At 72.5% G+C, this 57,671-nt stretch carries 43 protein-coding genes and 2 tRNA genes (2 of these 45 cut by a window edge); 24 read left to right on the forward strand and 21 right to left on the reverse strand.

All coding sequences use genetic code 11. The features are described 5' to 3' along the window. Nucleotides 1-2,142: the 5' portion of a valine--tRNA ligase gene (locus ABFY07_RS11395; RefSeq protein WP_346174370.1), read on the reverse strand. 492 nt of this gene lie to the left of the window's left edge; only the first 2,142 of its 2,634 coding nucleotides appear in the window; it begins with the start codon at nucleotides 2,140-2,142; its stop codon lies beyond the left edge, outside the window. Nucleotides 2,143-2,263: 121 nt separating this feature from the next. Here ABFY07_RS11395 and ABFY07_RS11400 point away from each other — a divergent pair, with 121 nt between their 5' ends. From ABFY07_RS11400 to ABFY07_RS11410, 3 genes are read left to right on the forward strand one after another with little or no spacing between them, the layout of a single operon-like run. Next, the gene (locus ABFY07_RS11400; RefSeq protein WP_346174371.1) at nucleotides 2,264-3,268 is read left to right on the forward strand and encodes a hypothetical protein; all 1,005 of its coding nucleotides are present in this window, start codon (nucleotides 2,264-2,266) and stop codon (nucleotides 3,266-3,268) included. A 42-nt stretch (nucleotides 3,269-3,310) separates the two neighbouring features. Continuing rightward, nucleotides 3,311-4,309: a hypothetical protein gene (locus ABFY07_RS11405; RefSeq protein ID WP_346174372.1), complete on the forward strand. Its 999-nt coding sequence runs from the start codon at nucleotides 3,311-3,313 to the stop codon at nucleotides 4,307-4,309. 52 nt (nucleotides 4,310-4,361) lie between these two features. Next, complete coding sequence (locus ABFY07_RS11410; protein WP_346174373.1) at nucleotides 4,362-5,231, forward strand: hypothetical protein; 870 nt, start codon at nucleotides 4,362-4,364, stop codon at nucleotides 5,229-5,231. Between the two features lie 77 nt (nucleotides 5,232-5,308). Here the strand turns inward: ABFY07_RS11410 and clpX are convergent, their stop codons facing one another. The 5 genes from clpX to ABFY07_RS11435 all read right to left on the reverse strand — a co-directional run bounded on the left by clpX (nucleotide 5,309) and on the right by ABFY07_RS11435 (nucleotide 10,137). Then, on the reverse strand, nucleotides 5,309-6,595 hold the full coding sequence (gene clpX / locus ABFY07_RS11415) for an ATP-dependent Clp protease ATP-binding subunit ClpX (protein WP_065959338.1): 1,287 nt from the start codon (nucleotides 6,593-6,595) through the stop codon (nucleotides 5,309-5,311). A gap of 181 nt (nucleotides 6,596-6,776) precedes the next feature. Then, the gene (locus ABFY07_RS11420) at nucleotides 6,777-7,448 is read right to left on the reverse strand and encodes an ATP-dependent Clp protease proteolytic subunit (RefSeq protein WP_346174374.1); all 672 of its coding nucleotides are present in this window, start codon (nucleotides 7,446-7,448) and stop codon (nucleotides 6,777-6,779) included. A 52-nt stretch (nucleotides 7,449-7,500) separates the two neighbouring features. Further along, complete coding sequence (locus ABFY07_RS11425; protein WP_065959342.1) at nucleotides 7,501-8,115, reverse strand: ATP-dependent Clp protease proteolytic subunit; 615 nt, start codon at nucleotides 8,113-8,115, stop codon at nucleotides 7,501-7,503. Between the two features lie 340 nt (nucleotides 8,116-8,455). Continuing rightward, nucleotides 8,456-9,886 (reverse strand): trigger factor, encoded by a 1,431-nt coding sequence (gene tig, locus ABFY07_RS11430; protein WP_346174375.1) that lies wholly within the window; start codon nucleotides 9,884-9,886, stop codon nucleotides 8,456-8,458. A 174-nt stretch (nucleotides 9,887-10,060) separates the two neighbouring features. Further along, nucleotides 10,061-10,137: transfer RNA gene (locus tag ABFY07_RS11435), tRNA-Pro, on the reverse strand. 173 nt (nucleotides 10,138-10,310) lie between these two features. Here ABFY07_RS11435 and ABFY07_RS11440 point away from each other — a divergent pair. Continuing rightward, nucleotides 10,311-10,384 (forward strand) — tRNA-Gly (locus ABFY07_RS11440). Nucleotides 10,385-10,483: 99 nt separating this feature from the next. On the opposite strand, the gene ABFY07_RS11445 is transcribed toward ABFY07_RS11440, so the two are convergent. Then, nucleotides 10,484-10,648 carry a hypothetical protein gene (locus ABFY07_RS11445; RefSeq protein ID WP_404777344.1) on the reverse strand — a complete coding sequence of 55 codons (165 nt, stop codon included), beginning with the start codon at nucleotides 10,646-10,648 and terminating at the stop codon, nucleotides 10,484-10,486. Between the two features lie 637 nt (nucleotides 10,649-11,285). Between ABFY07_RS11445 and ABFY07_RS11450 the strand changes: the two genes are divergently transcribed. Continuing rightward, on the forward strand, nucleotides 11,286-12,464 hold the full coding sequence (locus ABFY07_RS11450; RefSeq protein WP_346174377.1) for an acyltransferase family protein: 1,179 nt from the start codon (nucleotides 11,286-11,288) through the stop codon (nucleotides 12,462-12,464). 105 nt (nucleotides 12,465-12,569) lie between these two features. On the opposite strand, the gene ABFY07_RS11455 is transcribed toward ABFY07_RS11450, so the two are convergent. From ABFY07_RS11455 to ABFY07_RS11465, 3 genes are all read right to left on the reverse strand, one after another. Continuing rightward, a complete protein-coding gene (locus tag ABFY07_RS11455) occupies nucleotides 12,570-15,068 on the reverse strand; it encodes an ABC transporter permease (protein ID WP_346174378.1) in 2,499 nt (832 codons plus the stop codon). Then, complete coding sequence (locus tag ABFY07_RS11460; RefSeq protein WP_346174379.1) at nucleotides 15,065-15,994, reverse strand: ABC transporter ATP-binding protein; 930 nt, start codon at nucleotides 15,992-15,994, stop codon at nucleotides 15,065-15,067. The genes ABFY07_RS11455 and ABFY07_RS11460 overlap by 4 nt, the downstream gene beginning before the upstream one ends. A gap of 333 nt (nucleotides 15,995-16,327) precedes the next feature. Next, nucleotides 16,328-17,470: a SpoIIE family protein phosphatase gene (locus tag ABFY07_RS11465; RefSeq protein WP_346174380.1), complete on the reverse strand. Its 1,143-nt coding sequence runs from the start codon at nucleotides 17,468-17,470 to the stop codon at nucleotides 16,328-16,330. Between the two features lie 128 nt (nucleotides 17,471-17,598). On the opposite strand from ABFY07_RS11465, the gene ABFY07_RS11470 reads away from it, so the two are divergent. Further along, a complete protein-coding gene (locus ABFY07_RS11470) occupies nucleotides 17,599-18,828 on the forward strand; it encodes a GNAT family N-acetyltransferase (RefSeq protein WP_346174381.1) in 1,230 nt (409 codons plus the stop codon). Between the two features lie 29 nt (nucleotides 18,829-18,857). On the opposite strand, the gene ABFY07_RS11475 is transcribed toward ABFY07_RS11470, so the two are convergent. Then, the gene (locus tag ABFY07_RS11475; protein ID WP_065959375.1) at nucleotides 18,858-19,667 is read right to left on the reverse strand and encodes an Fpg/Nei family DNA glycosylase; all 810 of its coding nucleotides are present in this window, start codon (nucleotides 19,665-19,667) and stop codon (nucleotides 18,858-18,860) included. A 7-nt stretch (nucleotides 19,668-19,674) separates the two neighbouring features. Further along, nucleotides 19,675-20,163: a ribose-5-phosphate isomerase gene (locus ABFY07_RS11480; protein WP_346174382.1), complete on the reverse strand. Its 489-nt coding sequence runs from the start codon at nucleotides 20,161-20,163 to the stop codon at nucleotides 19,675-19,677. Between the two features lie 180 nt (nucleotides 20,164-20,343). On the opposite strand from ABFY07_RS11480, the gene ABFY07_RS11485 reads away from it, so the two are divergent. Then, nucleotides 20,344-21,831 (forward strand): amino acid permease, encoded by a 1,488-nt coding sequence (locus ABFY07_RS11485; protein ID WP_428836904.1) that lies wholly within the window; start codon nucleotides 20,344-20,346, stop codon nucleotides 21,829-21,831. Between the two features lie 83 nt (nucleotides 21,832-21,914). Here the strand turns inward: ABFY07_RS11485 and ABFY07_RS11490 are convergent, their stop codons facing one another. Beyond that, complete coding sequence (locus ABFY07_RS11490) at nucleotides 21,915-22,541, reverse strand: biotin transporter BioY (protein WP_346174383.1); 627 nt, start codon at nucleotides 22,539-22,541, stop codon at nucleotides 21,915-21,917. Between the two features lie 268 nt (nucleotides 22,542-22,809). Between ABFY07_RS11490 and ABFY07_RS11495 the strand changes: the two genes are divergently transcribed. Beyond that, nucleotides 22,810-24,231, forward strand: coding sequence for an amino acid permease (locus tag ABFY07_RS11495; RefSeq protein ID WP_346174384.1), 1,422 nt, complete (start codon nucleotides 22,810-22,812; stop codon nucleotides 24,229-24,231). A 98-nt stretch (nucleotides 24,232-24,329) separates the two neighbouring features. Here ABFY07_RS11495 and ABFY07_RS11500 read toward each other — a convergent pair whose 3' ends face one another. Next, nucleotides 24,330-24,968 (reverse strand): mycothiol-dependent nitroreductase Rv2466c family protein, encoded by a 639-nt coding sequence (locus tag ABFY07_RS11500; RefSeq protein WP_065959384.1) that lies wholly within the window; start codon nucleotides 24,966-24,968, stop codon nucleotides 24,330-24,332. A 166-nt stretch (nucleotides 24,969-25,134) separates the two neighbouring features. Here ABFY07_RS11500 and pepN (ABFY07_RS11505) point away from each other — a divergent pair, with 166 nt between their 5' ends. After that, nucleotides 25,135-27,753, forward strand: a complete 2,619-nt coding sequence (pepN, locus tag ABFY07_RS11505; RefSeq protein ID WP_346174385.1) for an aminopeptidase N — start codon at nucleotides 25,135-25,137, stop codon at nucleotides 27,751-27,753. A 190-nt stretch (nucleotides 27,754-27,943) separates the two neighbouring features. Continuing rightward, nucleotides 27,944-28,990, forward strand: a complete 1,047-nt coding sequence (locus ABFY07_RS11510) for a hypothetical protein (protein WP_346174386.1) — start codon at nucleotides 27,944-27,946, stop codon at nucleotides 28,988-28,990. A gap of 88 nt (nucleotides 28,991-29,078) precedes the next feature. On the opposite strand, the gene ABFY07_RS11515 is transcribed toward ABFY07_RS11510, so the two are convergent. Beyond that, nucleotides 29,079-30,806, reverse strand: a complete 1,728-nt coding sequence (locus ABFY07_RS11515) for a TIGR03767 family metallophosphoesterase (RefSeq protein WP_346174387.1) — start codon at nucleotides 30,804-30,806, stop codon at nucleotides 29,079-29,081. Nucleotides 30,807-31,197: 391 nt separating this feature from the next. On the opposite strand from ABFY07_RS11515, the gene ABFY07_RS11520 reads away from it, so the two are divergent. Together ABFY07_RS11520 and pepN (ABFY07_RS11525) are read left to right on the forward strand one after the other, a co-directional pair. Continuing rightward, nucleotides 31,198-32,223 (forward strand): aspartate-semialdehyde dehydrogenase, encoded by a 1,026-nt coding sequence (locus tag ABFY07_RS11520; RefSeq protein ID WP_346174388.1) that lies wholly within the window; start codon nucleotides 31,198-31,200, stop codon nucleotides 32,221-32,223. Between the two features lie 119 nt (nucleotides 32,224-32,342). Next, nucleotides 32,343-34,922 carry an aminopeptidase N gene (gene pepN, locus ABFY07_RS11525; protein ID WP_346174389.1) on the forward strand — a complete coding sequence of 860 codons (2,580 nt, stop codon included), beginning with the start codon at nucleotides 32,343-32,345 and terminating at the stop codon, nucleotides 34,920-34,922. A 267-nt stretch (nucleotides 34,923-35,189) separates the two neighbouring features. Here the strand turns inward: pepN (ABFY07_RS11525) and ABFY07_RS11530 are convergent, their stop codons facing one another. The 4 genes from ABFY07_RS11530 to ABFY07_RS11545 all read right to left on the reverse strand — a co-directional run bounded on the left by ABFY07_RS11530 (nucleotide 35,190) and on the right by ABFY07_RS11545 (nucleotide 39,195). After that, entirely contained in the window at nucleotides 35,190-36,164 is a 975-nt protein-coding gene (locus ABFY07_RS11530) for an acyl-ACP desaturase (RefSeq protein WP_346174390.1), read from the reverse strand. 240 nt (nucleotides 36,165-36,404) lie between these two features. Continuing rightward, complete coding sequence (locus ABFY07_RS11535) at nucleotides 36,405-36,641, reverse strand: hypothetical protein (protein WP_065959399.1); 237 nt, start codon at nucleotides 36,639-36,641, stop codon at nucleotides 36,405-36,407. Then, on the reverse strand, nucleotides 36,638-38,917 hold the full coding sequence (malQ, locus tag ABFY07_RS11540) for a 4-alpha-glucanotransferase (protein ID WP_346174391.1): 2,280 nt from the start codon (nucleotides 38,915-38,917) through the stop codon (nucleotides 36,638-36,640). Before malQ ends, ABFY07_RS11535 begins: the two co-directional genes overlap by 4 nt. Further along, nucleotides 38,917-39,195: a hypothetical protein gene (locus tag ABFY07_RS11545; RefSeq protein ID WP_065959403.1), complete on the reverse strand. Its 279-nt coding sequence runs from the start codon at nucleotides 39,193-39,195 to the stop codon at nucleotides 38,917-38,919. The genes malQ and ABFY07_RS11545 overlap by 1 nt, the downstream gene beginning before the upstream one ends. 421 nt (nucleotides 39,196-39,616) lie before the next feature. On the opposite strand from ABFY07_RS11545, the gene ABFY07_RS11550 reads away from it, so the two are divergent. Continuing rightward, nucleotides 39,617-42,631, forward strand: a complete 3,015-nt coding sequence (locus ABFY07_RS11550) for a beta-N-acetylglucosaminidase domain-containing protein (protein WP_346174534.1) — start codon at nucleotides 39,617-39,619, stop codon at nucleotides 42,629-42,631. A gap of 142 nt (nucleotides 42,632-42,773) precedes the next feature. Here ABFY07_RS11550 and ABFY07_RS11555 read toward each other — a convergent pair whose 3' ends face one another. Next, a complete protein-coding gene (locus tag ABFY07_RS11555) occupies nucleotides 42,774-43,310 on the reverse strand; it encodes an HNH endonuclease (RefSeq protein ID WP_346174392.1) in 537 nt (178 codons plus the stop codon). A 383-nt stretch (nucleotides 43,311-43,693) separates the two neighbouring features. On the opposite strand from ABFY07_RS11555, the gene ABFY07_RS11560 reads away from it, so the two are divergent. Continuing rightward, nucleotides 43,694-44,779: a mechanosensitive ion channel family protein gene (locus ABFY07_RS11560; protein WP_346174393.1), complete on the forward strand. Its 1,086-nt coding sequence runs from the start codon at nucleotides 43,694-43,696 to the stop codon at nucleotides 44,777-44,779. A 139-nt stretch (nucleotides 44,780-44,918) separates the two neighbouring features. Here ABFY07_RS11560 and ABFY07_RS11565 read toward each other — a convergent pair whose 3' ends face one another. Beyond that, nucleotides 44,919-45,200 carry a hypothetical protein gene (locus ABFY07_RS11565; RefSeq protein ID WP_346174394.1) on the reverse strand — a complete coding sequence of 94 codons (282 nt, stop codon included), beginning with the start codon at nucleotides 45,198-45,200 and terminating at the stop codon, nucleotides 44,919-44,921. Nucleotides 45,201-45,410: 210 nt separating this feature from the next. Here ABFY07_RS11565 and ABFY07_RS11570 point away from each other — a divergent pair, with 210 nt between their 5' ends. The 10 genes from ABFY07_RS11570 to ABFY07_RS11615 all read left to right on the forward strand — a co-directional run. Then, a complete protein-coding gene (locus tag ABFY07_RS11570; RefSeq protein ID WP_346174395.1) occupies nucleotides 45,411-46,610 on the forward strand; it encodes an ROK family transcriptional regulator in 1,200 nt (399 codons plus the stop codon). A 47-nt stretch (nucleotides 46,611-46,657) separates the two neighbouring features. Beyond that, entirely contained in the window at nucleotides 46,658-47,989 is a 1,332-nt protein-coding gene (locus ABFY07_RS11575) for an ABC transporter substrate-binding protein (protein WP_346174396.1), read from the forward strand. 11 nt (nucleotides 47,990-48,000) lie between these two features. Continuing rightward, nucleotides 48,001-48,957: a carbohydrate ABC transporter permease gene (locus ABFY07_RS11580; RefSeq protein ID WP_346174397.1), complete on the forward strand. Its 957-nt coding sequence runs from the start codon at nucleotides 48,001-48,003 to the stop codon at nucleotides 48,955-48,957. Nucleotides 48,958-48,981: 24 nt separating this feature from the next. Next, nucleotides 48,982-49,884 carry a carbohydrate ABC transporter permease gene (locus ABFY07_RS11585; RefSeq protein ID WP_346174398.1) on the forward strand — a complete coding sequence of 301 codons (903 nt, stop codon included), beginning with the start codon at nucleotides 48,982-48,984 and terminating at the stop codon, nucleotides 49,882-49,884. Then, on the forward strand, nucleotides 49,881-51,143 hold the full coding sequence (locus tag ABFY07_RS11590) for a 6-phospho-beta-glucosidase (RefSeq protein WP_346174399.1): 1,263 nt from the start codon (nucleotides 49,881-49,883) through the stop codon (nucleotides 51,141-51,143). The genes ABFY07_RS11585 and ABFY07_RS11590 overlap by 4 nt, the downstream gene beginning before the upstream one ends. Beyond that, entirely contained in the window at nucleotides 51,134-52,162 is a 1,029-nt protein-coding gene (locus ABFY07_RS11595; RefSeq protein WP_346174400.1) for an N-acetylglucosamine kinase, read from the forward strand. Before ABFY07_RS11590 ends, ABFY07_RS11595 begins: the two co-directional genes overlap by 10 nt. A 288-nt stretch (nucleotides 52,163-52,450) precedes the next feature. After that, nucleotides 52,451-53,890, forward strand: a complete 1,440-nt coding sequence (locus tag ABFY07_RS11600; RefSeq protein WP_346174401.1) for a hypothetical protein — start codon at nucleotides 52,451-52,453, stop codon at nucleotides 53,888-53,890. Between the two features lie 20 nt (nucleotides 53,891-53,910). Continuing rightward, nucleotides 53,911-54,942: a glutamate ABC transporter substrate-binding protein gene (locus ABFY07_RS11605; protein ID WP_346174402.1), complete on the forward strand. Its 1,032-nt coding sequence runs from the start codon at nucleotides 53,911-53,913 to the stop codon at nucleotides 54,940-54,942. A 31-nt stretch (nucleotides 54,943-54,973) separates the two neighbouring features. Then, the gene (locus tag ABFY07_RS11610; RefSeq protein ID WP_346174403.1) at nucleotides 54,974-56,296 is read left to right on the forward strand and encodes a coiled-coil domain-containing protein; all 1,323 of its coding nucleotides are present in this window, start codon (nucleotides 54,974-54,976) and stop codon (nucleotides 56,294-56,296) included. A 109-nt stretch (nucleotides 56,297-56,405) separates the two neighbouring features. After that, nucleotides 56,406-57,671, forward strand: partial view of a serine/threonine-protein kinase gene (locus ABFY07_RS11615; protein WP_346174404.1) — the 5' portion only. It continues 1,230 nt past the right edge of the window; only the first 1,266 of its 2,496 coding nucleotides appear in the window; the start codon lies at nucleotides 56,406-56,408; its stop codon lies off the right edge, out of view.

Below are 57,671 nucleotides of genomic sequence, written 5' to 3' on the forward strand. Positions count from 1 at the left end.
GATGACGACGGACTCGCGGCCGGTGAGCGCGGTCCACAGCTTCTCGGTGACGAACGGCACGACCGGGTGCAGCAGCCGCAGCATCACGTCCAGGACCTCGCCGAGCACCCGCCGGGAGGCATCGGCCGCCGCCCCGCCCTGGGCGAAGGTGGTCTTGGACAGCTCGACGTACCAGTCGAAGACCTCGTCCCACGCGAAGTGGTAGAGGGTGTCCGACAACTTCGCGAACTGGTAGTCCTCGTAGTACGCGTCGACCTCGGCGACCACCGTGTTCAGCCGGGACAGGATCCAGCGGTCGGTCGCGGAGAGCCGCTCGGCGGGGGGCAGTTCGCCCTCGATCGTGGCGCCGTTCATCAGCGCGAAGCGCGTGGCGTTCCAGATCTTGTTGGCGAAGTTGCGGGAGGCCTGGACCCAGTCCTCGCCGATCGGCACGTCCACGCCGGGGTTGGCGCCCCGGGCGAGGGTGAACCGGACCGCGTCCGAACCGTAGCGGTCCATCCAGTCCAGCGGGTTGACCGCGTTCCCGAAGGACTTGGACATCTTCTTGCCGAACTGGTCGCGCACCATGCCGTGCAGGGCGATGGTGTGGAACGGCGGGGTGCCGTCCATCGCGTACAGGCCGAACATCATCATCCGGGCGACCCAGAAGAAGAGGATGTCGTAGCCGGTGACCAGGACCGAGTTCGGATAGAACTTCCGCAGGCTCGCGGTGTCCTCCGGCCAGCCGAGCGTGGAGAACGGCCACAGGCCGGAGGAGAACCAGGTGTCCAGGACGTCGCTGTCCTGGCGCCAGCCCTCGCCGGTGGGCGGCTGCTCGTCCGGCCCGACGCACACGACCTCGCCGTTCGGCCCGTACCAGACCGGGATGCGGTGGCCCCACCACAGCTGGCGCGAGATGCACCAGTCGTGGAGGTTGTCGACCCAGTCGAAGTAGCGCTTGGCCATGTCCTCCGGGTGGATCTTCACCCGGCCGTCGCGGACCGCGTCGCCCGCGGCCTTGGCCAGCGGGCCGACCTTGACCCACCACTGCATGGACAGCCGCGGCTCGATGGTCGTCTTGCAGCGCGAGCAGTGGCCGACCGAGTGGACGTATGGCCGCTTCTCGGCGACGATCCGGCCGTCGGCGCGCAGCGCGCCGACGATGGCGCTGCGCGCCTCCAGCCGGTCCAGGCCCTGGAAGGGGCCGTGGGCGGTGATCACCGCGTGCTCGTCCATGACGGTGAGGTTCGGCAGCCCGTGCCGCTGGCCGATCTCGAAGTCGTTGGGGTCGTGGGCCGGGGTGACCTTGACCGCGCCGGTGCCGAACTCCGGGTCGACGTGCTCGTCGGCGACGATCGGGATGCGGCGGCCGGTGAGCGGCAGCTCGATCTCGGTGCCGACCAGGTGGCGGTAGCGCTCGTCGTCGGGGTGGACGGCGACCGCGGTGTCGCCGAGCATCGTCTCGGCGCGGGTGGTGGCGACGACGATCGAGTTCTCGCCCTCGCCGTACCGGATCGAGACCAGCTCGCCGTCGTCGTCGTCGTACTCCACCTCGATGTCGGAGATGGCCGTCAGACAGCGCGGGCACCAGTTGATGATCCGCTCGGCGCGGTAGATCAGCTCGTCGTCGTAGAGCTTCTTGAAGATCGTCTGGACGGCCTTGGACAGCCCCTCGTCCATGGTGAAGCGCTCACGGTTCCAGGCGACGCCGTCGCCCAGGCGACGCATCTGGCCGGAGATCTGCCCGCCCGAGGTGGCCTTCCACTGCCAGACCCGCTCGACGAACGCCTCGCGGCCCAGGTCGTGGCGGGAGACGCCCTCCTTGGCGAGCTCGCGCTCGACCACGTTCTGGGTGGCGATGCCGGCGTGGTCCATGCCGGGCTGCCACAGCGTCTCGTAGCCCTGCATGCGCTTGCGCCGGGTGAGCGCATCGATGATGGTGTGCTCGAAGGCATGGCCGAGGTGGAGCGAGCCGGTGACGTTGGGCGGGGGGATGACGATGGTGTAGGGCTCTTTGCCGCTGTTCTCGTCCGCCTCGAAGTAACCGCGCTCTACCCAGCGCTCGTACAGCTGCCCCTCTACATCGGCCGGCGCGTACTGGGTCGGCAGTTCGGGGTGGCTGTTGGGCCCTCTGTCGGGGCGCTGCTGAGAGTTCTCGGTCACGACCGCAGTCTAAAGGGCCGCGGCACTCCGTTACGAACCCGTTGTGGCCCCGCCGCGAAGGGAGGGCGACGCGTCAGGAAGGATGTTGCGCACCTGTCATGCGCATCAAGGAGAGGGCACGATGAGCTACCACCAGCCGCCGCCGCAGCCCGGGCCCTACGGGGCGCAGCCGGGTCCGTACGGCGCCGGCCAGCAGCCGCCCGTGCCCAACAATCCCTATGCCCAGCCCGGCTACGGCTATCCGCAGCAGCACGGGCAACCACAGGGCGGGCAGCCGCCGCAGGGCGGACAGCAACCGGGCGGGCAGCCGCAGGGCGGCTACGGCGCCCCCGGCGGTGCGTACGGGGGCTACGGTCAGCCGAGCCAGTACGGCGGGCCGAATCCGTACGCCCAGCCGCCGCAGCAGCAGGCGCCGCCCCCGCAGCAGATACCGGGGTCCGGCTACGGCTATCCCCCGCCGCAGCCGCAGCCGCCCGCGCCGGGTGGCGGCCGCCGCCGGGGCCGGGCCGTGGGCATCGCGGTGGGGGTGATCGTGGCCCTGGGGGCCGCGGCCGGCGGGGCCTGGCTCCTGCTCGGCGGGGGCGCGGACGGCCCGTACAAACTGACCACCCCGAAGACGGTCGCCGGCGACTACCAGCGCCAGGGGGCCGGCACGGACGAGAACGACCTGTCCGAGGCCGGCAAGAAGGATCTGCAGCAGGTGCCGGTCGTGAACGATCCGCACCTGGTGGCGGCCGACTACCAGTCCTCGGGGAAGAACATGATGAAGTTCACCGGGGTCTGGGGCGAGGTGACCGATCCCAAGCGGGGCGCGGACCTGTCCTTGGCGGTCATCGTCAAGGCGCTGCAGGACAACGGCACGGCGCAGGCCCAGGGCGGCGCCCAGGAGTTCTCGCCGAAGGGCTTCGACGGGGACGTCCTGAAGTGCCAGATGTTGAAGTTCACCGCGGATCAGGGATCCGTGGAGGCGCCCGCGTGCGTCTGGGGCGACAAGGACACCTTGGGCGTCACCGTGATGGTGGATCCGGCGGCCGCGGTCCTGGGCGGCGGCGGCATGTCACTGCGCGAGGCCGCGGACCTCACCGTCAAGGTGCGCGACGACGCGCGCGTCGAGATCGACAACTAGATCGACAGCCGGCGACAACCGGCAACACAACGAAGGACAGACATGAGCTACAACCAGCCGGGCCCGTACGGCCAGCAGCCCCAGCAGCCGGGTCCCTACGGACAGGGCGGCGCGGCCGGGCAGCCCGGCTACGGCTACCCCCAGCAGGGCGGGTACCCCCAGCAGGGCGGCTACGGCCAGCCGGGCCCCTACGGCCAGCCGCAGCAGCCCCCGCAGCCCCAGCCCGGCTACGGCTACCCGCAGCAGCCGCAGGCCGGCCCCTACGGCCAGCCCCAGCAGCCGTACGGGCAGCCGGGCATGCCCGGGCCGTACCAGCCGGCGCCCCCGCCGAGCGGCGGCGGCAAGAAGGGCCTGGCGATAGCCATCGGCGCGGTGGTCGTGGTGGCCGCGGTGGTCGGCGGCTTCCTGCTGTTCAACAACAAGGACGACGACAAGGGCGGCAGCGGCGGCAACGGGGGCGGCGGCAAGAAGGTCGTCGCCGACGACGGCAAGCGCTACAAGCTGACCGCACCTCAGACGGTGGCTGGCGAGTACACCAAGGTCGGTAGTGGCGGACTCACTGAGCAGGATGCGAAGGACTTCGAGAGGTTCGGCGTCACGAACCCGAAGCCGGAGAGCGGAAAGTACAAGTCCGGCGAAGGAATGAGCCAAAAGCAGATGGAACTCAACGGGGTCTGGGGGGATGTAAAAGATCCCGAAGCGGTTGTCGATGGCGCCTTCGCAAAGATTGCGGACGAGGCGGAGCAGGATCCCTCGACCGGTGGCGGCATGACCGCTGAGCTCGTGGGCAGCCCGCAGAAGGTGACTCCGGCCGGCCTTGACGACGCCGTCATGAAGTGCCAAAACGTGAAGTTCACCGGTGGCACGTCAGCCACCAAGAGCTTCACCATTCCGCTGTGTATGTGGGGCGACAACAGCACCATTGGCTATGTGGTGATCTCCGACGTGTCGTCCGCGCTCTCCGGCGGAGGCATGTCCATCGACACCGCCGCCGAGATCACGGCAAAGGTCCGCAAGGACGTACGCGTGGAGATCAAGTAGCCGCCCGCCCAGCGAAGTCCACAGGCCGCAGCCCGGAGGGGAATCCCCACACATGAGCTACAACCAGCCGCCGCCGCAGCCCGGCCCCTACGGCGGAGGCCAGTCCGGCCCCAACCCGTACGCGGGCGGTCAGCCCAACCCGTACGGCGGGGCCCAGCAACCGTCCGCGGAGCCCAATCCGTACGCGCAGGCGCAGCCGGGCTACGGCTACCCCCAACAGCCGCCGCAGCAGCCGGGCTACGGCTATCCCCAGCAGCCGGCCGCGCCGTACGGCCAGCCCCAGCCGCCCTTCCCCGGGCCCGGGGCGCCCGGCGGGGGCCGTAACAAGACGAAGATCATCGCGATCTCGGCGGCGGCTCTGGTGGTGGTCGGCGCGGTCGTCACCGGCGCCGTGGTGCTCAACAAGGGCGACGACAAGCCCGAGGCGATGAAGCTGGTCACCCCCAAGACGCTCGACGACGGCACGTACACGCTGGACAAGGGCACCAAGGACCTGGAGAGCGAGGGCACCAGCGTGCAGGACCGGATGCCCGAGGGCGCCACCTCGGTGCTGGCCCAGTACACGCGCGCCGACGACGCGAACTCGGGGCTGGCCTTCTCCGGTGTCTACGGGGAGTTCAGCGACCCCGACAAGGTCCGGGACGAGATGTTCAAGGGCTTCTCGGGCGGGGACGCCTCCCCGACGGTGGAGAAGAAGCGCAAGGAGTTCCGGCCCGAGGGCGCGGACGGGCCGAGCATAGAGTGCGAAGTCGTCAAGATGTACGACCGGATCTACGCCCCGGCGTGCGCCTGGGCGGAGAAGACGGACGCGGCGATGGTCCTGGATGTCAACGCGGACAGCACGACCGCGGACGACGCCGACATGGAGGCGTTCGCCAAGGTGACCGCGGGCATCTACAAGGCCACCCGCAAACCCGCCTGAGAGACGCGCCGAGACGCGAGGAGGGCCCTGGGGTTCCCAGGGCCCTCCTCGCGTCTTGTGGCGCCTTCCGGCGGCTCTTACGCGCTCTTCTCGTGGCGCTCGCCCGGCTCGCCGCCGCGGGTGCGGGGCACCAGCGTCGGGTTGACGTTGGAGTGGACGACGTCCTCGGTGATGACGACGCGGGCGACGTCCTTGCGCGACGGCACCTCGTACATCGCCGACATCAGGACCTCTTCGATGATGGCGCGCAGACCGCGCGCGCCGGTGCCGCGCAGGATCGCCTGGTCGGCGATGGCCTCCAGGGCCGGGCGGTCGAAGTGCAGCTCGACGCCGTCGAGTTCGAAGAGCCGCTGGTACTGCTTGACCAGAGCGTTCCTCGGCTCGACGAGGATCTGCAGCAGCGCCTCGCGGTCGAGGTTGTGGACGGAGGTGATGACCGGGAGGCGGCCGATGAACTCCGGGATCATCCCGAACTTCACCAGATCCTCCGGCATGACCTCCTGGAACTGGTCGCTCGCCTCGATCTCGCGCTTGGAGCGGATCGTGGCGCCGAAGCCGATGCCCTTGGCGCCGGCCCGCGCCTCGATGATCTTCTCCAGACCGGCGAAGGCGCCGCCCACGATGAACAGCACGTTCGTCGTGTCGATCTGGATGAACTCCTGGTGCGGGTGCTTGCGGCCGCCCTGCGGCGGCACCGAGGCCGTGGTGCCCTCGAGGATCTTCAGCAGCGCCTGCTGGACGCCCTCGCCGGAGACGTCACGGGTGATCGAGGGGTTCTCGCTCTTGCGGGCCACCTTGTCGATCTCGTCGATGTAGATGATGCCCGTCTCGGCCTTCTTGACGTCGTAGTCGGAGGCCTGGATCAGCTTCAGGAGGATGTTCTCCACGTCCTCGCCGACATAGCCCGCCTCGGTGAGCGCGGTCGCGTCGGCGATGGCGAACGGGACGTTGAGCATCCGCGCGAGGGTCTGCGCCAGCAGGGTCTTGCCGGAGCCGGTCGGGCCGAGCAGCAGGATGTTGGACTTCGCCAACTCGATGCCGTCGTCGCGGTTGTGGGCGCTGTTCTCGCCGGCCTGGACCCGCTTGTAGTGGTTGTAGACGGCGACGGAAAGCGCCTTTTTCGCGGCCTCCTGGCCGACGACGTAGCCCTCGAGGAACTCGTAGATCTCGCGCGGCTTGGGGAGTTCCTCCCAGCGAACCTCGGAGGTCTCGGCGAGCTCCTCCTCGATGATCTCGTTGCAGAGATCGATGCACTCATCGCAGATGTACACACCCGGGCCCGCGATGAGCTTCTTCACCTGCTTCTGGCTCTTCCCGCAGAACGAGCACTTGAGCAGGTCGCCGCCGTCACCGATGCGTGCCACGAGGTGATTCCCCTTCGCCTTGGATCCGCTTTGTTCCCACGAATCCGGGTGCTTGCGCTGCGCTTTCTGCTTCTGTTACCGGGGGCGGACCCCAGCCCCCTATGAACGGTACCTTGCCCGGGGCCCGGTTCGGGCCCCCCTTGGCCCTACTCGGTGCGAGGGGGGCGCCGATACCGGAGTGTCAGCCCAGGCCGACCGAGGTCTTGCGGGTCGAGACGATCTGGTCGATCAGGCCGTAGGACAGCGATTCCTCGGCCGTGAGGATCTTGTCCCGCTCGATGTCGTCGCGGATCTTCTCGATCGGCGTCGTGGAGTGCTTGGCCAGCATCTCCTCGAGCTGGGAGCGCATCCGCAGGATCTCGTTGGCCGCGATCTCCAGGTCGGAGACCTGGCCGCGCCCGGTCTCGCTGTACGGCTGGTGGATCAGCACGCGGGCGTTCGGCAGCGCCATCCGCTTGCCGGGCGTGCCGGCGGCCAGCAGCACGGCGGCGGCGGAGGCCGCCTGGCCCATGCAGACCGTCTGGATGTCGGGCTTCACGAACTGCATCGTGTCGTAGATGGCGGTCAGCGCGGTGAACGAGCCGCCGGGCGAGTTGATGTAGATCGAGATGTCGCGGTCCGGGTCCATCGACTCCAGGCACAGCAGCTGCGCCATGACGTCGTTGGCCGAGGCGTCGTCGATCTGCACGCCGAGGAAGATCACGCGCTCCTCGAAGAGCTTGGCGTACGGGTCGTACTCCCGGATGCCCTGGGAGGTCCGCTCGACGAAGCGCGGGACCACGTAGCGGGCCTCGGCCTGCGGGCCGGCGTAGCGGGCGTACAGGCCGCTGCCGGGGAAGTTCTGGGTGTTCACATGCACCGTCCTGGTGATGAGCAGTGGTCTGGGTCGGCTGGGGGCGGGGGGATCAGGCCCCGGTGCCGCCGCCGCCCGGGATGTGTGCGGCGGAGGCGATGACCTCGTCGACCAGGCCGTACTCCTTGGCCTCCTCGGCGGAGAACCAGCGGTCGCGGTCGGAGTCGCGGGTGATCTGCTCAACGGTCTGGCCGGTGTGGAGAGCGGTGAGCTCGGCCATCTTCTTCTTGGTGCGCAGCAGCTGCTCGGCGTGGATCTTGATGTCCGACGCGGAGCCCGCGAGGCCGGCGGACGGCTGGTGGATCAGGATCTCCGCGTTCGGCAGCGCGAAGCGCTTGCCGGGGGTGCCCGCGCTCAGCAGGAACTGGCCCATCGAGGCGGCGAGGCCCATGGCGATGGTGATCACGTCGTTCTTGATGTACTGCATGGTGTCGTAGATCGCCATGCCGGCCGTGATCGAGCCGCCCGGGGAGTTGATGTAGAGGTTGATGTCCTTGTCCGGCTCCGCGGCGAGCAGAAGCAGCTGCGCGGTGATCTTGTTGGCGATTTCGTCGTCGACCGGCTGGCCGAGGAAGATGATCCGCTCACCGAGCAGCCGGTTGTAGACCTGGTCGCCGAGGCCTCCGAAGGTCGGCTCGCCGGCGGCGGAAGGCATCGTATTCGTCACGTATCCACCTGCTCGTCTCTGACGGCGACTGGCCGTCTCAGCGTCTTCTTCTGGGACGCGGGGGCGTAACCGCCGGTAGGCTCCGGCGGGCTCGTGGGACTCCCCTGCCCTCGTATCTACGGACCCTAACGCGCTGGTCGGCGGCGGCCATCCCGCATCAGGAACTGTTCGCTCTGAGCGCAGGTTCCGGGCCCGGGGCGGGCCGGGCGGGGGCGGGGCGCCGGGGATTCCGCGCGGGGCGCCGCACAGGGCCGCGTACGGCCCGTGGAATCGCGAACGGGCCCGGAACGCGCTCATCACGTCCGGGCCCGTTCTACGGGCTGTGGGGGGCCGCCGGGCGTCAGCCCTCGGCCTTGTCCCCGCCCTTGTCGCCCTCGTCGGCCTTGGCCTCGGTCTCGGCGGCCGACTCCTCGGCGGCCGGCTCCTCCGCGGCGGCCTCGACCGTCTCGCCGGTCTCGTCCTCGTCGTCCAGGTCGACGGTCTCACCCTTGTCGTCGACCACCTTGGCGGCCTCGACCACGACGGCGAGGGCCTTGCCGCGGGCGACCTCGCCCACGAGCATCGGCACCTGGCCGCCCTCGACGACGGCCTGCGCGAACTGGTCGGGGCTCATGCCGGAGGAGGCGGCGCGGCGCATCAGGTGCTCGGTGAGCTCCTCCTGGCCGACGGACAGCTTCTCCTTGTTGACCAGCTCGTCGAGCACGAACTGGGTCTTGATGCCCTTCTCGGCCTGCTCCTTGAGCTCGGCCTCGAACTCCTCGGCGGTCTTGTCCTGCATCTGCAGGTAGGACTCCAGGGTCAGACCCATCTGGCCGAGCTGGTGGTGCTCCAGGTTGTGCTTGCGGGTCTGGATCTCGTCCTCGAGGAGCTTCTCGGGGATCGGGACCTCGACCAGCTCCAGCAGGGCGTCGAGCACCTTCTCCTGGGCCTGGGTGGCCTGGTCGAACTTCTTCGACCGCTCCAGCCGCTTGCGGGTGTCGGCGCGCAGCTCCTCGAGGGTGTCGAACTCGCTGGCCAGCTGGGCGAAGTCGTCGTCCAGCTCGGGCAGCTCGCGGGCCTTGACCTCGGAGACCTTGACCGTGACCTCGGCCTCCTTGCCCTTGGCGGAGCCGCCCTTGAGCTCGGAGGTGAAGGTGGCGGAGCCGCCGGCCTCCAGGCCGGTGACCGCCTCGTCGATGCCCTCGAGCAGCTCGCCGGAGCCGATCGTGTAGTTCACGCCGCTCGCGACGCCGTCCTCCAGGACCTCGCCCTCGACCTTGGCCTCGAGGTCGACGGTCACGACGTCGCCCTCGGCGGCGGCGCGCTCGACGGCGTTGGTGGTGGCGAAGCGGTCGCGCAGCTGCTCGACGGCCTTGTCGATGTCCTCGTCCGAGACCTCGACGGAGTCGACGGTGACCTCGATGCCGGAGTAGTCCGGGATCTCGATCGTCGGGCGTACGTCCACCTCGGCGGTGAAGGCCAGCAGCTCGTTGTCCTTGAGCTCGGTGATGTCGACCTCGGGCTGGCCGAGCGGGTTCAGCTCGCCCTCGTTGACCGCGTCGGTGTAGAACTTCGGGAGGGCGTCGTTGACCGCCTCCTCCAGCACCGCACCGCGGCCGAACCGCTGGTCGATGACGCGGGCCGGGATCTTGCCCTTGCGGAAGCCGGGCACCGTGACCTGCTGGTTGATCTTCTTGTACGCCGCGTCGAGGCTGGGCTTGAGCTCCTCGAAGGGCACCTCGACAGTGAGCCGAACCCGAGTCGGGTTCAGGGTCTCCACGGCGCTCTTCACGGTTCGGTCTCCTTGGGGCTGACTTCTTGGTGTTCTGCTGCGTTGCTGTGGTGCGTTTCAGCGGATCGCGCCCGGCAGAGAAAGACACAGACGCGCAGCTTGCATAGTAACCGCACGCATGACGCGGCCCACAATGCGATCTTGCGCTCGTGATCGCGACGGTGATCGTGATGTTGGTCGGGGTGGCCGGATTCGAACCGACGACCTTCCGCTCCCAAAGCGGACGCGCTACCAAGCTGCGCCACACCCCGTCGGTGCGACACGTAGGGTACATGCCCCGGCAGGCCACGGCCGCCGCTTTTCCGACTGGTGGGCAAGGGTGTGCGGGATGTGGCGCGGACCCGCTACGATGCTTGCCGTGCCGCGGATCGGGCAATCACGCTCGACGGCCGCGCCCGGAAGATCCGGCGGGGTGGCGGCGCAGGCGGGCGTAGCTCAATGGTAGAGCCCCAGTCTTCCAAACTGGCTACGCGGGTTCGATTCCCGTCGCCCGCTCCATGCCTTCCGGCCCGGTGCCCGGGATTCTCCCGGCGCCGGGCCGTTCGTGTTTCCCCCTGTTTCCGGGCGCGCCGCCGGGCGCGCTTCCGGAGCGTGGGATCAGAGGTCTATCTCACTGATCGAACGCGAGACCGAGTCGAGGAAGTCCTGGATGTTGGGCGCCAGGTCGGACGACGCGAGCAGGAAGCCGAAGAGCGCCGCCACGAGGGCCGGCCCCCAGCTGATCTTGCCGTTGCGGACCATCAACACAAGGATGATGCCCACCAGCACCACCAAAGACACAGATATGACCACGACTGATCACACACCCTCGGTCGCCACGCATCTCACCGGCCCGGAAGCACGCGACCTCGCACACCCCCGCGACACCATCGTGCCATCAACTCCCGCCGCCCTGGAGCCGCGTGACGGAACCGCCGGTCCTTCGGTCCGCACCTCACCTACCCCGCCGGGCGCCACTCCACGACCCGGGGCAGGGTGACGCCGCACACAATTCGAGGGCCTGCCCGACCATCGGAATTGGACTTGATCACATAGTCGGCGGGAAATTCCGAATTTCCCCGGGGCCGTTCCGGCCCGGCGGGACGTAACGACAAAGCGCCAATGAAGCAGACATTCCGCCAGAGCCGCCCCCGGGGCATATGTCACCATTTAATCAGTGCGAAACGTGACAGACCGGGCGGCGGTGGATCGTCATACCGAACGATCGGATCGCTTTGTCGACTTGCCCCCGCCCGATACCTGCACGAGCCATGCATGCGATAGGCAACAAAGAACTGGACGAGGTTTTACGCAATACGGGTTTCACGGCTATCGTGCATTGAATGTTCCACGCTGCCACGACTCCCCCACGCGCAGTGTGGTCCCGGGTCCTGTCCCCCAGCTCCTGGTGGGAGGGCCTGTGACCAACTCCCTGCGCCCGCACGGTTACCAGCGGGCCCCGCTCCCCCCGGCCCGGGAGGCGGAGCCCCCTCCCCCCACACCGCACCGCGACACAGCAGGGCACCAGACGGGTCCGCCCACCGCTCCGGCCAAGCCCGAGCCCAAGCAGCGGGACGCGTTCTTCGACAACGCGAAGTACCTCGCGATCGTGCTGGTCGCCATGGGCCACGCATGGGAGCCGCTGACCGACGGCAGCCGCACCGCCGAAGCGCTCTACATGACCGTCTACGCGTTCCACATGCCGGCGTTCATCCTCATCTCCGGCTACTTCTCCCGCAGCTTCGACATGCGGCCCCACCGGCTCAGGCGGCTCATCACCGGGATCGCCGTACCGTATTTGATCTTCGAGATCGCCTACACCTTCTTCAAGCGCTGGGCGGACGACGACCCCACGTACGACTTCAGCCTGCTGGACCCCTGGTACCTCACCTGGTTCCTGATCGCGCTGTTCGTCTGGCGGATGACCACCCCGATCTGGAAGATCATCCGCTGGCCGATCCCCGTCTCGCTGGCCATCGCCACGCTGGCCTCGGTCTCCCCCGACATCGGTGACGACCTCGATCTGCAGCGGGTGCTCCAGTTCCTGCCGTTCTTCGTGATCGGGCTGCACATGAAGGCGGAGCACTTCCAGCGGATCCGCACGCCCCGGACGCGGCTGGTGGCCCTGCCGGTGTTCGCCGGCGCGGTCGCGTTCGCCTACTGGGCGGGCCCGCGGATGAACTCGGCGTGGTTCTACCGCCGCGACAGCGTCCAGGAGCTCGCCGCGCCGCCGTGGACCGGGCCCGTGATGACCCTCGCCATGTTCGGCTGCTCGATGGTGCTGGTCGCGTGCTTCTTCGCCTGGGTGCCGCGGCGCCGGATGTGGTTCACCGCCCTGGGCGCCGGGACCCTGTACGGGTACCTGCTGCACGGCTTCCTGGCCAAGGGCTCCCGCTTCTGGGGCTGGTACGACGACTACGCGTGGCTGCACAAGCCGCTCGGCGAGATCGCGGTCACGCTGGTCGCCGCCACGGTCGTCACCCTCCTGTGCACGCCTCCCGTGCAGCGCCTGTTCCGCTTCGCGATCGAACCGAAGATGGAGTGGGCCTTCCGGAAGGACCCGGGCGAGCAGGCCCGCAGCCGCACCTCGGCGGCCTGAGAGCCGCCCGAGACCCCGCGCACGACCCGGGCATTCGCGAGGGCCGTGCCGGAGCCGGATCACCCCGGCCCGGCACGGCCCTCACCGTTCCGGGTGCCTTCCGCATCACCTGCCGTGCCGGAGCGCCGCCCGGGCGGGCAGCCCCGTCGCGAGCAGCCCCAGGGCCACCGCCGCGCCCACGAAGCCCGCGTACGTCAACGGCGGCAGGTACGGGCCCTCCCCCGTCAGGCCGCGGGCCATCGGCACCAGCGTCGCCAGCGCGATCGCCGTGCCGAGCGCGACCCCGGCGGTGACCACCAGCAGCGCCTCCCAGCGCACCATGCCCAGGACCTGCCGCCGGGTCGACCCGATCAGCCGGAGCGTGCTCAGCTCCCGACGGCGGTCGAGGACGGTCATCACCAGCGTGTTGGCGGCGGCGACGGCGGCGAAGCCGCCGAGGACCGCGGCCATCACGGTGTTGGCCCAGGCGTTGAGCTCGCCCTCCTCGTCCCGGGCCGCCGCGTAGCCGCCGGGGCCGGTGACCTCCCCGAGGGGGCCGAGCGCGGCCGCGACCGCCGCCGGGTCGGCGCCCTTCGCGTCCCGTACCAGCACATGGCTGTCGAAGCCGGAGGTCACATGGGAGGCCAGCGCCGCGCGCACCAGGGTGACCTGCGCGAGGCCCAGCCCCCGCCCGTACGTCGCGACGACCTCGGGCGCGGCGGTCGCGCCGTCCGGGAGGCGCAGCCGGAGCCGGTCGCCGACCTTCACCCCCATGGAGGACGCGAGGCCCGCGTCCATGGCCACCGTGCCGCGCCCCAGCGCGTCCAGGTCGCCCGTGCGGACGTCGAGGTCCTGGACGGCCGCCAGGGCGCGGCCCGTCCCGGACACGCCCTGCGCCGACGCGGTCTCCAGCCAGGCGCCGTCGCCCGACCCCTTGCGGACCAGCACTCCGGTGCGCAGCACCCCGACCGCCGCGGCAACCCCGCGGACCCGCCCGGCGCGGGCCGTGGCGTCGGCGGGCAGGCCGCCCGGCGCGGAGACGACGTGGTCGGCGACGATGCCCTCGCGCCGCTGCCCGGCCGTCGCGTGGTCCTCGCTGGTGTGCAGGAACACCAGCGTCGAGGCGAAGGCCATGGCGAGCACGAGCGGGGTGATCGCCGAGGCCAGGCGGCGGGCGTTGGCCCGGGCGTTGGCCGCCGCCAGGACGGCCGGGGCCCGGCCCGCGCGCAGCGGCAGGCCGACCAGCCAGGCGCAGCCACGGGCGACGAACGGGCCCAGCAGCCCGACGGCCAGCATGAACAGCATCACCACGCCCAGCGCCGCGTTGGCCGCGTCCTCGCCCGATGTCGAGGCCGCCACGCCCGTCAGCACGCAGCCGCCGGCCAGGGCCGCGGTGCCCAGCAGGGTACGGACGACGCCCGGGCGGAAGGGCTCGGCCGCCGCCTCGCCGAGCGCCTGGCCCGGCTTGATCCGCGCCGGTCTGCGGGCCGCCGCCAGGCCCGCGAGCAACGCGGTGAGCAGCCCCGCGCCGACGGCGCTGACCAGCGGGATCCAGGAGACCGAGAGCTCCACCCCGGCCGGGATCGCGCCCTTGTCCCGCAGCTGCCCGAACCACCAGTGCGCCAGGCCGATCCCGGGCAGGGTGCCGAGCGCGCCCGCGAGCGGGGCGACCAGCAGCGCCTCCGTGGCGATGGACCGGCGGATCTGGCGCGGGGTGGCGCCGATCGCGCGCAGCAGGGCGATCTCGCGGCCGCGCTGGCCGACGGAGAGCGCGACGGTGCCGGCGGTGGTGAAGAGGGCGACCATGGTGGCGACCCCGCCGAAGGAGCCGCCGATCCCCTCCAGAACCTCCCTGGCCCCCTCCAGCCCGGGCTCCTCGGCCGCGCCACGCCCCTGACCGGTGCGCACGCGCGCGGCGGGCGCGTTCTTGAGGGCGCGCTCCAGGCGGTCCGCCAGTGCGCCGGGGGTGGTGCCGGGGCGGGGGCGGACGAGGACGGCGTCCACGGTGGCCGGGTGGCCGGACAGGGCCCGCGCCCGGGCGTCGGTGAACCAGACGGTGGGGCCGCCGTCGCCGCCGGTGCGGCCCCGGGGGCTCGTACGGGCGATGCCGGACACCCGGAAGCGGTGGGCGCCGTCGGCCGTGGTCAGGGTGATCCGGCCGCCCGGGCGGGCGTGCGCCGCGCGGGCCGCCGCTTCGTCCAGCACGACCTCGCCTTCCCGTGGGGCGGTGCCCAAGGCGAGCGCGGCGCCGGTGAAGGGGGCGGAGCCCCAGCCGTGGCCGGTGAGGGCGGCGGCGCCGCGGCGGACGGGGAAGGTCAGGTCGGGCACGGCCGCCGCCGCGCCGGGGGTGCGGGCGGCCGTGGCGACGAGCGAGGCGTCGAGCCGGACCCGGTCGGGGGCGGGCTCGGACTCCTCCCGGCCGCCCACCCGCTGGTGGGCGGTGACCACGACCGGGGTGTGCGCGTAACGCCCGGGCGGCACGGTGGCCCGCAACCCGCTCTCCAGCAGGATCCCGCAGGCCGACACGATCGCGGCGGCCAGCACCAGCGCGATGAAGGTGCCGACGAACGCGGCCGGCTTGAAGCGGACGGCGGCCCGGGCCAGCCCGTTGCCGAAGAACCTCATCGGACGGCCTCCGGCACACCGCCCGGGACGCCCGGCACACCACCCGGGACGCCCGGCGCATGGGCCGGGACGGCCGGTGCGCGGGCCGACCGGACGGCGGCGGGGTCCGTGGGGGCCGCGGCCGGGCGGGCGGTGAGCCGGGTCATCCGGGCGGCGATGTCCTGGGCCGGGGCGCGCGTCACGCTGTCGGCGATCGAGCCGTCGGCGAGGAACAGCACGCGGTCGGCGTAGCTCGCGGCCACGGGATCGTGGGTGACCATGACGACGGTCGCGCCGAGCGCGTCCACGGCGTGCCGCAGCAGGCCGAGCACCTCGGCGGCGGTGCCGGTGTCCAGGGCGCCGGTCGGCTCGTCGGCGAAGACCACGTCGGGGCCGGTGACCAGCGCGCGGGCGATGGCGACCCGCTGCTGCTGCCCGCCGGAGAGCCGGCCCGGGCGGCGCCCGCCCAGCTCGCCGAGCCCCACCTGGGCGAGCAGGGCACGGGCCCGGGCCCGGTCGGGGCGCGCGCCGGCGAGCCGCATCGGCAGCACCACGTTCTGCTCGACGGTGAGGGAGGGGAGGAGGTTGAAGGACTGGAAGACGAAGCCGAGGCGGGTGCGACGCAGCGCGGTGAGCTTGTTCTCGCTCATGCCGGTGATCTCCGTGCCGCCGAGCCTGACCGAGCCCGCGGTGGGCCGGTCCAGGCCGGCGGCGCACTGCAGGAAGGTGGACTTGCCGGAGCCGGAGGGCCCCATCACGGCGGTGAAGCTTCCCCGGGGGAGCGTGAGGTCGATGCCGCGCAGGGCGTGCACGGCGCGCGAGCCGCGGCCGTACTGGCGCCGCACGCCGCGCAGTTCCACGGCGGCGTCCCCCGCGCCGCGCGGCCCCTCCCCCCACTCGTCCCGCCGCTCGTCGCGCCGCTGGTCGCGCCGCCTGCGCAGCCGCATGGTCTCCGCCCTTCCGAGGTGTTTTCCGATGCCTCGAACGTACGGAGCGCGGGGGTCCGGCCACCATGACGGCCGCCGCCGTTTCCGCGGTAGGGATAGCCCCCCCTTTTAAGGGCTCGGTTCTCCCCCAGCTACCGCTGGGAGGTGCCCCCGCCGGGGCGCATCCAGCCCCTGTTCGACGGTCGACCACGCGGCGGTAGCCGCATGTCGATCACAGCCTCGGCCCTTCGTTCCTCAGGGCCTCCGCGCGCTCTCCCTTTCACGGTGACACCAGCGCCTCCGGCGCGGGCGGCGCGCCCCTTCGGCTCACTCGCCCCAGACCTCGGCCCCCGGCTACTGGCGGCAGATGAGCAGCAGCGCCCGGTCGTCGTTGACGTCCTTGGCGACCGTCTCGATCAGGTGCCACGCCGCGCCCTGGAAGCCGGACGCGACATAGCGGTCGGCCTCGCCGGTCAGGCGGTCGATGCCCTCGCTGATGTCACGGTCGGCGGTCTCGACGAGGCCGTCGGTGAAGAGCATCAGGACGTCGCCGGGGCGCAGCGTGCCCTTGGTGGGGTCGAACTGGGCGCCGTCGTAGACGCCGAGCAGGGGGCCGTCGGCGGACTTCTCCTCCCACTTGCCCGTGCCCGCGCTCAGCTGCAGGGCGGGCAGGTGTCCGGCCGAGAAGAGCTCGAAATCGCCGCTGTCGAGGTCCAGTACGAGGTGGATGGAGGTCGCGAAGCCCTCGTCCCAGTCCTGGCGCAGCAGGTAGCCGTTGGCGGCCGGGAGGAAGCCGTGGGGCGGCAGGGAGCCGAGGAGGCCGCCGAAGGCGCCGGAGAGGAGGAGGGCGCGGGAGGCCGCGTCCATGCCCTTGCCGGAGACGTCGGTGAGGACGACTTCGAGGGTGCGGCCGCCGTTCGTACGGGCGGCCACGACGAAGTCGCCGGAGAAGGACTGCCCGCCGGCCGGGCGCAGCGCCATCTCGCGGTGCCAGCCGCCGGGGAGGCCGGGCAGCTTGCTCTGGACGCGGATGCGTTCGCGCAGGTCGAAGAGCATGGTGCCGCCGCGCCGCCAGGGCACGCCGACGCGGCTGCGGAACTGGGCGATGAGCAGGCCGAAGAAGCCGACGGCGGCGACGACCAGGATGGTGCCGGGGGTGACCCGGGCGGAGGTGTCCTCCTCCGTGTAGGGGCCGAGGACGGCGGACTCGATGATGAGGGCGGTGGCCGCCGCCGCGTAGAGGGCGAGGAGGCTGGCGGGGCGCAGCACGAGGCCGCCCGCGACGATGGGGAGCACGAGGGCGGCGGGGGCGCACCAGTCCGGCTGGGCGATGGTGCCGAAGGCGATGGTGGGGACGGCGAGCATCAACAGGGTGAGGGCGAGCCGGTCGGAGCCGCCGCCCCGGAAGTAGTCGACGCCGGCTTTGCGCACGCCAGTGCGAGCCCGGTGCAGTGCTTTGCGCATCCGGGCCGTTGGAGTGTCTACGCCGCCAGTCATTGCATCGGGACCCTACCCACCCGTTCGGACGCGCGTCGATTCGTGGCGCGTCGAACCACCCACCGGAGTGGGCAATCGTAAGCGAAATTCGTTCGCGCGTGCCGGAAAGCGCTGCTAGGGATGGGAATATGACGATAGAGCTGCGAGTGCTTGACCCGTCCCGCTGGGACGAGTGGTTCGGCAAGTTGGAGTTGGCGTTCGGCGGGGTTCGGACCTCCCCCGAGGAGCGCGCCCTGTTCCACGACCTGACCGAGTGTGAGCGATCGATCGTGGCCTGGGACGGGGACGAGATCGTCGGCACGGCGGGGTCGTTCAGCTTCCGGTTGTCCGTGCCGGGCGGGGCCGTGGTGCCCGCGTCCGGCCTCACCATGGTCGGCGTGCAGCCGACGCACCGCAGGCGCGGGGTGCTGCGCGCCATGATGCGACGCCAGTTGGACGACGTGCGCGCGGCGGGTGAGCCGCTGGCGGTCCTGACCGCGTCGGAGCCGGAGATCTACGGCCGGTTCGGCTACGGGACGGCGACCTTCGCCGCGTCCGCCGAGATCGACACCACGCGGGTGCGCCTGACCGTGCCGGAGGGGGCCGACGGGGTGGCGCTGCGGGCGGTGGAGCCCGAGGCCGCGATGGAGGCCTGCGAGGCCGTCTACGCCCGGCGGGTGACCGCCCGGCCGGGGATGCTGGAGCGGCGCCCGGGGTGGGAGCGGCATCCGCTGCTGGACCCGGAGGGCGAGCGCGGGGGCGCCTCGCCGCTGCGCTGTGTGCTGGCCGAGCGGGACGGCGAGGTCACCGGTTACGCGCGCTTCGCGGTCAGGCCGGACTGGGACGCGGCCGGGCCCAAGGGGGTGGTCATCCTGCGCGATCTGGAGGCTCTGGATCCGGCGTCCTACGGCGCGCTGTGGCGTTTTCTCTTCGATCTCGACCTGACCTGCACGATCCAGACCGGTCGGCGACCGGTGGACGATCCGTGGCAGCACATGGTTTCCGACATCCGGCGCTGCCAGGTCCGGCTGCGCGACGATCTGCACGTCCGCCCGGTGGACCTCGGCGCGGCGCTCACGGCGCGCACGTACGCCCTGCCGGTGGATGTGGTCCTGGAGGTCACTGACCCGTTCTGCCCGTGGAACGAGGGGCGCTGGCGGCTGACCGGCGACGCCAAGGGCGCGAGTTGCGAGCGTACGGCCGACGCGCCGGAGCTGCGGCTGGGCGCGCGGGAGTTGGGCTCGGCGTATCTTGGCGGGATTTCGCTGTCCGCGCTGGCGGGCGCGGGCCGGGTCGAGGAGCTGCGCCCGGGCGCGCTGGCCGGGGCGTCGGCCGCTTTCCTCAGCGACGTCGCGCCCTGGCTCCCGCACGGCTTCTGACCGCGCCCGGGCCCCGCCGCCGGCCGGGCCTAACGACGCTGGCAGTTCGGGCACCAGAAGAGGTTGCGGGCGGCGAGTTCCGCGGTGCGCACCTCGCCGCCGCAGATGTGGCAGGGCTGCCGGTCCCGGCGGTAGACGTACACCTCGCCGCCGTGGTCGTCGACGCGGGGCGGGCGGCCCATCGCCTCGGGGGTGTGCTCGGGCCGGACCGTGTCGATCCGGTTGTTCCGCACGCCCTCGCGCATCAGCGCGACCAGGTCCGCCCAGATCGCGTCCCACTCGGCGCGGGTCAGATCACGGCCCGCGCGGTAGGGGTCGATGCCGTGCCGGAAGAGGACCTCGGCGCGGTAGACGTTGCCGACCCCCGCGACCACCTTCTGGTCGAGCAGCAGCGCGGCGACGCTGGTGCGGCTGCGGGAGATCCGGGCCCAGGCGCGGTCCCCGTCGTCCGAGGGGCGCAGCGGGTCGGGGCCGAGCCGGTCGTGCACCGCCTGCTTCTCGTCGTCGGTGATCAGCGCGCAGGCGGTGGGCCCGCGCAGGTCCGCGTACGCCGCCTCGGTGGAAAGCCGCAGCCGTACGGTGTCGGTGGGCGGCGGGGCGGGGGCCCGGCCCAGGGTGTACGTGCCGAACAGGCCGAGGTGGACATGGACCCAGCCGGTCGGCGGGAAGCTCAGGAAGAGGTGCTTGCCGTGGGCCTCGGCGTGCTCGAGCACCTGCCCGTCGATGAGGGCCGCGCCGTCGGCGAACTTGCCCTGCGGGCTGCCGGCGCGTACGGGCCGGCCGCCGAACAGCTCGCTGTGGTCGGCGGCCAGCCGGTGGATGGTGTGCCCTTCGGGCATCAGGCCATCAGTCCTGCCGCGGGTGGTGGGCGGGGATGGGCGGCAGCTCGCCGGTGGTCTCGTAGGCGGAGAGCATCTCGATGCGGCGGGTGTGACGCTCCTCACCCGAGTACGGGGTGTTGAGGAAGATCTCGACGAACTTGGTCGCCTCTTCCCGCGTGTGCATCCGGGCGCCGACGCTGATCACGTTGGCGTTGTTGTGCTCACGGCCGAGCGCGGCGGTCTGCTCGCTCCAGGCCAGGGCGGCGCGCACGCCCTTGACCTTGTTGGCGGCGATCTGCTCGCCGTTGCCGGAGCCGCCGATCACGATGCCGAGGCTGTCGGGGTCGGCGGCGGTCCGCTCGGCCGCCCGCAGGCAGAACGGCGGGTAGTCGTCCTGGGCGTCGTAGATGTGGGGCCCGCAGTCGACGGGCTCGTGGCCCGCCGCCCGGAGCCACTCGACGAGGTGGTTCTTCAGTTCGAAACCGGCATGGTCGGAGCCGAGGTACACGCGCATGCCCCCGAGTGTGACACGGCCGTGTCGCCGTCACCGCCCGGGGTACGAGTTCCCAAAACCCCCAGTAACGCCGAGGAAACTCACGGAAATCCCAGGTAACGATCCGGAATCAAAGGTTCATTTGATCGTGACCCTGGGATTCACTTGCGACGCTCGTCACTCAAGAGCAAAGGATCGAGCATGAGCGCACAACCCGCCACCAACGCGGCCGAGGTGTCGGCCGATGGCTCCGGCCCCGGCGCGCCGGGGTCCGACGGCCTCAAGGCCGGCCTGAAGAACCGCCATCTGTCCATGATCGCTATCGGCGGGGTCATCGGGGCGGGGCTGTTCGTCGGATCCGGCGCCGGCATCGCCAAGACGGGGCCCGGCATCCTCATCTCGTACGCGCTGGTCGGCCTCATGGTCGTCCTGGTGATGCGGATGCTCGGCGAGATGGCCGCCGCCAACCCGACCTCCGGCTCCTTCTCCGCCTACGCGGACCGGGCGCTCGGCCGCTGGGCCGGATTCTCGATCGGCTGGCTCTACTGGTTCTTCTGGGTGGTCGTGCTGGCGGTCGAGGCGACCGCGGGCGCCGAGATCCTCGAGGGCTGGGTGCCGCAGGTGCCGCAGTGGGGCTGGGCGCTGATCGTGATGGTGGTGCTGACCGCGGCCAACCTGGCCTCGGTCTCCTCCTACGGCGAGTTCGAGTTCTGGTTCGCCGGGATCAAGGTCGTCGCGATCGCGGCGTTCATCGTGGTGGGCGGGCTCGCCGTCTTCGGGCTGCTGCCCGGCTCGGACAACGAGGGGGCGGGCCTCGCGCACCTCACCGACCACGGCGGGTTCCTGCCGCACGGCCCGGGCGCGATCCTCACCGGTGTGCTGCTGGTCGTCTTCTCCTTCATGGGCAGCGAGATCGTCACCCTCGCCGCCGGTGAGTCCGCGGACCCGCGGCGGGCGGTGACCAAGGCGACCAACAGCGTGATCTGGCGTGTCGCCGTCTTCTACCTGGGCTCGATCCTCGTCGTGGTGACCCTGCTGCCGTGGGACGACCCGAGGATCGCGGACAAGTCGAAGGGCAGCTACGTCGCCGCGCTGGACTCCATCGGCATCCCGCACGCCGCCGACGTCATGAACGTGATCGTGCTGACCGCCGTGCTGTCCTGTCTGAACTCGGGCCTCTACACCGCCTCCCGGATGGCCTTCTCGCTGGGGCGGCGCGGCGACGCGCCGGCCGCCTTCGCGAAGACCACCTCGCGCGGCGTGCCGCAGGCCGCGATCCTCGGGTCGGTCGTCTTCGGCTTCGTCGCGGTCTGGTTCAACTACCAGTGGCCGGACACGGTCTTCCAGTTCCTGCTGAACTCGTCGGGCGCGGTGGCGCTGTTCGTCTGGCTGGTCATCTGCTTCACCCAGCTGAGGATGCGCGGGATCATCCTGCGCGAGTCCCCGGACAAGCTGGTCGTCCGGATGTGGCTGTTCCCGTATCTGACCTGGGCGACGATCGCGATGATCTCGTTCGTGCTGGTCTACATGCTCACCGACAAGGACGGGCGCGAGCAGGTGCTGCTGTCCACGGCCGTGGCGGTGGTGGTCGTGGCCGTGGCGCTGATCCGCGACCGGCTCCCCGGGGCCCGCGGCACGGCCGCCGCCAAGGGCGCCGACAGCGGCTCCAAGGAGTCCGTGATCCCGTAGGGCCGGCTTCCGCCCGCACACGACTCAGGCGCCGGACGAGGCAATGCCCGTCCGGCGCCTGAGTGCGTACGGAGACGAGTGAGCTAGCCGCGGCGGCCGAGCAGCTTCCACGCGGCGGGCAGCGCGCCCATCGCCAGCGCGGCCTTCAGCGCGTCGCCGATGAGGAACGGGGTGAGGCCCGCGGCGACCGCCTGGCCGAGGGAGATGTCCGCGGCCAGCGCGAGGTAGGGGACCCCGACGGCGTAGATGATCGCGGAGCCGGCCGCCATGGTGCCCGCCGTGCGCAGCACCCCGCGGTCCCCGCCGCGCCGGGCCAGCGCGCCCACCACGGTGGCGGCGAGCAGCATGCCCAGCACATAGCCGAAGGACGGCATGGCCGCGCCCGAGTGGCCCTCCGCGAACCACGGCACGCCCGCCATGCCGACCAGGGCGTACAGCGCGAGGGAGAGGAAGCCGCGGCGGGCGCCGAGCGAGGTGCCGACCAGCAGCGCGGCGAAGGTCTGGCCGGTCACCGGGACCGGGGAGCCGGGGACCGGCACGGAGATCTGCGCCGCGAGGCCGGTGAGCGCGGCTCCGCCGAGGACCAGGGCGGCGTCCCGGGCCAGGGTGTACCTGGCGGACGGGGCCGCCGGCCGGGCCCGGCGGGCAGGGAAGATCACGTCCGCGAGGACCGTGCCCGGGTGGACGGTGGCGGCAGATGCGGTACTCATCGACGGTTCTCCGAGGTGAGAGGCAGTGTGGGACAGGATGACGGTAACCCGGGGGGCGGGGTGCGATCACGGTGGACGAGCGACAAACCCGCACCGGGCCGCTTGGAGGCTTCCGGCATGGCGACGCGGCGGGTACACAGCGTCACTCCGGGGTCCGATATTCAGACATCTGGGATCCGAGTGTTGTCCTGAGCGGACACACCCCCTCACACTGAGGTCGTTTTGCACCGTGCCCCATCCGCTCTCATGTAATGGACACAACAGACTCATGAACCGGACACCCGCGTCCTCCGCGCAGGCGCGCGACGCCGAGGCGGTCGGCACCGACCGGGCCGACGGAGCCCTGCTGTCCCACGGCCTCAAGCAACGCCATCTGTCGATGATCGCCCTCGGGGGCGTGATCGGTGCGGGCCTGTTCGTCAGCTCCGGCACCGGCATCGCCGCCGCCGGGCCGTCGATCGTGATCGCCTATGTGGTGTCCGGGCTGCTCGTGATGCTCGTGATGCGCATGCTCGGCGAGATGTCGGCGGCCAACCCGGCCTCCGGCTCCTTCTCCGTGCACGCCGAGCGGGCGATCGGCCCGTGGGCGGGGTTCACCGTGGGCTGGATGTTCTGCGCGCTGCTGTGCGTGGCCATCGCGGCCGAGGCGATCGGCGCGGCGGGGATCATGGTCCAGTGGCTGCCGCACACCGAGTCCTGGATGTGGGTCGCGCTGTTCATGGTGCTGTTCTGCGGGGCGAACCTGGCGGCCGTCAGCAACTTCGGCGAGTTCGAGTTCTGGTTCGCCGCGCTGAAGATCACCGCCATCACGCTCTTCCTGGTCCTGGGCGTACTGGCCATCCTCGGTGTGCTCCCGGGCACCGACGCCCCGGGCACCGCCAACCTCACCGGGACCCACGGCTTCCTGCCCAACGGCTTCGACGGCCTCATCGTGGGCCTTCCGGCCACCGTGTTCGCCTACGGCGGCCTGGAGACGGTCACCATCGCGGCGGCGGAGTCGGAGCGTCCGGTCCAGGGGGTCGCAAGCGCCGTGCGCACCGCGATGTGGCGCATCGCGGTGTTCTACGTCGGCTCCATGCTGGTCGCCGTCACCCTGATCCCGTGGAACGACCCGTCGGTCGTCACCGAGGGCCCGTACGTGGCGGTGCTCAAGCACCTGGGCATCCCGGCGGCCGGGCAGCTGATGAACGTCATCGTGCTGGTGGCCCTGCTCTCCGCGATGAACGCGAACATCTACGGCGCCTCCCGCATGGCCTACTCGCTCGCCAGGCGCGGCGAGGGGCCGGCGTTCCTCGGCAAGGTCAGCGGCGGGGTGCCCCGGGTGACCGTGCTCGCCTGCTCAGCCTTCGGCTTCTTCGCGGTGCTGCTGAGCTACTGGTGGCCGGACACCGTCTTCAAGTGGCTGCTCAACACGGTCGGCGGGGCGGTGCTGATCGTGTGGGGCTTCATCGCGGTCTCGCAGCTGGCGATGCGCAAGCGGCTGCAGCGCGAGGCACCCGAGAAGCTCGTGGTGAAGATGTGGCTGTTCCCGTATCTGACCTGGGTGGCGCTGGCGGGGATCGTCGCCGTGCTGGTGCTGATGACCCGCGAGGCCGACACCCGTACCCAGCTGTACTTCTCGGCCGGCCTGGCGGTGGCGCTCGCGGCGGTCGGCTACCTGCGGCAGCGGATGGTGACGGCCCGGCGCTGACGCCGAGCCCGGGAAAGCCCCCACGCGGCCGCGTGGGGGCTTTCCCGTATCCGCGCGCGAGCTGCGCCGGGGTGCCTCAGTCGAAGACCGGTGGTGCCTCAGTCGAAGATCGGGCCGACCGTGCGGGTGCGCTTGATCTCGTAGAAACCGGGGATGGAGGCGACCATCAGCGTGCCGTCCCACAGCTTGGCCGCGGCCTCGCCCTTGGGCGCGGGGGTGACGACCGGGCCGAAGAAGGCGATCTGCTCGCCGTCCGCGCCGGGGACCGCGATGACCGGGGTGCCCACGTCCTGGCCGACCAGGTCGATGCCCTCCTTGTGGGAGGCGCGCAGCCGCTCGTCGTACGCGTCGGTGTCGGCGGCGTCCGCGAGGTCGGCGGGCAGGCCCACCTCCTCGAGGGCGGCCACGATCGTCTCGCGGTTCCGCTCCAGGCCCTGGTTGTGGAAGCGGGTGCCCAGCGCCTCGTAGAGCGGGCCCAGCACCCCGTCGCCGTGCTTCTGCGCGGCGGCGATGCACACCCGCACCGGGCCCCAGGCGGGGCCGCGCATCATCTCCTGGTACTCCTCGGGCAGTTCGTCGAGCCTGGGCTCGTTGAGCACGGCCAGGCTCATCACATGCCAGCGCACCTCGACCGGGCGGACCTTCTCCACCTCCAGCATCCAGCGGGACGTCATCCAGGCCCACGGACACAGCGGGTCGAACCAGAAATCGGCAGGGGTCTTGGCGGTCTCGGTCACGGTTTCTCCTCGGACGGGCAGCTGCGGAAAAGCGTCATGTGTTCCAGGGAACACGGCCGGGCGCGGCGGCCATTCCCCGATTCCCGTTGTCAGTGCCGCGTGACATGATTCCGGGTGTCCACCATCTGATACGCGACATTCGAGACGATGACGAGGGAGCCGCGTCTTGCCCGGCGAGAACCTGACCCGTGACGAAGCCCGAGAGCGCGCGCGGCTGCTGGCCGTGGACGCGTATGAGGTGGCGCTCGACCTGCGGTCCGCGGTCGGGGAGCCCTCCGGCGACGGGCCCCGCACCTTCCGCTCGACCACCACGGTGCGCTTCCGCTGCGCCGAGCCCGGGGCGGGGACCTTCATCGACCTCGTCGCGCCGGAGGTCACCGCCGTGCGGCTGAACGGCCGGGAGCTCGACCCGGCGGCCGTCTTCGACGGCGCGCGGATCGCCCTGGACTCCCTCGCGGGGGAGAACGAGCTGGTGGTGGACGCGCAGTGCGCCTACAGCAGGACCGGCGAGGGGCTGCACCGCTTCGTGGACCCCGAGGACGGCCAGGTCTATCTGTACACGCAGTACGAGCCGGCTGACGCCCGCCGGGTCTTCGCGAACTTCGAGCAGCCCGACCTCAAGGCCCGCTTCACCTTCTCGGTGACCGCCCCGGAGGACTGGACCGTGCTGGGCAACGGCGCGGCGGCCGCGGTGGAGCCGGCGGGCGCCGGCGGCGGGTTCGCCACCACCCGCTTCGCGCCGACCGAGCCGATCTCCACCTACATCTCGGCGGTCGTCGCCGGCCCGTACCACTACGAGCGGGACCACTACAGCCGCGCCCTGCCGGACGGCTCCACCCTGGAGATCCCGCTGGGCGCGCTGTGCCGGGCCTCCCTCGCCAAGCACTTCGACGCGGACGACATCTTCACCGTCACCAAGCAGGGCCTGGACTTCTTCCACGACCACTTCGACTACCCGTACCCCTTCGGGAAGTACGACCAGGCCTTCGTGCCCGAGTACAACCTGGGCGCGATGGAGAACCCGGGCTGTGTGACCTTCCGGGAGGAGTTCGTCTTCCGCGGCAAGGTCACGCAGGCCTCGTACGAGCACCGGGCCAATGTGATCCTCCACGAGATGGCCCATATGTGGTTCGGCGACCTGGTCACCATGGAGTGGTGGGACGACCTGTGGCTCAAGGAGTCCTTCGCCGACTTCATGGGCGCCTTCTCGCTCGTCGAGGCGACCCGCTTCACCGACGGCTGGATCACCTTCGCCAACCGCCGCAAGGCCTGGGCGTACCGCGCCGACCAGCTTCCGTCCACCCACCCGGTCACGGCCGACATCCGCGACCTGGAGGACGCCAAGCTCAACTTCGACGGGATCACGTACGCCAAGGGCGCCTCCGTGCTCAAGCAGCTGGTCGCCTACGCGGGGCGGGATGCCTTCCTGGAGGGCGCGCGCCGCTACTTCAAGCGCCACGCCTACGGAAACACGCGCCTGGGCGATCTGCTGTCGGTGCTGACCGAGACCTCCGGTCGGGACATGACGGCCTGGTCCCGGGCCTGGCTGGAGACGGCCGGGGTCAATGTGCTCACCCCGCAGGCCACCTATGACGCGGCCGGCCACATCACCGAGCTGTCCATCGTCCAGGACGCCGCCTCCCCGGAGCACCCGACGCTGCGCCCGCACCGGGTCGCCGTCGGCCTCTACCGCAGGACCGGCGCCACCGCGGGCGAGCCCAGCGCGCTGGTGCGCTACGCCCGGGCCGAGGTGGACGTGGACGGCCCGCGCACGGTGGTGGCCGAGCTGACCGGGGCCGAGCGGCCCGATCTGATCCTGGTCAACGACGACGACCTCACGTACTGCAAGGTCCGCTTCGACGAGGTCTCGCTGGACACCCTGCGCGGCCACCTGGGCGAGCTGACCGACCCCCTGGCGCGGGCGCTGTGCTGGTCCGCCCTGTGGAACCTGACGCGTGACGCGCTGATGCCCGCCCGCGACTTCCTGGCCCTGGTGGAGCGCTTCGCCGGGGCGGAGACCGACATCGGCGTGCTCCAGATGGTCCAGGCGTGGGCCCAGTCCGCGCTCCAGCACTACGCGACCCCCGACTGGCGCGAGGAGGGCGGCCTGCGGGTCGCCGAGAGCGCGCTGCGCGAGCTGCGGCGGGCCGCGCCGGGCAGCGGCCACCAGCTGGCCTGGGCCCGGTTCTTCGCCCAGACCGCCGCCACCGAGCTGGACCAGCGGCTGCTGCGCGGCCTGCTGGACGGCACGGCCGGGGTCGACGGGCTGGATGTCGACCAGGAGCTGCGCTGGACGTTCCTGGCCTCGCTGGCCGCCCAGGGCGCGGCCGACGCCTCGCTGATCGCCGCCGAGCTGGAGCGCGACGACACCGCCTCCGGCAAGCGCCACCAGGTGCGCTGCCTGGCCGCCCGGCCCTCGGCCGAGGTCAAGGCCGAGGCGTGGGCGGCGGTCGTGGACTCCGACGCGCTGTCCAACGCCCTGGTGGAGGCCACCATCGCGGGCTTCGCCCAGCCGTCGCAGGCGGAGCTGCTCGCGCCGTACGCGGAGCGGTACTTCTCCGTGATCGAGCGGGTGTGGCGGGAGCGGTCGATCGAGATCGCGATGTCGATCGTCCGCGGGCTGTTCCCGGGGCAGGGCGACACGGCGACCCTGGAAGCCGCCGACGCCTGGCTGGCCGGCCACCCCGACGCCCCGCCCGCGCTGCGCCGGCTGGTCCTGGAGGCGCGGGACGACCTGGCCCGGGCGCTGCGCGGACAGGAGTGCGACGCGCGCTCGGCCGCCTGACGGAGCCGGCCGACGGAGCCGGCGGACGGACCCGCCTGACGGAGCTGTCCGGCGGAGCTGTCCGGCGGAGCCGTCCGGCAGAGCGCTTTCGGCAATCGAACTCCCGTACTTTAGTGCGGTGTTGTCCCTGTTTGTCGACGAGTGTGTCACAGCGGTTAGCGGGCCGGGCGGGCCCGGGAATGGCGGAGGCATGAACTCCGACACCCCGCTCTCGCCCCGCCCGCTGCACCACCTCGTGGACGGCGGGCGAAGCGTTCTGACGAGTCATCAGCTCCGTGAGCACGGTGTGACGGCGGCGGAGGCCGCCGAGCGCTGCCGTCCCGGCGGGCCCTGGCAGCGGATCCTGCCGGGCGTCCATCTGCTCCACCCCGGCCCCGCCACCGGCGAGGAGCGGCTGTGCGCGGCGCTGCTGTACGCGGCCGGCCGCGAGCGCGCCGGCGCCACGGACGGGGCGGGCGCGGCGGGCGGGGCCCCCGGGGCGGGCGAGCCCTACGGCGAGGCCATGATCACCGGACTGGCGGCGCTGGCCCTGCACCGCTTCTCCGCCGCCCCCTCGCTGCGCTCCCTGGACCACGTCGACGTACTCGTACCGCGCTCGCGGCGGCTGCGCTCCACCGGCTATGTGCGCTTCGTCCGGGCCACCGCCCTGCCCTGCCCCCGCCGGATCACCGGCCTGCCGACCGCCCCCGCCGCCCGCGCCCTCGCCGACGCGGTGGGCCGGCTGCCCGACCCCGTGGCCGTACGCCGGGTGCTGGTCGAGGCCGTGCGCCACGGGCATTGCGAGGCGTCGGCCGTCGTGCGGGAGCTGAGCCGGGCCCGGCTGCTGTCCCGGCCGCACGTCGTGGACGCCGTGGACGCGCTGCTGGCCGAGGGGCGGGCCCTGGCCGAGGGCCTGCTGTACGAGATGGTGCGCGGACACGCGCTGCCCGAGCCCCTGTGGAACGTCGAGCTGCGGCTGCCCGGCGGCTCCCTGCTGGCCGGCGTGGACGCCTACTGGCCGGCGCAGGCCGTGGCGCTGGAGATCGACGCGCGCACGCCCCGCCGTGGCGCGACCGCCCCGCTGGGCGGCTTCACGCCGGGGGGCGAGCACATGGAGCGGATGGGCATCACGGTCGTGCGCGTCACCCCCAGGAAGCTCCGCGAGTGCCCGGAGGCGCAGGCGGCGGTGGTCCGCACGGCGCTGATCGCGGCGGTCGACCGCGAGCCGGCGCCCTATGTGGTGATCCGGCCCCGCTGAGCGGCGGGGCTGCGAGGGCGGCCCTGAGCGGCCGGGCTGTGAGTCGCGGGGCCGTGGGCGGCGGGCCCGGGGCGGCCGGGCCCGGGGCTCATGGCTTGCGCAGCAGCAGCTCGGTGTTGCGGTCGCCCGGGTCGCCCGCGAGGGCCTGGCTGCGCCCCGGGGCGTTGTAGGACAGCTCGCGGTAGAGCGCGGCGAGGCCGGTCTGGGACAGGTCGGAGTGGTCCGTGCGGCGCGGCGCGGCCGACTCGACGAGGGTGGTGAACAGCGACAGCGTCCCGTCGTGGTTGTCCACCACCTCGATCACCCGGGCGAGCTGGGGGAAGTCCACGTGGGAGGCGGTGGTGATCTCCCAGAAGGTGCCGCGCGGGGTGATCTCGTTCTTGTGGCTGTGGCCGTTGATCCACGCCAGCACCTGGGGGTGGCGCTTGAAGAGGGCCACGATCTCGTCGCCGCCGTGCCGGGCCTCCCCGGGGCGGGCCGGGTCCCGGTTCAGGTTGTCCATGCTGCGGCTGTAGTGGTGGCTGAAGACCAGGATCCGGTCGTCCTTGTGGGCCTTCAGGGTGCGCTCCAGCCAGCGGAGCTGCGCGGTGCCCAGCGACCCGGTGTAGTGGCCGCCCGGGTCGGTGGTGTCCAGGCTGATGCCGAGGACGTCGTCGGAGATCCGGAACGAGTAGTAGCAGGTGTCCTCGTCGAGGTTCGCCTTGGTGTACCCGTGGCCGACCGGGCCGGGGCCGGTGTGGGCCGGGTCCAGGTGGGCGGCGAGGAAGTCGCGGCGGGTGAAGGGCGCGCGGCGCTCGTCGGGGGTGACGGTGCGCATGTCCTTGGCGTGGGCGCGCAGCAGCTCCTTCATGACCTTGCCCGTGGGGTCGCCGCCCTTGCGCTCGTCCTTGAAGCGCTCCGCGGCCTCGGCGGCCGGGATGATCTGGAGCTTGCGGCTGCCGGTGGCGAGGTCCGCGAAGTAGTTCCCGCCGAAGGAGTAGACGCCGCCGGCCAGGTCGTCGTGGTTGCCGATGGTCGAGTACCACGGCAGCCGCAGCCCGGGGCTGTTGACGGTGCGCAGCGCGGCCTGGAGGAAGCCGTCGACGCGCGGGAAGCCGAGCTGCTTGTCGGCGTCGCGCAGCGCGCTCTCCGGGTGCCAGAAGGCCTTGATCCCGCTGTTCTGCACGCCCTCGTAGTGGCGCGGGTCGCCCGTGTTGGGGGTGATCCGGCCGCCGTTCATCACGCCCAGGAACCAGTCCAGCTCGATCCGCGCGTTGTTGTCGGTGTTGTCGCCGGTGGTCATGACGAAGGACAGCGGGGAGCCGGTGGCCGGCCCGCCGCGCAGGCCGTTGACCCGCTCGACCAGGGACGCGGCGCCGACCACGGTCAGCGCCTCGTGGGGCCGCCAGGAACCGGGCCGCCCGGCGCGCAGGAACTCGTAGCGCAGCGGGTGCTGCACATCGGTGAGGTGCAGGTCCGTGACCTGCACGAAGGAGGCGAGCGTGGTGCGCCGGGCCTCCCGGCCGCTCTTGGCCCCGGCCAGCTCGGTGCGCACGGTACGGGCCCAGGCCGGGCCGTCGCCGAGCCGGCGGTAGGAGCCGGCGCCGCGCGGGGCGGAGAAGGTCTCCAGCGTGGTCCCGGCGGTCGAGGGGAGCGCGGGGGCGGTGGCGACCCTGCGGCCGGCGGCGCGCACCTGGGCGGGCTGGGAGGCGGTGGCCGAGCCGCTGCCGGGCCCGAAGGCGAGCCCCAGGCCGGTGGCGGCACTGGCGGAGGCGGCGGCGACGAGGAGAGCGCGGCGGTCGAGGGCGGTGGAGGCGGCGGACCGTATGCGGGACATGCGGGATCTCCCCGAGTGGATGCGCGGCAGCGGTCGGGCAGCGGGCTGCCCTGTCACCTGGGATCGTTGGCAGCCGGGGTGACCTGCGAGTTAACGATGCGGCAACGCCCGCCGCCGAAATACGCACGTGGATCTTGGCGGGAGCGAACGGTCATCCCGCACTCCGCCGCCGGAATTCCGCCGCTCACCCGGAGTTCACCGGGGCTGGGAACCCCGGCAGAACCCGGGGCGGGGCGTGTGCGCCGTGTGCGCGCGGCGTACGCCCGGCGCGGAAGCGTCCCGAGGTCCGGACAATGGATTGGACAAGGCCGCCGGGGCCACCCGCATGATGGGGGCACGCCGGGCCCACAGCGGCCCCCAGCAGCAGGCACGGAACATGAAGGAGCGCGTCGTGAGGATCGGAATCGTCGGAGCCACCGGCCAGGTCGGCGGGGTCATGCGCAAGATCCTCGCGGAGCGGGACTTCCCGGTCGAGGAGCTGCGCCTGTTCGCCTCGGCCCGCTCCGCCGGGCGGACGCTCCCCTGGCGGGACACCGAGATCGCCGTCGAGGACGCGGCCACCGCCGACTACTCGCGGCTGGACATCGCGCTGTTCTCCGCGGGCGGCGCCACCTCCCGGGCGCTGGCGCCCAAGGTGGCCGCGGCCGGCGCCGTCGTGATCGACAACTCCTCCGCCTGGCGGATGGACCCCGAGGTGCCGCTGGTGGTCTCCGAGGTCAACCCGGACGCCGCCGCGCACCGCCCCAAGGGCATCATCGCCAACCCGAACTGCACCACCATGGCCGCCATGCCGGTGCTGCGCCCGCTGCACGAGGAGGCCGGCCTCACCGCCCTGGTCGCCACCACCTACCAGGCCGTGTCCGGCTCGGGCCTGGCCGGGGTGGAGGAGCTGGACGGGCAGGTCCGCAAGGTCGTGGACGGCGCGCCCGCGCTGACCCACGACGGGTCGGCCCTGGAGTTCCCCGAGCCCGCCGTCTACAAGCGCCCCATCGCCTTCAACGTGCTGCCGTTCGCGGGCAACCTCGTGGACGACGGCCGCTTCGAGACGGACGAGGAGCAGAAGCTCCGCAACGAGTCCCGCAAGATCCTCGGGATCCCCGACCTGAAGGTCTCCGGCACCTGCGTCCGCGTCCCCGTCTTCACCGGCCACTCGCTCCAGGTCAACGCCCGGTTCGCGAACCCGCTGAGCGTGGCCCGCGCCTACGAGCTGCTGGAGGGCGCCCCGGGCGTCGAGCTCTCGGAGATCCCCACCCCGCTGCAGGCCGCCGGCAAGGACGCCAGCTACGTGGGCCGCATCCGGGTGGACGAGACGGTGGACCACGGCCTCGCGCTCTTCCTGTCCAACGACAACCTCCGCAAGGGTGCGGCGCTCAACGCGGTGCAGATCGCGGAGCTGGTGGCGGCCGAGCTCGCTTGAGCACCGCCGTTCCGGGCACCTGAGGGGCGCACCCGCGGCGCCGGGCGGATTATCGCGGGCGACCGACCGGCCTTGCGTGGAAGGATGGCCGAAACGTCGTATGCGAAGGAGATGCCCAGGTGCCTGGAACGAACCTGACCCGCGAAGAGGCGCAGCGGCGGGCCCGGCTGCTCACCGTGGACTCGTACGAGATCGAGCTGGATCTCTCGGGCGCGCAGGAGGGCGGCACCTTCAGGTCGGTCACCACGGTGCGCTTCGAGGTGGCCGAGGCGGGCGCGGACTCCTTCGCGGACCTGGTCGCCCCCACCGTGCACCAGGTGGTGCTCAACGGGTACGAGCTGGACCCGGCGGAGGTCTTCGCGGACTCCCGGATCGCGCTGACCGGTCTGCGGGCGGGGCGCAACGAGCTGCGGGTGGTCGCGGACTGCGCGTACACCAACACCGGCGAGGGCCTGCACCGCTTCGTCGACCCGGTGGACCAGCAGGCCTACCTCTACACGCAGTTCGAGGTGCCGGACGCGCGCCGGGTGTTCGCGAACTTCGAGCAGCCGGACCTGAAGGCCACCTTCCAGTTCACCGTGACGGCGCCCGAGGGCTGGACGGTGATCTCGAACTCGCCGACGCCGGAGCCCAAGGACAACGTCTGGCGCTTCGAGCCGACGCCGCGCGTCTCGACGTACATCACCGCGCTGATCGCGGGGCCGTACCACAGCGTGCACAGCAGCTGGGAGGGCGAGGGGCGGTCGGTGCCGCTGGGCATCTACTGCCGCCCCTCGCTCGCCGAGTTCCTGGACTCGGACGCGATCTTCGAGGTGACCCGGCAGGGCTTCGACTGGTTCCAGCAGAAGTTCGACTACGCCTACCCGTTCGCCAAGTACGACCAGCTCTTCGTGCCGGAGTTCAACGCGGGCGCGATGGAGAACGCGGGCGCGGTCACCATCCGCGACCAGTACGTGTTCCGTTCCAAGGTCACGGACGCGGCCTATGAGGTGCGCGCGGAGACCATCCTCCACGAGCTGGCCCACATGTGGTTCGGCGACCTGGTCACCATGGAGTGGTGGAACGACCTGTGGCTGAACGAGTCGTTCGCCACCTACACCTCCATCGCCTGCCAGGCGTCCGCCCCCGGCAGCAGGTGGCCGCACGCCTGGACCACCTTCGCCAACTCGATGAAGACCTGGGCCTACCGGCAGGACCAGCTGCCGTCCACCCACCCGATCATGGCCGAGATCCGCGACCTGGACGACGTCCTGGTCAACTTCGACGGCATCACGTACGCCAAGGGCGCCTCCGTCCTCAAGCAGCTCGTCGCCTACGTCGGCGAGGAGGAGTTCTTCAAGGGCGTCCAGGCGTACTTCAAGCGCCACGCGTACGGCAACACCCGGCTGTCCGACCTGCTCGGCGCGCTCGAGGAGACCAGCGGCCGGGACCTGAAGACCTGGTCGAAGGCGTGGCTGGAGACGGCGGGGATCAACGTCCTGCGGCCCCGGATCGAGACCGACGCCACCGGCACGATCACCTCCTTCGCGGTCCACCAGGAGGCCCCGGCCCTGCCGCCCGGCGCCAAGGGCGAGCCACTGCTGCGCCCGCACCGCGTCGCGATCGGCCTGTACGACCTCGACAACACCGGCAAGCTGGTGCGCACCGACCGCCTCGAGGTGGACGTGGACGGCGAGCTGACCCCCGTGTCCGCCCTGGCCGGCCGCAAGCGCCCGGCCGTGATCCTCCTCAACGACGACGACCTGTCGTACGCGAAGGTGCGGCTCGACGCCGACTCGCTGGCCGTGGTCACCGAGCACCTGGGCGACTTCGAGGCGTCCCTGCCGCGCGCCCTGTGCTGGGCCTCGGCCTGGGACATGACCCGCGACGGCGAGCTGGCCACCCGCGACTACCTCTCGCTGGTGCTCTCCGGCATCCCCAAGGAGTCGGACATCGGCGTCGTTCAGTCGCTGCACCGCCAGGTCAAGGTCGCCCTCGATCTGTACGCGGCCCCCGACTGGCGCGAGACGGGACTGGCGCGGTGGACCGAGGCCACCTTGGACCACCTGCGGGCCGCCGCCCCCGGCAGCGACCACCAGCTGGCCTGGGCGCGGGCCTTCGCCGACACCGCCCGCACCGACGAGCAGCTCGACCTGCTGGCGGGGCTGCTCGCGGGCACCGAGACCATCGAGGGCCTGGCCGTCGACACCGAGCTGCGCTGGGCCCTGCTGGAGCGGCTGGCCGCGACCGGCCGGGCCGACGAGGAGGCGATCGCCGCGGAGCTGGAGCGGGACCGCACCTCGGCGGGCGAGCGCCACGCCGCCACCGCGCGCGCCGCGCGGCCGACGCCGGAGGCGAAGGCCGAGGCGTGGGCGTCGGTCGTGGAGGACGACAAGCTGCCCAACGCGGTGCAGGAGGCCGTCATCCGCGGCTTCGTTCAGACCGACCAGCGCGAGCTGCTGGCCCCGTACACCGAGAAGTACTTCGCCGCGGTGAAGGGGGCCTGGGACACCCGCAGCCACGAGATGGCGCAGCAGATCGCGATCGGGCTCTACCCGAACGTCCAGGTCTCGCAGGAGACCCTGGACGCCACCGACGCCTGGCTGGCCTCGGCCGACCCCAGCGCGGCCCTGCGCCGCCTGGTCACCGAGTCCCGCGCGGGCGTCGAGCGCGCCCTCAAGGCCCAGGCGGCGGACGCGCGGGCGGCCGGGGGCCGCTGACCCACGCGGCGGCCGAGGGGCGGCTCAGGGGTCCCCCGCCCCGTCCCTCGGCCGCTTCTCGAACCGAACCGGGGCAGGCGTGCCGGGCCCCAGCCGCCGCGCGGCCGCGGCCGCGCAGCGCCACGCGGTCGGCGGCGCGCGACCGACCCGGGCTTCCCCGCCCGGACGGGCCGGAAGCTCCGGGATGAGCGATGGGCGGGGCCGGGGCCGGGGGTGGAGCCCCGCGGGGGGCCGGCCCCGCCGGGGCCGGGTCGGCCCGCCGCCGCGTCAGACGCGCGCGGCGCGGGCCGCGCGGCGGGCGAGCATCGCCTCGCGGCGCTCGTCGAACTTCGTGGCCTGGGCGTCCAGGCCGCCCATGTACAGCCCCAGCTCCTCCTGCGCCTTGAGCCCCTCCCCGCTGAGCCCGGAGATCTCCAGGACCTTGAGGAAGCGCAGCACGGGCTGCAGGACGTCGTCGTGGTGGATGCGCAGGTTGTAGATGCCGCCGATGGCCATCTGCGCGGCGGCCCGCTCGAACCCGGGGATGCCGTGTCCCGGCATGCGGAAGCCGACGACCACGTCGCGGACGGCGCACATGGTCTGGTCGGGCGCCAGCTCGAACGCCTTCCCCAGCAGGTTCCGGTAGAAGACCATGTGCAGGTTCTCGTCGGTGGCGATGCGGGCGAGCATCCGGTCGCAGACCGGGTCGCCGGAGTGGTGGCCGGTGTTGCGGTGGGATACGCGGGTGGCGAGTTCCTGGAAGGCCACGTACGCCACGGAGTGCAGCATGCTGTGGCGGTTGTCGGACTCGAAGCCCTCCGACATGTGGCTCATCCGGAACCGCTCCAGCTCGACCGGGTCGACCGCGCGGCTGGTGAGCAGGTAGTCGCGCATGACGATGCCGTGCCGGCCCTCCTCCGCCGTCCACCGGTGGACCCAGGAGCCCCAGGCCCCGTCGCGGCCGAAGAGCGTGGCGATCTCGTGGTGGTAGCTGGGCAGGTTGTCCTCGGTGAGGAGGTTGACCACGAGCGCGATCCGGCCCACCTCGCTGACCTTGGACTGCTCGGGCGCCCATGCCTCGCCGCCCATCACGCCGTCGAAGTCGCGGCCTTCGCTCCACGGCACGTACTCGTGGGGCATCCACTCCTTGGCGACCTTCAGATGCCGGTTGAGCTCCGCCTCGACGACCTCTTCGAGGGCGTACAGCAGGCGGCTGTCGCTCCATACGGCCTGACCGTGACGGCGGGAGGGGGCAAGGGTCACAGCGGCTCCTGGGGGGCGTTGTGCGATGTGTTACCTACGGCTGCGTAGGTTCGACCTACGGATCCGTAGGTTACGACACCGTAGGTTAAAGCGAAAATAAAGGGCCCCACGCGGCGGGAGAACGCGGGGGGCCGGTGTCCGGTGACGCGCGGGCGCGGACAGGCGCGGATACGACGAGGGCGCCCGCCGGCCCATGGCCGGGGGCGCCCTCGTTTCACGGCGTCGTCGCGTCAGTTCATGTCAGTCACTGCGCTTGCGGCTCTTGTCACCGATCATCACCAGACCGGCGATGACGGCGAAGAGGACAAGGGGAGTGACGACGTAGAGGCCCAGCGTCTCGGCGACGCTCAAGCCCGGACCCGGGTCGTCACCGTCGTCGCGGAACGCGAACGCGGGGGACGACACCATCAGCATCGCCGTCGTCGCGGCGACGATGGCACCGGCGCGCACGGCGTTCTTTTTGACCTTGTTGCTCACGGACTCACGGTATCGGACGCCCTCGCGCCCCGCGTGCCCGGGGTGGGCTTGATCCCGCGCCCGCTCTCGGCCCCGGGTGGCGCCGCCCGCGTGACCTCGCCCATCAGGGCGTGCAGCCGGGGCGAGGCGACCAGATCCTCCAGTGACACCGGGCGCCCGGTGGCGTCCGCGATGGGCAGCCGCCAGTTCGGATACTGGTCCCAGGTCCCGGGGAGGTTCTGCGGGCGCCGGTCCCCCACCGTGTCCGGCAGCCACACCCCGACCAGCTTCGCCGGGGTGCGCAGCAGAAAGCGGTGGACCGCCTTCACCGCCCCCTCCTCGTCGTCCGGCCCCTCCGGGAGCAGCCCCAGCCGCCCCAGCAGCGCCAGCCACTCCGCGACCTCCACCGCGTCCTCGGCCCGCTCGCGCTCGAGCGGGCGGGTGAGCAGGCCCAGCCGGTGCCGCAGCTCGACATGGTCGCCGGTGAGGCGGGCGGCGGTGCTCGGCAGGTCGTGGGTGGTGGCGGTGGCCAGGCAGTCGGCGCGCCACTCCTCGGGCGCCAGCGGACGGGCCCGGGCGGGCGCGGCACCCGCGCCCTCCCCCGGCTCGCTCTGCTCCCCCGGCTGACTCTGCTCGCTCTGCTCTCCGCTCGGGTGGGCTCCGCTCGCCTCGCCGTCCGCGCCGTCCGCGCCGCCCCCGCCGTTCGCGCCGGTGTAGTCCCGTTCGAACCACAGCACCGACGTGCCCAGCACCCCCCGCTCGGCCAGCGCCTCCCGCACCCCCGGCTCGACCGTGCCCAGGTCCTCGCCGATGACCACCGCCCCCGCGCGGTGCGCCTCCAGCGCGAGCACGCCGAGCATGGCCTCCGCGTCGTAGCGGACGTAACAGCCCTCGGTCGGCTCCCGCCCCTCCGGCACCCACCACAGCCGGAACAGGCCCATCACATGGTCGATGCGCAGCGCGCCCGCGTGGCGCAGCAGCCCGCGCAGCAGGTCGCGGTAGGCGGCGTAGCCCGTGGCGGCCAGGGCGTCCGGCCGCCACGGCGGCAGCCCCCAGTCCTGGCCGCGGGAGTTGAACGCGTCCGGCGGCGCGCCGATCGACATCCCGGACGCGAAGACGTCCCGCAGCGCCCAGGCGTCGGCACCCGAGGGGTGCACCCCGACCGCCAGGTCGTGCACCAGGCCGATGGCCATCCCGGCGTCAAGCGCGGCGCGCTGGGCGGCGGCCAGCTGCGCGTCCGTCAGCCAGGCGAGCCAGCAGTGGAAGTCGACCCGGTCCAGGTGCTCGCCCCGGGCGCGGGCGACGGCGGCGGAGCCGGGGTCGGCCAGCCCGACCGGCCAGGCGCGCCAGGCGGGGCCGTGGATCTCGGCGAGCGCGCTCCAGATCGCGTGGTCCTCGAGGGCCTGGCCGCGCTCGGCCAGGAAGTCGCAGTAGGCGGCCCGGCGGCCGGGGCTGAGCGGCACGGTCCGTACCAGCTCCAGGGCCTCGCGCTTGAGCGCCCACACCGCGTCCCGGTCGATCAGCGCGCCCTCGTGGAGCACGGCGGCGCGCAGCGCGGCTGCCCGGTCCAGCAGCTCGTCGACGCGCTGTCGGGCGGGGCCGCGCAGATGGGCGTATTCGGGCACGTCCTCGACCCGCAGATGGACCGGGTCGGGGAAGCGGCGGGAGGAGGGGCGGTACGGCGAGGGGTCGGTGGGCTCGGCGGGCGTGCCGGGCAGGGCCGCGTGCAGCGGGTTGAGCTGGAGGAACCCGGCGCCCAGCGCCCGGCCCGACCAGGCGGCGAGGTCGGCCAGGTCGCCGAGGTCGCCCATGCCCCAGGACCGCGCGGACAGCAGGGAGTAGAGCTGGACGAGGAAGCCGTGGCTGCGCGCCGGAGGGGCGGGCATCCGGCCGGGGGCGACGATCAGGGTGGCGGTGGCCGAGCGGCCGTCGGGGGCCTGGGCCCGCACGGTGTGGCTGCCCGGGGGGAGACCCGGGGGCGCCGGGCCGTCGGCGCCGGGCCGCCAGTCGAGCACCGCCCCGTCCTCGGTCTCCACCCGCAGCGCGGTGCCCTCGGGCAGCCGTAGACGCGGCGGCCTGCCGGGGCGGGCCACCACGCACGGGGGCAGCAGCCGGGAGCGCTCCTCGCGGTCGTACCGCTCCAGGGCGGCCCGCACGGCGTCGGGGGTCGAGGCGTCCACGCCGAGCGCGGCGAGCACGGCGACGACGGTCTCGTCGGGCACCCGTACGGTGCGCCCGGGGGCGGGCTCGTAGGAGGTGGCGACGCCGTGCAGCTCGGCGAGCCGCGCTCTGCCCATCAGTACTCCATCGGCTCCATGCCCGCTCCCGGGCCGAACGCGGCGGTGGTCGGCTCGCTCGTCAGCCGCGGTTCGGCGGCGAGCGGAGGCTCACTGGTGAGGGGGGCCAGGTCGGCGGGCGCGGGCTCGCTGGTGAGCGGCGCCTCCGCGTACGGTCCGGAGCCGGACCCCTCGAGGCCGCACAGGCCGCAGTCGGGGTGGGAGACCCCGGCGAACGGGTCCGGCTCCGGCATGGGTTTGGAGAGGGCGGAGAGCAGAAGCTGAGCTGACGCGGCCACACGGGCCTCCGGGGGTGTCGGCAGTGGGTCAGGGGCAGGCCTACCCAATAAGGGCGGCCGCAGACGTAACCGGTCCCCTAACGTGCCCCAGGTCACATTTCTTTGAGGCAGGCGATTTCACGGCCGTGAGGGGTCCGGGGCACACAGCTTACTGACCGACCGGGCCTTCCGGCGTCAGACTTGCGGAGCCCGCACCCCGCCGCCCGCCCCGCCGCCGCCCCTCTGCCGTGGGGCTTCACTGCTCACCTCGCGACAGCCCCACCACGGCATTACCGGCACTTCGGTCACCGCCGTTGACACCCTCGCGCGCGCGATGGTGGGCTCGACGACCGGTGGGGCCACACGCGTCCGGATCGAGGAGAAGCCCGTGCAGTTCCGGGGAAGCCGCGGGAGAACGTCGAGGGCGGCCGGCGCCACGGCCATGGCCGCGGCGGTCATCGGCGGGCTGCTGGGCGCCGCGCCGGGCGCCGCCGCCGCGCCCGGGGCTCCCACCGCCCCCGGCGCCTCGGCCACGGACCGCGAGAGCGACGGCGGCCTGCCGCCCGTATGGCCGCGCCCCCAGTCGCTGCGCGCCCAGGGGGCCGGGGTGAGCGTGGGCCGGGAGGTCACGCTCGTCGCCGACGCCGACTCCGACCCGTACGCGCTGGACGCGCTGCGCGCCCTGCTGCACGACGCCGGGGCACGGGTCGTTAACGAGGCCACCGAACCCACGCCCAAGGGCATGCCGCTGGCCGACGGGCTGGTGGTGCGCGTCGGCGGTCGGGGCGCGGAGCGCGCGCTGCGCGCCCTGGGCGCGCCCGAGCGCGGCGATCTCCCCTCCGGCGGCTACCGCCTGGCGACCGGTCAGATGTCCGGGAAGCCGACGGTCGCGCTGTCCGGCGTCGGCCCGGACGGCCTCTTCCACGCCGTCCAGACGCTGCGCCGGCTCATGGTCCGGCCCGAGGGCGGGACGGGCACCTTCCCCGGGGTGGCCGTGCGCGACTGGCCGGCCGCCGCCGTGCGCGGCACCACCGAGGGCTTCTACGGCCGGCCCTGGTCCCACCGCGACCGGCTCGCCCACCTCGACTTCATGGGCCGTACGAAGCAGAACCGCTATCTCTACGCGCCCGGCGACGACCCCTACCGCCAGGCCCGCTGGCGCGACCCGTACCCCGCCGAGCGGCGCGAGCAGTTCCGGGAGCTGGCCGACCGGGCCCGCCGCAACCACGTCACGCTCGCGTGGGCGGTCTCCCCCGGCCAGGAGCTGTGCTTCTCCTCCGCCGACGACCTCAAGGCGCTGCTGCGCAAGGTGGACGCCATGTGGGCGCTCGGCGTGCGCGCCTTCCAACTCCAGTTCCAGGACGTCAGCTACAGCGAGTGGCACTGCGGCGCCGACGCCGACACCTTCGGCTCGGGCCCCGAGGCGGCGGCGAAGGCCCAGGCCCGGGTCGCGGGCGCGGTCGCCGCGCACCTGGCCGCGCGCCACCCGGGTGCCGCCCCGCTCTCCTTGTTGCCGACCGAGTACTACCAGGACGGCGACACCGACTTCAGGCGCGCGCTGGCCGAGCGGCTCGATCCCGACGTGGAGGTCGCCTGGACCGGCGTGGGGGTGGTGCCCAGAGCCATCACCGGGGCCGAGCTGGCCGGCGCCCGGGCCGTCTTCGGCCACGCGCTGGTCACCATGGACAACTACCCGGTCAACGACTACGCCCAGGACCGGGTCTTCCTCGGCCCCTACGAGGGGCGCGACCCGGCCGTCGCCGGCGGGTCCGCGGCCCTGCTCGCCAACGCCATGGAGCAGCCGGTCGCCTCCCGCATCGCGCTGTTCACCGCCGCCGACTTCGCCTGGAACCCGCGCGGCTACCGCCCCCAGGAGTCCTGGCGGGCGGCCGTCGACGACCTCGCCGGGCCCGACCCGCGCACCCGCGCGGCCCTGCGCGCCCTCGCCGGGAACGACGCGTCCTCGGTCCTCGGGGGAGAGGAGTCCGCGTATCTGCGCCCGCTGATCGAGGCGTTCTGGACGGCGCTGTCCGGGGAGACCGGCAAGCCCGGCGAGTCCGGCAGGTCCGGGGCCGGCGGGGAGCGCCTCGACCGGGCGGCGGACCGGCTGCGCTCGGCCTTCAGGACGATGCGGGACGCCCCCGGCCGGCTCTCCGTCACCCTGGGCGAGGAACTGGGCCCCTGGCTCGACCAGTTGGGGCGCTACGGCGACGCCGGAGTACGGGCCGTGGACATGCTCACCGCCCAGGCGCGCGGCGACGGGGCGGCGGGCTGGCGCGGCCGGACCGCGGTGCAGGAGCTGTGGGAGAAGACCGCGGAGAGCCGGGTGACGGTGGGCAAGGGCGTCCTGGCCCCCTTCCTGAAGCAGGCCCTCGCCCGGGCCGACGCCTGGGCCGGCCTGGACGGCGCGGACCGCGCGTCGCTGCGCACCTCCGAGGACCTGCGCGCCGCGGCCGACGGCGACGCCACGACCTCGGTGACCGCGGACGACCCGGTCACCGTGCGCTTCGACCGCGCCCGCCCGCTCACCGCCGTCTCCGCGCTCACCGGCCGCGCGGCCGCCTCGCCCGGCACCGTGGAGGCGCATGTCCCCGGCAAGGGCTGGCGGCGGCTGGGCGCGGTCTCCGGCAGCGGCTGGACCCAGCTCACCGGCCGTGGACTGAGGGCCGACGCGCTGCGCCTGACCTGGGCGGCGGGCGCCACGCCCCCCGCCGTGCACGAGATCACCCCGTGGTTCGCCGACTCCCCGGCCGCCGAGCTGCGGCTGTCGCGGGAGGCGGTGGACGTGGAGGCGGGCGGCCGCGCCGCCGTCGTCGAGGCCCGGGTCACCGCCCGCCGCCCCGAGGACGTCCACGGCGAGCTGACCGTCCACGCCCCGCGCGGCGTCCGTGTCACGGCCGACGAGGCGGTGACCGCCCCGCGCGGGGGCACCGCGACCGCCCGTATCGAGCTCTCGGTCCCCGCCGGGACCAGGACCGGGACCTTCACCGTCCCGGTGCGCTTCGGCTCCCAGGAGCGCGTGCTGACCGTCCGGGCCGTCCCGCCCACCGGCGGCCCGGACCTGGCCCGCGCGGACGGCGCCACGGCGACCTCGTCCGGGGACGAGACCCCCGACTTCCCGGCCTCCGCCGCGATCGACGGCGACCCCGCCACCCGCTGGTCCTCCCCCGCCGAGGACGGGGCCTGGCTGCGGCTGGAGCTCGCCCGCCCGGCCCGCGTCGGCCGGCTCGACCTGCACTGGCAGGACGCCTACGCCTCCCGCTACCGCGTCCAGGTCTCCGCCGACGGCCGCACCTGGCGCACGGCGGCGACCGTCTCCGGCGGCCGGGGCGGACACGAGACCGTCCGGATGGACGCCCCCGGCACCCGCTTCATCCGCGTCCAGGGCGTCGAGCGCGCCACCCGCTTCGGCTACTCCCTGTGGTCGGTGTCGGCGTACGCGGTGACGGAGGACTAGCGGGTGTCTCCCTCCAGGGAGGGTGTCTCCCTCCAGGGGGGTGTCTCCCTCCAGGGGGTGTCTCCCTCCAGGGGGGTATCTCCGTAGGGGACGCCCCGCGGACGGCCGGTGGACCGTCCGCAGTCATGACAATGGCCCGGACTCAGGCAGATTTGCCGTCGATCCGGGCCATGGCGTCCTCCGCGCCGTACGGCTGCAGGTATGGCAGCCAGCGCGGGTCCCTATGCCCCGTGCCGATGATCCGCCAGGCGAGGCCCGACGGCGGCGCCGGCTGATGGCGCAGCCGCCAGCCGATCTCGGCGACATGGCGGTCGGCCTTGACGTGGTTGCAGCGACGGCACGCGGCGACCACGTTCTCCCAGGTGTGCTGGCCGCCGCGGCTGCGCGGGATGACGTGGTCGACGCTGGTCGCCACACCGCCGCAGTACGCGCACCGCCCGCCGTCGCGGGCGAAGAGGGCACGGCGGGTGAGCGGGACGGGGCCTCGGTAGGGCACCCGCACGAACCGCTTGAGGCGGACCACGCTGGGGGCGGGTATCACACGGGTCGCGCTGTGCATCAGGGCGCCTGAGTCCTCGAGGCTGACGGCTTTGTCATTGAGGACGAGTACGAGCGCGCGGCGGAGCGGTACGACGCCGAGCGGCTCGTACGACGCGTTGAGGACCAGGACATGCGGCACGGGTGCCTCCTTGTACGCCGGCGGCGCGTGGCTCGCGCCGGGACGATCTCCCCCAGTTTCCCCTGAACCCCGGCCGGAACGCCACCATCACCGGGTTAACGGTTGAGAAGCATTTCCGGGCCCCGCCCGTATACCGCCGAACGAGCGGAATCGGGCGGCGGTCCGGGCCTGGGCCGGCCGCGTGAGTGGCGAGAATCACGGGCCGCCCGGGCCCGGCGGCGGAAACCGCCGGGGCCACGCCCTCGCCCCGCTCTCGTACGCCCCCTTGACGCCTTCACGCGCTCTCGAACACAGCAACGGCGCATTCCCGCCCCGGCTACTGTGTGAAGGGTTGCTCGCGCGGTCACTCCGGGCGGGCATGTCGCACATGAAGGGTTTCCGCTGTGTTCTGGTCCGCTGCTCCGGCCGCCGACTCCACGCCTCCCCCCACGACGCTGAAGGACGCGCAGCAGAGCGCCACCAACGCCGCGGGCTGGGTGGAGGAGAACTGGTCCACCTGGCTCAGCATCGGGCTGCGCATCACGCTGATCCTGGTGATCGCCTTCGTGCTGCGGTCGGTCGTGCGGCGCGCGATCACCAAGCTGATAGAGCGCATGAACCGCACCGCCCAGGCCGTGGACGGCACCGCGCTGGCCGGCCTGCTGGTCAACGCGGAGCGGCGGCGCCAGCGGTCCGCGGCGATCGGCTCGGTGCTGCGCTCCGTCGCCTCGTTCCTGATCATGGGCACGGCCGCGCTGATGATCCTGTCGACGCTGCAGATCAATCTGGCCCCGCTGCTGGCCAGCGCCGGTGTCGCGGGTGTGGCCATCGGTTTCGGCGCCCGCAACCTGGTCACCGACTTTCTGTCCGGCGTGTTCATGATCCTGGAGGACCAGTACGGGGTCGGCGACTCGATCGACGCCGGGGTGGCCTCCGGTGAGGTGATCGAGGTCGGTCTTCGCGTCACCAAGCTGCGCGGCGACAACGGCGAGATCTGGTACGTGCGCAACGGCGAGGTCAAGCGGATCGGCAACCTCAGCCAGGGCTGGGCCACGGCCGGCGTGGACGTCCAGATCCGCGCGGACGAGGACCTGGAGGAGGTCCGGGCGCTGATCACGCAGGTGGGCGTGGACATGGCCAAGGACGAGCCCTGGAACGAGCGGCTGTGGGAGCCGATCGAGGTGCTCGGGCTGGACGCGGTCTACCTGGACTCCATGGTCGTGAGGGTGTCGGCGCGGACCATGCCGGGCAAGGCGCTCGGCGTCGAGCGCGAGCTGCGGTGGCGGATCAAGAAGGCGCTGGACGAGGCGGGCATCCGGATCGTCGGCCGCCCCGTGGACCCGGACCTGCAGCCCGAGGACGCCTCGACCACGACGGTGACCGTCGCGCCGCCGTCGGCCCTGTCCAACCCGGACTCCCCGCAGGCCCAGGCCGCCACCCCGATACCGCCACCCGCCGCCCCTCCGGCCGCCCCGCCCGTCCAGAAGTAGCCGCCCGGAAGTGGCCGCCCAGAAAGTGGCCGCCCAGAAGTAGCCGCCACGAAGTGGCCACCCAGAAGTAGCCGCCCGGAAGTGGCGATCCAAAAGTGGCCGTCCAATTGCGGCCAGGGACTCTTGTGGGCGGGACAGCTCAGGCCGTGACGGTCGGGGTGTTGCCCCGGGCCGGACGGCCGACCGCGGCGGCATGGACGCCGCCCTGGCCGCCCCCGCCGCCCGCGCCCTCCCCCGGGCCCGCCAGCGGCGCGGACGCCGATCCGGCGCCGTGTGTCTCGCCCCCCGCGCCGCGTGTCCCGCCCGCGCCGCCCTGACCGCCCTGGCCGCCCGACGCGGCCCTCGCGTCACCCGCGCCGACGACGACCGCGAGCAGCACGGCGAGGAGCACCGCGAGCGGCCCTCCCGAAGTCCTCTTCATCGATTCCCCGCTCTCAAGCCGTTCCCATCAGGCCCCGTTCCGGTGAGGCCTCGTTCTCTCCGCCGCTCGGCGACGGTGTCAGGCGCCGCTGGACCGCCGGTGGAGGATCGGTCGCACCCATTGACGCGTCCCGTTCCCGCGCCTTACCTTGCTCTTCATCAATAGGAAAGTTTCTTAACAGAGACCGGAAGCGATACGGGGGCACCCACCATGGCGGCATCAGGCACTCCGGGGACGCCGCGCGTGCTGCGCGCCATGAACGACCGGGCCGCGCTCGAACTGCTGGTCGCCCACGGCCCGTTGACCCGGACCCGGCTCGGCGAGCTGACCGGTCTCTCCAAGCCCACCGCCTCCCAGCTGCTCACCCGCCTGGAGGCCGCCGGACTGGTCCGGACGACCGGGAACGTCACCGGCCGGCCGGGGCCCAACGCCCAGCTCTACGAGATCAACCCGGCCGCCGCCCATGTCGCGGCGCTCTCCGTCGACCAGGAGGGCATCACCACCGCCGTCGCCGACATCACCGGCCGGATCCTCGGCGAGCACCGGGTGACCGCCGACGCGACCGCCGAGTCGGTGCGCAACCGCACCGGCGAGCTGGTCGCCGAGGCCGTGGACGGGGCGCTGGCCGCCGCCGGGCTGGGCCGGGGCGAGCTGCGGCAGACGGTCATCGGCACACCCGGCGCGCTCGACCCGCGCACCGGGGTGCTGCGCTACGCACCGCACCTGCCCGGCTGGCAGTCCCGCACCATGCGGGACGAGCTGGCCGAGGTACTGGGCACCCCGCTGGTGATCGAGAACGACGTCAACCTCGCGGCCGTCGCCGAGCAGCACCACGGCACCGCGCAGGACTTCGACGACTTCGCGCTGGTCTGGGCCGACGAGGGCGTCGGCGCGGCCATCGTGCTCGGCGGCACGCTGCTGCGGGGGGCGACCGGCGGCGCCGGGGAGATCGGCTACATGCCCCTGCCGGGCGCCCCGCTCGCGCGCGGCGACGACAGCGCCGCCCGGCCGGACGCCGGCGGCGGCTTCCAGAAGCTGGTCGGCTCCCCCGCCGTGGTGGAGCTGGCCCGGGAGCACGGCATCGAGGCGCCGACCGCCCCCGAGGCGCTCGCCACCGCGCTGCGCACGCCCGGCGCGGGGGACGCCGTCCTCACCGAGCTGGCCCGTCGGCTTGCCACCGGGCTCGCCTCGGTCGTGGCGGTGGTCGACCCGGAGCTGGTGGTGCTCTCCGGGCAGGTCGCCCAGGCCGGCGGGGAGCGGCTGCGCGAGCTGGTCGAGGCGGAGATGACCGGGCTCGCGCTGCCCCGGCCGCTCCTGCGGATCAGCGCCATCGAGGGGGACCCGATTCTCATCGGCGCGCTTCAGACGGCGCTCGCCGATGCCCGTCACACCGTCTTCGACACCGCCTGATCCGTCGGCCCCACCTTGCCGTCCCCCGCGCACAAGGAAGTCCGCCCATGCCACGACGACCACTGGCCCGTCTCGCGTCCGCGCTCGGCGCCGGCGCCCTGCTGCTGGCCGGCTGCGCCAACCCGAGCACCGGCAGCGCCGACGACGATCCGACCAAACCGGTCACCCTCACCTTCTGGCACGGCTGGTCGGAGAAGAACGAGGTGAAGGCGATCAACGACAGCATCGCCCGCTTCGAGAAGCTCCACCCGAACATCACGGTGAAGTCCGTCGGCAATGTCACCGACGAGACCATCAACCAGGCCCTGCGGGCCGGCGGTGGCGACGCGCCCGATGTCGTCACGTCCTTCACCACCAACAACGTGGGCCAGTACTGCTCGTCCGGAATGTGGGTCGATCTCGACCCGTTCATGGAGAAGACCGGCCTGGACAAGAAGAAGGTCTTCCCCAAGACGCTTCTCGACTACACCAGTTACCAGGGAAAGCAGTGCGCGCTGCCGCTGCTCGCCGACGCCTACGGCATGTACTACAACAAGGACGCCTTCAAGGAGGCGGGCATCGAGCGCCCGCCGCGCACCATGTCGGAGCTCAAGCGGGACGCCGCCAAGCTGACCCAGCGCACCAAGGGCGGCGGCTTGGAGCGCGTCGGCTTCATGCCCAACTTCCGGCTCTACCAGAACAGCCCGGACCGGCTCTTCGCCCAGTGGGGGCCGACCTACTTCGACAAGGACGGAAAGGCGCGGCTGGCGAAGGAAGGGAAGATCAAGGCGTTCTACGCCACCGTGCGGGACCTCATTCAGGAACAGGGCGGATACGGGGCGCTGGAGACCTTCCGCACCTCCTTCGGCGATGAGTTCTCCTCCCAGAACGCCTTTCTGACCGGCAAGCTGGCCATGCACCTGGACGGCGAATGGCGCGGCCTCTTCCTCAAGGACGCGAAGTTCGACTGGGGCACCGCCCCGCTGCCCGTGCCCGACGACCAGGCCGACACCTATGGCCGGGGCTTTCTCACCGGCACCGTCACGGGCATCGCGCACAGCAGCAAGCACCAGAACGCCGCCTGGGAACTGGTGCGCTTCCTGACCGCCGACACCGACCAGGTGGTCGCCTTCGCCAACGCCATCCACAATGTGCCGTCCACCAAAGCGGCGCTCACCTCCCCGAAGCTGGACCCGGACCCGGCGTTCCGCGCCTTCCTCGACATCGCGCAGAACAAGTACAGCAACGCCCTTCCGCCCTCGGTCAACGGTGGACAGTACGTCGTATCGCTGCGGGATTTCTCCTACGGGGTGGAGGCGGGAAAGGTCCATGACCTGGACGAGGGCCTCAAGGAACTGGACGACCAGATAGACGCCGACATTCTCCAGGCGCAGGACTGACGGAGCGCGACATGGCCACGATGACAACCACCGCCCCCGCTCTGCGCCGCAAGCACCTGCGCGAGCGGCTGCGCACCCTCGGCTTTCTCTCCCCCTGGCTGGTCGGCTTCACGGTCTTCTTCGGCTATCCGCTGGTCGCCACCGTCTACTTCTCCTTCATGCACTACAACCAGATCAAGGCGCCGACCTTCGTGGGCCTGCGCAACTGGCGGTATGTGCTGGAGCAGATGCCGCTGTTCGGGCCCGCGCTGTGGAACACGCTGTGGCTGGTCGTGGTGATGGTCGCGCTGCGCGTCGTCTTCGGCCTGGGCATCGGGCTGCTGATCACCAAGATAAAGTCCGGGGCCGGGTTCTTCCGCACCGCCTTCTACCTCCCCTATCTGGCTCCTCCGGTCGCGGCGACCGTGGCGTTCGTCTTCCTTCTCAACCCCGGCACCGGCCCGGTGAACGACATGCTGGGAAAGGTCGGGATCGACGCGCCGAACTGGTTCAACGACCCGGCCTGGGCCAAGCCCTCGCTCGTGCTGCTGTCCCTGTGGGGCATCGGCGACCTGATGGTCATCTTCATGGCCGCGCTGCTGGACGTGCCGAAGGAACAGTACGAGGCGGCCGAGCTGGACGGCGCCGGGGCGTTCACGAAATTCCGCTATGTCACCTGGCCGTCGATCACTCCCATTGTGATGTTCGCGGTCGTGACGGGCGTGGTGCAGACCATGCAGTACTACACCCAGGCCCTGGTCGCCGGAAAGCTGGCCTCCGGTGTCAGCATCGGACCGGGCACCGTCATCGAGCCCGGCTATCCCGACCATTCCACGCTCACCGTGCCCCAGCTCGTGTATTCGCTCGGCTTCCAGAACTTCAACACCGGAGCCGCCTGTGTGCTCTCGCTCGTGCTCTTCGCGATCGCGATGGCCGTCACCACCCTGCTGATGCGCCGGCGCGCCGGCCTGCTGTCGGCGGACGACTGAGAAGGCTCGGGAGGAAAAACCGACATGACCACCACCACCCTCTCGGCACCGCCCGCGCCGGTACGGCCCGCCTCCCGCCGCTCCTCGGCCCCCGCCGCCCGGCGCAAGGCCGTGCTGCACTGGATCGCCGTCCACGCGGTCGCGGTCGCCGCCGCGCTCTTCTTCGTGCTGCCGTTCGTCTTCGTCTTCCTGACCTCGGTGATGAGCGACAGCCAGGCCATGAGCGGCGAGCTGTGGCCCGACGGCTGGCACTGGTCCAATTACGCCGAGGTCTTCAACACCCCCGGCTTTCTCGACTGGTGGCGCAATTCACTGATCTACGCCGGTCTCGGCACGGCCTTCACGCTCATCTCCTCCCTGCCGGTCGCCTACGCGCTCGCCAAATTCCGCTTCCGCGGCCGCCGCACCGCGATGATCCTGGTCATCTCGACGATGATGCTGCCGCCGCAGGTCGTGGTGGTGCCGATGTATCTGGTGTGGGCCCAGCAGTTCCATCTGTCGGGCTCGCTGTGGCCGCTGATCATTCCGATGGCGTTCGGCGACGCGTACTCCATCTTCCTGCTGCGCCAGTTCCTGCTGACGATCCCCCGCGAATACCTCGAATCGGCGAAGGTGGACGGCTGCGGGGAGCTGCGCACCCTGCTGCGGATCATCGTGCCCATGGCCAAGCCGGGCATCGCGGCCGTCGCGCTCTTCCAGTTCTTCTACTGCTGGAACGACTACTTCGGCCCGCAGATCTACGCCGCGCAGAATCCGGGCGCCTGGACTCTCTCGTACGGGCTTGAGAGCTTCAAGAGCGCGCACAGTGTCAACTGGAACCTGACGATGGCCGCGACACTGCTGGTCATGGCCCCCGTCATCATCGTCTTCTTCTTCGCTCAGAAAGCCTTCGTCGAAGGCGTCACACTGACAGGAGTCAAGGGTTGAAGCTCGCAGTGGTGGGTGGCGGTTCCACCTACACCCCCGAACTCGTCGACGGATTCGCCCGGTTGCGGGACGCGCTGCCCCTGGCGGAGCTGGTCCTGGTCGACCCGGCCACCGACCGGCTGGAGCTGGTCGGCGGGCTGGCGCGGAGGATCTTCGCCAAGCAGGGCCACCCCGGCCGGATCTCCTGGACCGACGACCTGGACGCGGGCGTGGACGGCGCGGACGCGGTCCTGCTGCAGCTGCGCGTCGGCGGACAGGCCGCCCGGAACCAGGACGAGACCTGGCCGCTGGAGTGCGGCTGCGTCGGCCAGGAGACCACCGGCGCGGGCGGGCTCGCCAAGGCGCTGCGCACGGTCCCGGTGGTGCTGGACATCGCCGAGCGGGTGCGCCGCCGCAACCCCGACGCCTGGATCGTGGACTTCACCAACCCCGTCGGCATCGTGACACGGGCGCTGCTGACGGCCGGGCACCGGGCGGTCGGGCTGTGCAATGTCGCGATCGGCTTCCAGCGGAAGTTCGCCAAGCTGCTGGGCGTGGCCCCGGACCAGGTGTCGCTGGACCACGTCGGCCTCAACCACCTCACCTGGGAGCGGGCGGTGCGGCTCGGCGGCACCGACGGCGAGGACGTGCTGCCCAAGCTGCTCGCCGAGCACGGCGACGCGATCGCGGACGACCTGCGGATGCCCCGCGCGCTGCTGGACCGCCTGGGCGTGGTGCCCTCCTACTACCTGCGGTACTTCTACCAGCACGACGCGGTCGTGCGGGAGCTGAAGACCAAGCCCTCGCGGGCGGCCGAGGTCGCGGAGATCGAGCGGCGGCTGCTGGAGATGTACGCCGACCCGGCGCTGGACGAGAAGCCCGAGCTACTGGGCAAGCGCGGCGGCGCCTTCTATTCGGAGGCGGCGGTCGACCTGACCTCGTCCCTGCTGCGGGACACTGGCGAGGTGCGCATCGTCAACACGTTCAACCAGGGCACGCTGCCCTTCCTCCCGGACGACGCGGTGATCGAGGTCCCCGCCGCCGTGGACGCCGGCGGTGCGAGCCCGCTCCCCGTGCGCCCCCTGGAGCCGCTGTACGCGGGGCTGATCGCCCATGTCACCGCGTACGAGGACCTGGCGCTGGAGGCGGCGCTCAAGGGCGGCCGCGAGCGGGTCTTCGACGCCCTGCTGGCCCACCCCCTGATCGGCCAGATCGAGTACGCCGAGCAGCTGACCGACACCCTTCTCGCACACAACCGGGAGCACCTGGCGTGGGCCTGACGCAGTCCCAGGGCCCGACCGCCCACCCTCCGCACGCGTCCGTCCTGGCGATCGACGCGGGCAACAGCAAGACCGACGTGGCGCTGGTCGGCACGGACGGGACGGTCCTCGGCACCGCCCGCGGCGGCGGGTTCCTGCCGCCCGTGGTGGGCCCGAAGGCCGCGGTGGACTCGCTCGCCCCGCTGGTGGCGCGGGCGGCGGAGGCCGCGGGGTTCGACCGGCCGCCCCGGGCCGGGCACGTCTCGGCGTGCCTGGCCAATGTGGACCTCCCGGCGGAGGAAGAGCAGGTCACCCCGCTGCTGGCGGCCCAGGGCTGGGGGGCCACCGTCACGGTCGCCAACGACACCTTCGCGCTGCTGCGGGCCGGGGTCGCGGACGACGGCGAGCCGACCGGCGTCGCCGTCGTCTGCGGCGCGGGCATCAACTGCGCGGGCCTGGGCCACGGCGGCCGCACCGCGCGGTTCCCCGCCATCGGCCGGATCTCCGGCGACTGGGGCGGCGGGGGCGATCTGTCGAAGGAGGCCATGTGGTGGGCGGCGCGCGCCGAGGACGGCCGCGGCGGGCCCACCTTGCTGGCCCGCGCCCTGCCCGAGCACTTCGGGCTGACCACCATGTACGAGCTGATCGAGGCGCTCCACCTGGGGCGGATCGCCCCGGCCCGACGCCATGAGCTGACACCGGTGCTCTTCGCGGTGGCCGACGCCGGCGACGAGATCGCGCGCGCCGTCGTGGCCCGGCAGGCCGAGGAGGTGGTCACCATGGCCACCGTCGCCCTCACCCGTCTCGACCTGCTCGGTGAGCCGACGCCGGTGGTCCTCGGCGGCGGGGTGCTCGCGGCGCGCCAGCCGCTCCTGGACGGGCGGGTGCGCGAGTTGCTCGCCGAGCGTGCCCCGAAGGCCGACCCGAGGGTGGTCACCGCGCCGCCCGTCCTCGGGGCCGCGCTGCTGGGCCTGGACCGCACGGACGCCCCCGCGGCCGCGTACGCCGCGCTGCGCGCGCACTACGCCCGCCGCCGATGACGCCTGTGCCCCGGGTCGTTCCCGGTCGTTCCAGGTCGCGGCGGGTCATCGGGAACCGAAACGCGCCGAAAACCGTATGAGAGATAGGGAGGAGGAGGAGGACGACGCGGACACCCCCCGGGCCCGACGGCCCCGAGGCGAAGATCGCGATCGGGCCAAGATCCGGGCACGACCGGTGTGCTCATCAGCGGCCGAGTCCATACTGCTGCCCGGATACCTGTCCCCCGCCGCACCGGGCGACGGGCCGCCGACAGTGACGTAAGGGGTCAGGACCCAGGGGGAGGTCTCGTGGCACACCCGCCGACCACCGGCGCGGCCGGATCGCCGGCCGCGGGCGCGTTGTCGGGGCGGCGGCCCGCGTGGCGGGAGGGCATCGAGCGGGCCCGGGCCGCGGCGACGACCGAGCCGGGCCGGCTGCGCCTCATCGGAGCCGTGCTCGCCGCCCTGGTGGTGGCCTTCGGGGCGGTGACGGCCTGGCAGGTCTCCGACCGGCGGACCGCGGCGGACGCGGTGGCCGAGCACAGCCAGCCGCTGAGCGCCGCCGCGGCCGACATCTACCGCTCCCTCGCCGACGCCGACACCACCGCCGCGAGCGCCTTCCTGGCCGGCGGGCAGGAGCCGGCCGAGGTGCGCCGCAGGTACGAGGCGGACATCGACCGGGCGTCCAAGCTGCTGGTGCGGGCCGCGGCCACCACGGACGGCTCGGCCACCGCCCGCGAGGAGATACGCCGGATCAATCAACTCCTGCCGGTCTACACGGGCCTGGTCGAGTCCGCCCGCGCCAACAACCGCCAGGGACTGCCGCTGGGCAGCGCGTATCTGCGGTACGCCAACGACACCATGCGGGAGCGGCTGCTGCCGGCCGCCGGCCGGCTGTACCAGGCCGAGACCGCGCGGCTCGGCGAGGACTACGGGGAGGCGAAGTCCTGGCCGTGGGCGGCGATCGGCACCGGCGCCGCCGCGCTGGCCGCCCTGGGATGGGCGCAGCGCCGCGACTTCCTGCGCACCAATCGGGTGTTCAACCGCGGGCTGCTGGCCTCGACCGCCGCCTCGGCGGTGGCGCTGCTGTGGCTGGTGGCGGGCCACGCCCTCGCCCGCGCCGGGCTCGACGACTCCGACCGCCACGGCGCCCAGTCCCTGCACGTGCTCAACGAGGCCCGCATCGATTCGCTGCGCGCCCGCGGCGACGAGAACCTGACCCTGGTCGCGCGCGGCGCGGTCGTCGTCGACAAGGGCGAGGACAAGGGCAAGGACGCCTATGAGGTGAGCTATGCGGAGCGGATGGCCGACCTCGTCGGCGAGCCCGGCGCCGGGCCAGGCGCTGCGGCGGGCGCCGGGGCCGGCCGGGCCGCCTCCGGCAGCCTGCTGGCCCGGGCGCGAGACCTCGCGGACGACGCCGAGGGCCGCGCCCCGGTGGACGAGGCCGTCACCCGCCTCCAGGAGTGGCAGGAGCGCCACAAGGCCGCCCGCGCCGCCGACGACGCGGGCAACTACAAGGACGCGCGGGCGAAGGTCATCGGGGGCGAGGGCAGCACCGGCGAGTCCTTCGACGAGGTCGACAAGCTGCTGGCGAAGGCCCTGGCCCATGAGCAGCGGGAGTTCGCACGGGCGGCGGACGACGGACGCGGCGCGCTGACCGGGCTCGCGGTCGGCGCGGGGGTGCTGGCCGCGCTGGGGGCGGTGGCCGCGCTGCTGGGCATGGGCCGCCGGCTGGCGGAGTACCGGTGAGGGCGACGGGGGGCGTGAGGATGCAATCCGGGCGATCGGTGCGATCGGGCGCGGCGGCGGCCGTGTGCGCCCTGGGCGTGGCCACGGCGATCTTCGTGCCCGCGACGCTGGACGACCAGGGCGACGGGGCCGGGACCGCGCGCGGCGGGGCCGGGGCGCACCCGAGGGCCGCGCGGACCACGGCGGCGGCCACCGCCGACACGTGCGTCCGGCCTGAGGCCAGTCTGCGGCCGTCGAGCGCGAGCGGCCCGGCCATAGAGCGCATCAAGAACCGCCGGGTGGACGGCCACAAGCTGGGCAAGCTGATCGCCGGGGTGGACCAGAACAGCTACCGCTGGGGCTATCGCGACCCGGCCACCGGCGATCTCACCGGCTTCGACATCGACCTGGTGCGCGCCATCGCCGAGGACATCTTCGGCGACCCGGACGCGGTCATCTACCGCGCGATCCCCACCAGTCAGCGGATCAAGGCCCTCCAGCAGGGCAAGGTGGACATCGTCGTGCGCACCATGACCATCAACTGCGACCGCCTGAAGGACGTCGCCTTCTCCACCGCCTACTTCAAGGCGGGCCAGCAGGTGCTCGTCCCCAAGGACTCCTCCGTCACCGGGTACAACACGTCGCTGCGCGGCAAGAGGGTCTGCACGGCGAAGGGTTCCACCGCCGAGGCCGCGCTGGACCAGGAGAAGGGCGGCGCGAAGGACCTGGGCGCCATCAAGGTGGACCCGGTGCCCAACCAGCTCGACTGCCTGGTCAGGTTGCAGCTGGGCCAGGTCGACGCCGTGATCACGGACAACGCGTTGGCGGCCGGGCAGGCGGCCCAGGACCCGTCCGTCAAGCTCGTCGGCAAGCCGTTCACCGAGGAGTTCTACGGCGTGGCGATGAACAGATCCGACAAGGACCTGGTACGCCGGGTCAACAAGGTGCTGGAGGAGTACCGCTCCGGGGGTGAGAACAGTCGCTGGATGCGGGCCTACCGCAAGTGGCTCGCCGAAGATCTCGGCAAGACGGAGGAGAATCCGGCGGCACCCGCGCCGGCCTACAAGGACTGAGTCGCAGGGCACGGACACGGAGAGGTGATCGATGGGGGGCACGGGACCCTTCCCCAGTTCCACGGGGGAACCCGAGAAGCCGGTCATGGGCCGCGAGGAGGTCGACCGTGTGCTGGCGGGGCTCGTCGCCGAACACGAGGCGATCGAGTCCTCGCTGCTCGCCCTCCAGGACCACGCCGGCCGCAGACTCCTCGAAGGCGCCGAGCTGACCGGCGTCACCAAGGACCGCTGGGCCACCACCGAGCAGGCCATCTCCCTGCTGTGGACGTATTTCGACGCCTACACCGACGCGCTGAACGCCGCCCGTGAGGTGCGCGCCCGCCACCGCTGGCCCACGCCCGGCGAGTTGGCCGAGCTGACGGAGCTGCTGCGCGGCCCCGGCATCACACTGCCCAGCAGCGCCTCGCTCACCGGCTCGCCGCTGCTCAGCGAGCAGCTGACGCTGCAGGCGCTGGTCGACCGGATGAACCGCTGGTACGCCGAGGCGCTCGACGTCATCGTGACGGCCGACGCGGTGTGGTCCGCGCTGCCCGCCCGTATCGACATGCTCTCCGCCGAGCTGCGGCGCACCCGCTCGCTCGCCCACTCCGTCGGGGTGCGCCCCGGGGAGCACCCCTCGGGGGACGACCTCGAGCGGATCACCGCCGAGCTGACCTCGCTGCGCGCCGAGGTCGTCCGCGACCCGCTCGCCTTCTGGTCCGGGGCCTCGCCCAGCTCGGCGCCCGGCGGCGGCCGCCCCGACACCACCCGCTACGACGCCGCGGCCCGCGCCCTGGAGGACGTGCGGCGCGAGATCGAGGCGGTTCTCGATGTGCGGCAGGACGCGGAGCGGCGGCTGATGCGGCTGCGGGATGTGCTCTCCCGCGCGGACCGCACGCTCGCCGAGGCGCGGCAGGCGCGCGGCGAGGTGCTGGCCAAGATCGCGGCGTCCGAGGTGCCCGCGGTCAGCGGCCCGCCGACCGTGCTGCAGGAGCAGCTGGTCACGGCGGCCGAGTACCGCAGGCGCGCCCAGTGGCACCGGCTCTCCCCGCTGCTGGAGTCCCTGGAGGGGCGCGCGGACGAGGAGCTGCTGCGCGCCCGGGAGTCGCTGACCGCGGTGACCGCGCCGCTGGCGGTGCGCGCCGAGCTGCGCGGCCGCCTGGACGCGTACAAGGCGAAGGTCGCGCGGCACGGCCTGGCCGAGGACCCCCTGCTGATCGAGCGGTACGACACCGCGCGCCGGATGCTGTGGAGCGCGCCCTGCGACCTGCGCGCCGCCGAGGCGGCGGTGCTGCGCTACCAGCAGGCCGCGGCCGAGGCCCTGGCCCCGCGCGGGACGGAGCCGGGCGGCCGGAGGACGGGGGAGGTCCTGTGAGCGTCGCACGCGCGGCCGCCGGGCCGCAGACGACCACGATGCACGAACTGTCGCTGCGCGGGCGACGGCGACATCAGCCGCTGCCGCGGCGGGGCTCACGGGGGATGCTGTGAAGGCGGGCAGGTGTCAGCGGCGCGGGTGCGGCGGGTCGTACGAGGACGTGGGCGGCGGCCAGCTGTACTGCGACACGTGCGGGATGGCCCCGGTCGTCTCGCGGGACGGGATGGTCGGCTCCCAGCCCACCGGCGTCACCGGCGTCGGGCGCGGCGCGGTCCGGGGCAGCGGCTCGTCGGGGAGCGGCCGCTCCTCCTCGCGCCCGTCGTCCCGGTCCTCCTCGTCCCGGCGGTCGGTGTCCGGGCGGCTGTCCCGCTCGCTGGGGTCGGGGCGGTCCTCCTCGCGCTCGGTGTCGGTGCGCAGTTCCCGCTCCTCGGCCGCGGCCTCGTCCGGGCGCAACCGCCTGGGCGCGGGCCTGGTCAGCATCCCCGAGGTGCCGCGACCCGACCCGCGTACGGCGGTGCTGGCCACCCCGGAGGTGCCCGAGCGCAAGCGGTTCTGCAGCCGGGGGGACTGCGGGGCGCCGGTGGGGCGGGCCCGGGGCGGGCGGCCGGGCCGCACCGAGGGGTTCTGCACCAAGTGCGGCCATCCGTACTCCTTCGTGCCCAAGCTGAGCCCCGGCGACATCGTGCACGGCCAGTACGAGGTGGTGGGGTGTCTGGCCCACGGCGGTCTGGGCTGGATCTACCTGGCCATCGACCGCGCGGTGTCCGACCGCTGGGTGGTGCTCAAGGGCCTGCTGGACACCGGCGACGAGGAGGCCCTGTCCGTCGCCGTGTCGGAGCGCCGGTTCCTCGCCGAGATCGAGCACTCCAACATCGTCCGCATCTACAACTTCGTCGAGCACCTCGACCGCCGCACCGGCAGCCTCGACGGCTACATCGTGATGGAGTACGTCGGCGGCAAGTCGCTCAAGGACATCGCCAACTCCCGCCGGGCGCCGGACGGCAGGCGTGATCCGCTGCCGGTGGAGCAGGCCTGCGCGTACGGGATCGAGGCGCTGGAGGCCCTGGGCCATCTACACAGCCGCAACCTGCTCTACTGCGACTTCAAGGTCGACAACGCCATCCAGCAGCAGGACCAGCTCAAGCTCATCGACATGGGCGCGGTGCGGCGGATGGACGACGACGAGAGCCCGATCTACGGCACGGTCGGCTACCAGGCCCCTGAGGTGTCGGAGCTGGGCCCGTCGGTCGCCTCGGACCTGTACACGGTGGCGCGCACCCTCGCGGTGCTGACCTTCGACTTCCAGGGCTATACGAACGTCTTCGCGGACAGCCTGCCCGACCCGGGGAACATCGAGGTGTTCCAGCGCTACGAG

The organism is Streptomyces sparsogenes subsp. cuspidosporus (genome assembly GCF_039532705.1).
Taxonomy (GTDB): Bacteria; Actinomycetota; Actinomycetes; order Streptomycetales; family Streptomycetaceae; genus Streptomyces; species Streptomyces sparsogenes.

What these genes read in the sequence shown, in the direction of transcription:
- ABFY07_RS11510 (WP_346174386.1), top strand. Translation starts at nt 27,944, where the DNA reads ATGAACTCCGACACCCCGCTCTCGCCCCGCCCGCTGCACCACCTCGTG.
- ABFY07_RS11580 (WP_346174397.1), top strand. Translation starts at nt 48,001, where the DNA reads ATGGCCACGATGACAACCACCGCCCCCGCTCTGCGCCGCAAGCACCTG.
- ABFY07_RS11565 (WP_346174394.1), bottom strand. Translation starts at nt 45,200, where the DNA reads ATGAAGAGGACTTCGGGAGGGCCGCTCGCGGTGCTCCTCGCCGTGCTG.
- ABFY07_RS11485 (WP_428836904.1), top strand. Translation starts at nt 20,344, where the DNA reads ATGAGCGCACAACCCGCCACCAACGCGGCCGAGGTGTCGGCCGATGGC.
- malQ (WP_346174391.1), bottom strand. Translation starts at nt 38,917, where the DNA reads ATGGGCAGAGCGCGGCTCGCCGAGCTGCACGGCGTCGCCACCTCCTAC.
- ABFY07_RS11480 (WP_346174382.1), bottom strand. Translation starts at nt 20,163, where the DNA reads ATGCGCGTGTACCTCGGCTCCGACCATGCCGGTTTCGAACTGAAGAAC.
- ABFY07_RS11575 (WP_346174396.1), top strand. Translation starts at nt 46,658, where the DNA reads ATGCCACGACGACCACTGGCCCGTCTCGCGTCCGCGCTCGGCGCCGGC.
- ABFY07_RS11400 (WP_346174371.1), top strand. Translation starts at nt 2,264, where the DNA reads ATGAGCTACCACCAGCCGCCGCCGCAGCCCGGGCCCTACGGGGCGCAG.
- ABFY07_RS11495 (WP_346174384.1), top strand. Translation starts at nt 22,810, where the DNA reads ATGAACCGGACACCCGCGTCCTCCGCGCAGGCGCGCGACGCCGAGGCG.
- ABFY07_RS11465 (WP_346174380.1), bottom strand. Translation starts at nt 17,470, where the DNA reads ATGACTGGCGGCGTAGACACTCCAACGGCCCGGATGCGCAAAGCACTG.
- ABFY07_RS11550 (WP_346174534.1), top strand. Translation starts at nt 39,617, where the DNA reads ATGGCCGCGGCGGTCATCGGCGGGCTGCTGGGCGCCGCGCCGGGCGCC.
- ABFY07_RS11585 (WP_346174398.1), top strand. Translation starts at nt 48,982, where the DNA reads ATGACCACCACCACCCTCTCGGCACCGCCCGCGCCGGTACGGCCCGCC.
- ABFY07_RS11515 (WP_346174387.1), bottom strand. Translation starts at nt 30,806, where the DNA reads ATGTCCCGCATACGGTCCGCCGCCTCCACCGCCCTCGACCGCCGCGCT.
- ABFY07_RS11610 (WP_346174403.1), top strand. Translation starts at nt 54,974, where the DNA reads ATGGGGGGCACGGGACCCTTCCCCAGTTCCACGGGGGAACCCGAGAAG.
- ABFY07_RS11405 (WP_346174372.1), top strand. Translation starts at nt 3,311, where the DNA reads ATGAGCTACAACCAGCCGGGCCCGTACGGCCAGCAGCCCCAGCAGCCG.
- ABFY07_RS11455 (WP_346174378.1), bottom strand. Translation starts at nt 15,068, where the DNA reads ATGAGGTTCTTCGGCAACGGGCTGGCCCGGGCCGCCGTCCGCTTCAAG.
- ABFY07_RS11460 (WP_346174379.1), bottom strand. Translation starts at nt 15,994, where the DNA reads ATGCGGCTGCGCAGGCGGCGCGACCAGCGGCGCGACGAGCGGCGGGAC.
- ABFY07_RS11410 (WP_346174373.1), top strand. Translation starts at nt 4,362, where the DNA reads ATGAGCTACAACCAGCCGCCGCCGCAGCCCGGCCCCTACGGCGGAGGC.
- ABFY07_RS11475 (WP_065959375.1), bottom strand. Translation starts at nt 19,667, where the DNA reads ATGCCCGAAGGGCACACCATCCACCGGCTGGCCGCCGACCACAGCGAG.
- ABFY07_RS11470 (WP_346174381.1), top strand. Translation starts at nt 17,599, where the DNA reads ATGACGATAGAGCTGCGAGTGCTTGACCCGTCCCGCTGGGACGAGTGG.
- ABFY07_RS11605 (WP_346174402.1), top strand. Translation starts at nt 53,911, where the DNA reads ATGCAATCCGGGCGATCGGTGCGATCGGGCGCGGCGGCGGCCGTGTGC.
- ABFY07_RS11570 (WP_346174395.1), top strand. Translation starts at nt 45,411, where the DNA reads ATGGCGGCATCAGGCACTCCGGGGACGCCGCGCGTGCTGCGCGCCATG.
- ABFY07_RS11490 (WP_346174383.1), bottom strand. Translation starts at nt 22,541, where the DNA reads ATGAGTACCGCATCTGCCGCCACCGTCCACCCGGGCACGGTCCTCGCG.